Below are 56,032 nucleotides of genomic sequence, written 5' to 3' on the forward strand. Positions count from 1 at the left end.
TGTATAAGAGACAGGTTTTGGGGTGATCCGTCACAGGGGTTGGTTGCGTGGGATGGCGCGATTTCACCTGAATCGACCTCTGATCGCCGGGCACGGTGGGCGCGACTGATGACGGCGCGGGGTTTGGTGGTGGATATGGTCGCCTTCGGCGTGTCGTGACCGTTTCCCTTGGCACGACTCGATTTTCGCACCTTTGGCGGGGTGTTTCACCTGATCAAGCGACCATAAAAACAGTGCGAACACAAGTTCGGATCAGGAGAATGGAGGTATGACACCGCTACTGAATTGCCAGGATGCGACCGGGGGCCTTGATGGTCCGTGGTCGGCGGTGTCCTGCACCGACACCGAACTCGCTACCCGTATCCAAGAACTGGAGAAGGAGATGCGGGTGCTGCTGTGGGAACAGCTGCAATACATCGCCGAGGCCGACCACCGGGCAATTCACGCCGAGACCACCGCCCGGTCGCTGCACGTCTGGTTGCAGGGGCTTCTCAGCATCGATCCGCGTGACGCGAAACGCGTGTCACAGTCGCCCGCAATGTCGAGGACCGGCAAACCTTCCACGGTGAGCTCATGCCTCCTGATCTGCCCGATACGGCTCAAGCACTGGCTGAGGGTGCGATCGGGCTGGAGCACGCGCGTGTCATCGTCAACGGCATCCGGCGTTTGCCCGAGTACGCCCGCTGCCACCAGGTCGCCGAGGTCGAATCAACCCTTGCCGGGTTTGCGCGGACGATGTCGCCGAGGGAGTTGGAGAAACTCGCCGAACGTATCCGCTACCTGCTGGATCAGGACGGCGCGTTCCGCGATGAGGAAGCCCAGCACGAAGCGCGCGAGTTGCACTACGGCACCACCCGGGATGGCATGACTGTCATCAAGGCGAAGCTGGACCGGGAGACGGGTGCGAAGTTCGCCGCGCTCATGCAACCGCTGGCCGCGCCCCGGCCCGAGATCGACGGGGAGAAGGATCCCCGCACTGTGGGGCAGCGGAATGCCGATGGGTTCGCGGCGTTGCTGGATTTGGCGTTGGACCATGATGGGATGCCTCGTACCGGTGGGCAGCGGCCGCAGATGACGATTGCTATCGATTTCGGGGACCTCAAGCGGGGCTTGGAGGTCCTCGGCGAGGACGGCATGCCCGGCACGCTGAACACCGAACGCGCCATCACCGCCCAGAACGCGCGCCGCATCGCCTGTGACGCCGAAATCCTGCCGATGGTGCTTGGTGGTGACAGTCTCCCGTTGGATGTGGGCAGGGCGAAACGCACCGCGCCCATTCACATTCGCGCCGCGTTGCTTCGGCGCGATGGGGTGTGCGCGTTCCCTGGGTGCGACCATCCGCCGGGGACGCCTGAAGCGCACCACGTTCAGCATTGGGTCGACGGCGGACGAACCGACTTGGACAACATGGTCATGCTCTGCGGTCACCACCACCGCACGCTTCACAACCAGCGGTGGGGCATCGCCATGCGCGACGGGCGGCCCGAGTTCATCCCACCGCCCACAGTGGACCCCAGACGAACACCCAGACCAGGCGGCAGAGCACTGCCCTCGCAGCACCGCGAGTACCTCCGGGACCTCATCCCCACACCACGGGACCCGGCGGGCGCGGCATGATGCCCAGGTGGGTGTGGTCGTGGCGAGGACGTCGGACGTAGGATGTTCGGGCAACGTTGGTGGTGCTTGATCGGTGGAGGGTTTGATGGCGGGTGGCGGCAAGTTGCTTCAGGACAAGGTCGTCGACCTGATCCTGGAGTCCGGGCTGCCGCCGGGCGCTCCGCTGCCGAGCGAGCCGCAGCTGATGGCGCAGTTCGGCGCTAGTCGCAACTCCATCCGGGAGACGCTGCGGGCGCTGCACACCCTCGGCATCGTGGACATCCGGCACGGGTACGGGACCTTCGTCGGGGAGGCGCCGGTGACCGCGCTGCTTCCCGGGCTGCTGTTCCGCGCTCGGCAGTCCGCTCGGCAGGATGCCTCCACGCTGGCCGACTTCCTCCAGCTGCGGCGGATCCTGGAGACCGCGTTGATCTCCGAGGTGCCGCAGCGTGCCAACGACGAGCTGATCGGCGAGCTCGAGTCGTGCATCGCCGAGATGCGCAGCGGCGACGTCGTCGAGGCCGATCGGCGGTTTCACCAGGCGCTGTACCGGCCGGTTGGCAACGAGATCGCGGTGCAGCTCATCGACCTGTTCTGGACCGTCTACCACCGCGTGGAAGCCGAGATCGATCCTCCCGAGGTGGTGCGAGACGAGATCGGCGACGAGCACCAGCGCATCGTCGACGCCATTCGCGCCGGTGATTGCGACGCGGCAGCCGAGGAAATGGCCAGGCACTTCTCCGACATAGAGCGGCGTTCGCGGCGCTTCGTCGACGAGCAGCAGTAGTCCGCCGTGGAGCAGCTAGACGACCTCGATCGCCAGATCGTGGCCGCCCTGCAGGTCAACGGCCGGGCGAGTTGGACGGACATCGCGGGCGTGGTGGGCACCTCGGTGACCACGGTCGCCCGGCGCGCGCAGCAGCTGCTGGCCGACGGGATCGTGCGGATCACCACGCTGACCAGGCTGCAGCAGGGCGGCGACGGCGACTTGTTCCTGGTCCGGGTGTCCTGTGCGGCCGGTCAGCAGTTGGCGACGGCCGCTGCGCTCGCGGACCGTCAGGACGTCCGCTTCCTGGCGGTGCTGACCGGCGAACACGACCTGATCGTCGAGGTCCAGATCCCGAACGGGGCCGGTTTGCACGCACTGCTGGTGGAAGAGCTGCAGAGCATCCCGTGGGTGCGGGACAGCGTCGCCGACCTCGTGCTGCACACCTACAAGATCGGGCAGGACTGGAGCCGCCAGCTCCTCGGCAGCGCCAGCGTGCTGTCCGAACCGCGCACGCTGCACCTGTGCGAAGACTCGCACCTCGACGAGCTCGACGGCCGGATCGTCGCGCTGCTGCACGAGAACGGTCGCGCCAGTTTCCAGAGCCTTGCCAAGCAGCTCGGCGTCAACGAGAGCACCGTGCGGCGGCGCTGCGAGGCGCTCTTCCGCCAGGGCTGCGTCGAGACCGTGACGCTCGTGCCCGCCGCCGCGCTCGGGTACGAGGCCGAGGTCCTGCTGTTCGTTTCCGTCGAGCCCTCGAAGCTGGAAGCCGTCGCCGCACGGCTTTCCGAGCATCGCGGCGTTCGGTTCGTCGCCGCCCTGCTGGGCCAGTACTCGCTGGTCTGCGAGGTGATCATGCCGACCACCGCGGACCTCTACCGCTTCGTCACCGGCTCCCTCGGCCGCATCGACGGGGTCCGCAGCTGGCAGGCGAACGTGGAGGCGCTGACCGTCAAACGCGGCTTCGTCGTGGTGCCCTGGGCGCAGGCCGCGCTGGCGAAAGCCCGGAATACTGCTGCCGGCTCAACGGATTAGGCCGTCGATTCTGCCGATCAGATCCCTACTGGCGAGTAGCATCTGTCGCGATCACGACGATCGCCTGGAGGATCAATGACGATCAGCCGAATCCGCCGGTCTTCTGATCCGCCCCGCCGCCTACGGGCCGCGGACCTCCTGCCACTCGACCGCTGAACCTTCCCCCGCGGGATCGCGCACCGGCGGGGTCAGGCGGGCGATCTGCTCGTCGATCAGTTCGTCCAGCTCCGCCAGGCGGGCGCGCAGCTCCTCGGTGCGGCGGCGCGACGCGCCCGGCAGCTGCGCCGCCAAGTGCCCGTACTCCGCGAGCACGCTGGGCAGGTCGCTGCCGTCCTGCTGCCTGGGGATGTGGTCCATGCCTTGATGGTGCGGGCCGTGGCGGGATTCGTCGATTCGATCAGGCGGCGTCGAAGCGTCGCCGTCAGGGCCCGCCGAGCCCGGATATGCTCGCCTGGGGTTCACCCGGTGTGATGATTTTTGGAAGGTTGGGGTGTGGAGATGACCGACACGGCCGCGCTGGAGCGGGCCCGGGCGCTGCTCGCCGAGCACCCGGTGATCGACGGCCACAACGACCTGCCCTGGGCGCTGCGCGAGAACGTCGGCTACGACCTGGACCGCTGCGACATCTCCCAGGACCAGTCGGCGCTGCTGCACACCGACCTGGCCCGGCTGCGGGCCGGCGGCGTCGGCGGCCAGTTCTGGTCGGTGTACGTCAAGGCCGAATTCCAGGGCGACAAGGCGGTCAGCGCGACCATCGAGCAGATCGACTGCGTGCGCGCCCTCGCCGCTCGCTACCCGGAGCACCTGCAGCTGGCGAACACCGCCGACGAACTCGTCGCGGCCCGCGCCGCCGGCCGGATCGCCTCGCTGATGGGCGCCGAGGGCGGGCATTCCATCGCGTGCTCGCTGGCCACCCTGCGCGCCCTGTTCGAACTGGGCGTCCGCTACCTCACGCTCACCCACAACGACAACGTGCCGTGGGCCGACTCGGCCACCGACGAGCCTGCCGCGAACGGGCTGACGCGGTTCGGCGTCGAGGTGGTGCGCGAGATGAACCGGCTGGGCATGCTGGTCGACCTCTCGCACGTCGCCCCCGACACCATGCGAGACGCGCTGCGCGCCACCCGGGCGCCGGTGATCTTCTCGCACTCCTCGTCCCGGGCCGTCTGCGACCACCCGCGCAACATCCCCGACGACGTGCTGGCCGCGCTGCCCGCCAACGGCGGCGTTGCGATGGCGACCTTCGTGCCGAAGTTCGTGCTCCCGGCGGCGATCGAATGGAGCAAGCAGGCCGAGGCCGTCCTGGCCGAGCGGGGCTTCCACCCGCTGGACACGACACCCGAGGCGCTGGAGGCGCTGCGGGCTTACGAGGACGCCACCCCGCGGCCGGTCGCCACCGCCGCGACCGTGGCCGACCACCTCGACCACATGCGCGAAGTGGCGGGCATCGACCACATCGGCATCGGCGGCGACTACGACGGCGTCGCCTTCACCCCGCGAGGCCTGGACGACGTCGCGAGCTACCCGAACCTGATCGCGGAGCTGCTGACGCGCGGCTGGTCCGAGGCCGACCTCGCCAAGCTCACCTGGCACAACGCCGTGCGCGTGCTCCGGGACGCGGAGGCCGTCGCCCGCGACCTCCAGCGCACCGAGCGCCCGTCGATCGCGACCATCGAGCAGCTGGACGGGGTCGACGGCCCTCGTTAGACCATTGGGGCGGGACGGTGAGACATCTGTTGACCAGGTGTCTCACCGTCGTTAGCTTCGGGGCGTCGAACACCCGCCCGAGACGAGGTGCTGCGAATGAGGCGTTTCGACCGGCTGGAGCGGATCCTCCAACTCGATCCCGACCGCGACTGCGAGGAGATCTACCGGCTGCTCGCCGAGTACGAATTCCCCTGGGACATCACGAAAGCCCTGGAATTCGCGCTGTTCCGCACCTACGCGGTGCCCAGCATCGGCCGCCTGCTCGACCGCACCGGCGAGTTCACGCGTGCCGCGCAGAAGCGCTACGACGACACCGTGCTCATCCTGTTCGAGATCTTCCACTGGGGCACCGAGAGCGACCGCGGGCGGCAGGCGTTGGAGCAGCTCAACGCCATCCACGGCAGGTTCCGGATCAGCAACGAGGACTACGTCTACACCCTGTCGACGTTCGTCGTGACGCCGGTGCGCTGGATCGACCAGTTCGGCTGGCGAAAGCTGCACCCGAGCGAGGTGCGGGCGCTGACCAACACGATGCGGCGACTCGGCGAGGGCATGAAGCTCTCCGGCATTCCGGAGACCTACGCGGAGTTCGAGCGGCTCTTCGACGACTACGAGCGCGAGCACTTCGCGTTCGACGCGGGCGGCCGCCGGGTCGCCGACGCGACGCTGGAACTGTTCGGAGCCTGGTACCCGAGCCTGCTGTCGCCGGCCGTGGCGCGCGCGGCGCGCTTCCTGATGGAGCCGCACCTGCTGACCGCGTTCGGCTTCCCGCAGGTCGCGGGCGTCGGCCGCAAGGCCGCCGAGGCGGCGCTGAAGGTGCGCGCCGGGCTGGTGCGGATGGGCCCGGCCCGGCCGGATTCCCGCCCGGTGGCCCCGGACCCGCTGTCCTATCCGGACGGTTACGAGATCGCCGACCTCGGCCCGGACTCGTTCCACCGCCACCAGGCCAAACGCGGGGCGAAGCAGGCGGCCTGCCCGGTGGTCACATGACGCCCGACGCGTTGGAAGGTGCGTTGCGGCGCCCGTTCGCGGAACCGGCGAACGATCGAGTGCTGGACGCGGCGCGGGAGGCGTTCGAGGACGTCGGCATCCAGCGGACGACGATGCGCGACATCGCCCGCCGCGCCGGGCTCGGGCGCGCCACGGTGTACCGGCGCTACCCGGACCGGGACGCGGTCGTGGCGGCCGTGCTGATGCGGGAGGTCCGCGTCTTCCTCACCTGGCTGGACGAGCGGATCGACCACATCGAGGATCCCGCCGAGCAGATCGCGGAGTGCTTCGTCGCGGTCGTCACCGGGCTGCGCGGGCATTCGCTGCTGAACCGGCTGCTGACGCTCGAACCGGCGGCGGCGCTGCCGGCGCTGACGGTGGACGCCGGTGCCGTGCTGGCCGTCGCCCGCGGCTACCTCGCCGCGAAGCTGCGCGAGCACCAGCAGGCCGGTCGGCTGCGGAGCTTTGATCCCGAGCCCGCCGCGGAGGTGTTCGTGCGGCTGGCGCACTCGATGCTGCTCAGCCCGCCGGGCTGCATCCCGGCGGACGACGACGCGTGGTCCCGCGCCTTCGCCCGCACCCACCTGGTTCCCGTGGTCACCGGTTAGAGCAGCTTGATGTCGTCGATGAGCCAGCGGTCGTCGACCTGCACGAGGGTCATCTGCATGCGGTTGCGGTCGATGCGCGGCTGGGGCGTGTTGACGTTGGTGATCTGCTGGTCGACGAACAGCGCCACCACGGCGCGCTGCTGATCCGACTCGACGATGCCCGCCGACAGCACCGAGCCGTGCGAGACCGCCCGGTTCTGCTTGATCAGCTCGGTGAGGCCGGCGCTGATCTGCTTGTACTGCTCGGCGAACTGGCCGTGCGAGTTCGCGGTCACCGCGGCGAAGTTCCGGTCGAGCTCGTTGAAGTCGTAAGTGGACAGATCCGCGGCGTAGGTGCGGGCGGCCTCCAGCGCACTGGAACGGGCTTGCGCGGCCGAGCGTTCCTGGAGCAGCTGCCAGCCGAGGTAGCCGACGGCACCCAGGATCACGACCACCAGCGCGAGCACCGGTAGCGGCCTGCGGAGCGGTCGGGGCTTGACGTCGTGATCGGCTGCGGTGGCGGTGGCGGTCATCAGCGAACTCCTTGCAGCGGAATCGAATACCAGGGACCTGGGCGCGGCGCGTTGGCCGCGCCGCGCTGGCCGAAGTTCGGTTGGTCGGCGGGGCAGTGCCAGTCGAGCCCCGCTTCGCGGGGAGCCACTTCGGTGGGGGAGCGGCGTTCCTGCGGCGTGGCGCAGATCGGGCCCTGCGTGCCGACGAGGTAGAAGTCCGCGGTGTCGCCGTGCACCACGCCGCCCAGCCCGGACAGCCCGGCGGGCAGCGAGATGATCAGCTGCTCCAGCGCCGGCGCGCGGACGGCGACGATCTGGCTGGTGGTCACCAGGTTGCCCAGCAGGGCGGTGGCCGCCGGATCGCTGCGCGCGAACAGGTCCGCGAGCTGCCTGGTGGCGCCGGGCGCGGTGTCCAGGATCCGGTTGATCTCCGGTTCGCGGTCCCGGATCTGATCGCTCAGCGAGCGCAGGCCCGCCGCCAGGTCGCGGATCCGGTCGCCCTGCGCGCCGTCGGGGCCGACGAGCGTCCGAGTCCCGTCGACCACGCCTTGCAGCTGCGGTTGCCGTTCCCGCAACACCTTCAGCAGCGTCGCCGAGTCGTCCAGGATGCGGGCGAGTTCAGGGCCGGCGTCCTGCAACCCGGTGGCGAGGGCGTCGGTGACCGTCGCGACGTCGTCCGGCCGCAGTTGCTCGCTGAGTTCGGTGAAGTGCACCAGCATGGTTTCCAGCGGCATCGGCCGTTCGGTCCGGTCCCGCTCGATGACGCTTCCGTCGCGCAGGAAGGGGCCGGAGTCGTGTTCCGGTTGCAGGTCGACGGTCTGCAGCGCCAGCGGCGTGGCCATGCTGACCACCGCCCTGGTGTCGGCCGGAACCCGGGCATCGGGATTCAGCGCCAGCTGCACCGAAACCCCGCCACCGCCCGGGTCGAGCCGCACGTCGGAGACGGTCCCGATCATCACGCCCCGGTAGGTGACCTGGGAGGTCGGCGTGATCGACGCGCTGTCGGCCATCCGCATGGTGACCCGCATCGGCTCGTGCAGCGCCCGCGGGCCGGCCACGTTCGCGACCACGTAGTACGTGCAGGCGATGCTGATCACCAGGAACAGCGCGAGTTGGGCCAGGGTCAGGCGGCGGTTCATCGGGTGCCTCCTCGCAGGATCGCGCCCACGCCGCCCTGGCCGGGCGGTGGCATCGGGGCGCCGGGGGCGAGCAGCTGCACGACGGTGCCCGGCACGTCGAGCGTGCCGTTGAACATCAGGCAGTCGCCGGGCGCGGCCTGCTGGAACAACCCGTAGAACCGGCGCAGCGACTGCACCGTGGTGCCGATGCTGCCGTCCAGGGCCTGCAGATCCGCCAGCACCGGCCGGAACTGCTCGACCTGCGTGGTCAGGGACTCGTCGGTCTGGTCCAGCAGGGCGGCGGTGGCGTTGCTCAGCGACGCGGTGTCGTCCAGCAGCGCGGTGAACCGCTCGCGCTCGGCCAGCAGCGCGTCGATCGCGGGCCGGACCTGCGTCAGCGCCGCGTCCAGGACGGCCTGGTTCTCCGCCAGGTGCCGCGAGGTGGCGTGCACCGAATCGATCAGCCCGGTGAGCTCGTCGCGGTGCCGGTCCAGCGAGGTCAGGATGTGCTCCAACCGGCCCAGCAGGTCCCGCGTCTGCTGCTCGCGGCCGGCGAGCGCGGTGTTGAGCTCGGTGACGATGGTCCGCGCCTGGTCCAGCCCGGAGCCGTTGAGCAGGGTGGCGACCGCGGCGAGCGCGTTCTCGACGTCCGGGCCCCGGGAGGTCCGCTCGATCGGGATGACCGACCCGTCGCCGAGCACCTCGCCATCCGATGTGGACGGTGGTTGCAGGATGACGAACTCCTCGCCCAGCGGGGAGGCCAGCTCCAGGCGCGCGGTGGTGCCGGCGGGCAGGCGGACGTCCTGGTCGATGTCGAGCGTCACGACGGCGCGGAAGTCCGTGGTGCCGATGTCCGACACCCGGCCCACCACGGCCTGCCCGACCCGCACCGCGCCGCCCATCGGCAGCCGCCCGGCGTCGGAGAACACCGCGGTGACCTGGTACCCGGAACCGCCGTCGCCGACCGGCAGGTTCTGCAGGCTCAGCCCGCACGAGCTGGTCAGGAGCACCGCCGCGAGCATCGCGGGCGCAGACCGGTTCATCGGCCACCTCCGAGCAGTGCGCGCAGGGGTTCGACGTCCGGCGGGAACGGGACGGGGTTGGTGATGCCCGCTCCGGTGCACAGCGGCAGTGGCAGCCGGCGGCACAGCTGCGCGGTGGTGTCGAACTGGCTGAGGTTGGCGGAGATGTTCAGCCGCAGCCGGAGGCGTTCGTCCTCGGTGATCGCGCGGTCGAAGTTGTCCATCGTCAGCGGCATCGTGTCCAGCGTTTCGGCGAGTTCCTGCTGCCGGGCGGCCAGCGTGCCGGTGAGCTGGGCGAGCCTGCCGACGTCGCCGCCGAGCTGTTCGCCGTGCTGTCGCAGCAGGCCGTCGACGGCGACCAGCACGTTGGAGAGCTTGCCGATGGCGTCGCCGATCTCCTGTTGCTGCGCCTGGAAATCCGCTCCCGCTTGCGCGGTCGAGGCGGCCAGTGACTCCACGGTGCCCCGGTGCTGGACGAGGACCTGCACGAGACGGTCCAGGTTCTTCAGCAGCGCGCCGAGATCGCCGCTGCCGCCGGCCAGCACCTCGCTGGCCCGCGCGACGTTGGTGATCGCGTCGCGGATCTGCGGGCCCTGCCCGTCCAGCGCCGACGCGCTGCTGCGCAGCAACCGGTCGAGCACGCCGGGATCGCCACCCGACGGGCCGACGGCGCTCAGCAGGGCGTCCAGCGACTTCGCGAGCTGGTCGAACCGGATGGGGGAGCGGGTGCGCTCCACCGGGATCACCGCGCCGTCGGCCAGCCGGGGCCCGCCGGTGTAGGCGGGGCCGAGCTCGACGTAGCGGTCGCTGATGATCGCCGGGCTCATGATGTAGGCCTGCGCGTCGGCGGGCAGCGCGATGTCCGCGGGCATGCTCATCCGCACCCGCACCGTCGCGCCCTGCGGCTGCACCGACTCGACCCGGCCGACCTCGACGCCGAGGATCGCGACGCGGTTGCCGGGGAAGATGCCGTCCGCGAGGGCGAAATCGGCCGAGATCTCCAGATCGGCGCGGGGCGCCAGCACGCCGAACCAGCCGCCGGTGACGAGCGCGACCAGCACGACGCACGCGATCAGCGTTCTTCGGCTCATCGGCACCCCTTGAACAGCCCGGCGGCGCACAGCACGTTGTCCGGGACCGGGCCCAGCGGCGCGGTGACCTCGCCCCACGGGCCGTTGCCGGTGGCGTTGGTCAGGTAGCGGCTGGCCGGACCGAGTCGCCGCAGGCTCTCGTCGATGGCCTGGTCGTTGCGCGCCAGCGAGTCGGTCAGCGCGTGCAGGTCCGCCAGCAGCGGATCGAGGACGTCCCGGTTCTCCCGGAACAACCGGTCCAGCTGGTCGGTGATGGTGTGCACGTCGGTGATGAGCTGGCGGATCACGGCCCGGCGCTGTTGTAGCGCGTCGACGATCAGCTGTGCGTCGCCGAGCAACGCGACCAGCGTGTCCTGCTGCTCGACCAGCGTCGTGGTCAGCATTTGCGTGCCGCGCAGCAGTTCCTGCACCTGCGCGCCGCGTTCCCCGACGATCGCCGATGCGGCCGCGATGCCGCCCAGCGCGTCGCCGAGCAGCCGCGGGTCGTCCGGCGACACCTCGTCGAGGGTGTCGATCATGGCGCGCAGCTGCGGGAGGTCCAGGCCCTCGGCGGTGGACTTCGCGGCCGTCTGGATTTCGTCGAGGCTGTAGGGCACCGAGGTGTGCGACAGCGCGATGGTGTCGCCGGGCGAGAGCCGGCCGGGACCGGCGGAATCCACGCTCAGGTAACGGGTTCCGAGCACCGTGCGCAGCTTGATCGCGGCGCGGGTGTCGCGGCCCAGGGCGTGCGCGTCGTCGAGCCGGAACGACACGCGCACCCGGTCCCCGGCCAGCGCCACCTCGGTCACCCGGCCCGCGGGCACCCCGGCGACCATGACCTGCGTGCCCACCGAGAGCCCGGCGGCGTTGCCGAACTCCGCGTGGAACTCGTTGGTGCGCAACAGGAACAGCACGCGCGGTACGGCGACCGAACCGGCCAGCAGGAGCAGCACCACTACCGCGCCGATCGCGCCGTTGACCAGCACCTTCCTCATCGGCACACCTCCGTGTGCGGGCCCACGCCCAGCTCGATGGGATCACCGGCGACGTAGACGCTGAGGTTGCAGAGGTAGACGTTCGCCCATGACCCGTAGCTGGTGGTGCGGTTGAGGGTGCCGAGGAACGCGGGCATCTCCTGCACGGCGCCGTCGATCTGCTGCTGGTTGCGCACCAGCATCGCGGTGATCTCCCGCACCGAACGCACATCGCGGGACAGGCCCGGCCCGAGATCGCCGAGCAGCTCCGCCAGCGAGCGGGCCACCGCCGAACCGCTGTCGATGGCGGCCGTGATCTGCTCGCGGCTGGCGGCGGTCTCCGAGGCCAGCCGGGCCAGCCCGTCGACCAGGCCGCGCAGCTCGTCACGCCGCTGGTTCATGGTGCCCAGCACGGCGTTGAGGTTGTCGATGACCTCGCCGATGACCTCGTCGCGGCCGGCGATGGCGGCGGTCAGCGAGACGATCCGCGACAGCAGCGCGTTGACGGTGCCCCCTTCGCCCTGGAAGACCGCGACGATCTCGGCCGCCAGCTGGTTGACCTGCCCCGGCTCCAGGGCCTCGAACAGCGGCTTGAACCCGTTGAACAGCGCGGTGAGGTCCAGCGCCGGGCGGGTGCGCTCGACCGGGATCGTCGCGCCGGCCGGCAACGGCGGCCCGCCCTGACCCGGGGTGAGCGAGAGCGCCCGGGCGCCGGTGAGGTCCGCGTAGCGGACGACGGCCAGTCCCGAGGCGGGAATCCGCTGGTCGGCGGCCACGTCGAAGGACACCTGCGCGAGGCCGTCGCGGGCGGCCACCTCGGCGACCTCGCCGACCCGCACCCCGGCGACGGTCACGGCGCTGCCCGGCTGCAGCCCCGTCACGTCGGTGAAAACCGCGTGGTAGGTCACCGACGGGCCGGTCATCGGATCGGTCAGGGTGTTCACCACGACCACGCCGGAGAACACCGACGCGGTGACGAAAGCGGCAAGCCGGATCAGGGCGGACCGAGCTGTCTTCACGGCGTGACGACCTCCGATCCGCGCACCACCGGGCCCAGCAGCAGGCCCAGCACGTCGGGCGACGGCGGGGCCGCAGCGGGCGGGACGGGCAGCAGCGGCGCCAGCTGCCGCATCGCGTCGAGCTCCTGCGGGCCGCCCACCGGCCCGATCGGCCCGTGAGGCTGATCCGCACCGCAGTTCGGCCCGGCCAGCCCGGGGTAGCGGGGGCAGTCCGCGGACGAGTACGGGTACGGGCGATCCAGGGTGCCGGACATGCGGATCTTCAGGAATCCGGTGGCGAAGGCGCGATTCGCCCCGTCGAGGAACGCGTCCAGGCCGCCGACCCCGTCGCGCACCGCGTCGGGATACCGGCCGACGACCTCGGCGATCGGGTCGGTGGCGCGCACGAGGTGGATGATGCGCTGCGCGTTCTCGTCGACGAACCGCTGCGACCGGTCGGTGAACGCGAGCCCTGCGCCGAGCAGGTCGCCGATCGCCTGCTTGCGCTGCACGATCGTGCCCGACAACGCGACCGCGTTGTCCAATGCCCGCACCGCATCCGGTGTCGCGGCGGCGATGTCCGCGCCGAGAGCGGAGATCGCGTCCACGTCCTCGCCGAGGTCGTCGAAGGGCGGTCCTGAGGTCAGCTGTGCGGCGTCGTCGAGCACGCTGCCCAGCTGGGCGCCCCTGCCGCGCAGCGCTTCGGCGAGCGCAGACAACGCGACCTGCAGCCGGGCCGGTTGCAGGGAATCGACCAGCTCGTAGAGGCGGGTGTACGCGTGGTAGAGCTGCATCGTCGGGCGGGAGTCGTCCGCCGGGACCTCCGTCCCGGCAGCCAGCGCGGTGCCGCCGGGCGATTCGGGGGCGATGAGGTCCAGGTACTGGTCGCCGAAGACGGTGCGCGGCATCAGCCGCACCCGGACATCGCCCGGGATGGCGGCCAGCTCGTCGGGATCCAGCCGCAGCGTCAGCCGCGAACCGCCGGAGCCGGGCTCCACTCCGGCGAGCCGTCCGACCCGGACACCGCGGTACTGCACCGGTGTTTCCGGCCGGATCAGCCCGGCGGCAGCGGGCAGCACAGTGGTGACCTCGGGGTCGGACCGGAACGCCCCGGCGCCGCCGAGCACCGTCGCGGTCGCGGCGACGAAAAGCACGAGCAGCGCGACGAATCCGCGCACGGCCAGCACGTTGCGGCGTCGTGCTGCTGATCGTCGCGGCCCGGCCACCGCTACATCCCCAAGGCCGGCAGCGTCGGGCGCACTCCCCAGAACGCGATGCTCAGCAGCACGTCGGCGACGGTGATGGCGACGATGCTGGTGCGCAGCGCGCGCCCGGCGGCCTTCCCGACGCCCTCCGGACCGCCGGCGGCGTAGTAGCCGTACGCGCAGTGCACCAGCGTCACGACGACCGCGAACGCCACGGCCTTGAGCAGCGAGAACAGCACGTCCTCCGGTGTCAGGACGAGCCGGAAGTAGTAGTTGTAGGTGCCTTCGGAAACGCCGTTGATGGACACGACCGCGACCCCGGTGGCCAGGTAGGAGGCGAACAACCCCACCAAGTACAGCGGAATGACCGACAGGAACGCCGCCACCATCCGGGTGCTCACCAGGTAGGGCAGCGAACGCACCGACATCGCCTCCAGCGCGTCGATCTCCTCGGCGATGCGCATCGCGCCGAGCTGCGCGGTGAAGCCGGTGCCGACCTTCGCGGCGAGCGCGATGCTGGCCACCAGCGGGGCGATCTCCCGGGTGTTCACCAGCGCCGCCGCCAGCCCGGTCATGGGGGACAGGCCCAGCAGGTCCAGGCCGCGGTGCCCCTCCAGGCCCACCTGGGTGCTGGAGACGAACGACATCGCGAACACGACGCCGATGGTGCCGCCGCCGGCCAGCAGTGATGCCGAACCCAGGCTGATCTCGCCGACCAGCCGGACCACGTCGCGCCGATACCGGCGCAGCACGTGCGGAATCGCCGCGATCGCCCGGAGGTAGCAGGTGAAGTGCAGCCCCACCGCGGCGAGCACGTCCACGATGGAGCGCGACCGGGGCGCCATCAGTACTCCCCCTTGGCGGGGACGAGCACCGGGTACAGCTCGGTGATCACCGTGTTCGCGACGAAGACCAGGATGAACGAGATCACCACGGCCTCGTTGACCGCCGTGCCGACGCCGCCCGGACCGCCCTTGGCGGTCAGCCCCTTGAAGCAGGACACCAGCGCGGTGAGCACCGCGAACACGGCGGCCTTCAGCAGCGCGACGACGAAGTCCGGCACCCGGGAGAACTGGGTCAGCGTGCGCAGGAACGCGCCCGGCGCGTCGCCGAGCACCCACACCTGGAACAGGAAAGTGGTGGCGATGCCGACGAGCAGCACGATGCAGGCCAGCAGCGCGTTGACCACGGCCGCGGCCACCACGCGCGGCACCACCAGGCGCTCGATGACCGGCAGCGCCATGACCTCCAGGGCGTCGACCTCGTCGCGGATCTTGCGGGCGCCCAGGTCGGAGCACATCGCCGAACCGCCGACGCCGGAGATCATCAGGGCGCAGATCAGCGGGGCGGCCTGGCCGACGATCACGAACGCCACCACCGCGCCGCCGTAGCCCTGCGCGCCGAGCTGCCCGGCCAGCGAGCCGACGTTCAGCGCGACCACCACGCCCAGCGGGATGGTCACCAGCAGCGCTGGAAGCGTGGTGACGGCGGCCAGGAACCAGGCCTGCTGCAGGAATTCCGTCCAGCTGAACCGGGCCCGGCGCACCGACCGGAAGGCGGCCGCGGCGGTGCGCACGGCGAAGTCGAGCAGCAGCCCGGCCTGCAGGAGGGCGTCGCTGATCGGGCCTCGGACGGTGGGCAACCCCCGGTACATCCCGCGCTCCCTCCCCGTGGGGATGGTTCAGGACATTGAACGAGCGTGCGGCTTCGTCGTTACGCGTGTTGCCAGGCTGATCTCGAAGATTGCGATCAACGCTGTGGGGTTGTCGACCCGATGTCAATGCCCGCCACCCGAATGCCGGTAAGCGCCGGAACCGCCCGCGGGAGCATGATCACCGGCGTCCGCGACCCGTACTGTCCACTGTGGCCTTAGCGTGCTCCGATCGGGTTTCGGCCCGTCGATTTTGAGTCCTATGTGGATTGGCTCGGCCAGGTGTCGAACAACGTTACGAATCATGGGAAAACGGGTCGCGCGTTGCTCACCCTGCGGTGCCGCTGAGGTGCTCATACGATGCCGTTTGCGCCTCCTGCGCCGGCGGATAGGAGGAGGGGTCGATGGTCTTGTCGCTGCCTGATGGCGCGGTGACCGGCGGGGATTCCGAACACGCGGACGGGATGCCACGTTCGGGTGATTTTCCGCGCAGTGCCGCGGTGCTCGCCCGGATGCGGTCGGAGAACTTCCCGGTCGCCTCCCGGATCCTGCCGCGCGGGCTGCGGCGACACCTGCACGCGCTGTACGGCTTCTTCCGGCTGGTCGACTACGCCGGGGACGAGGCGCCGGGCAACCGCGCCGCGCTGCTGGACTTCCTGGAAGTCGATCTCAAGCGCGCCTACCACGCAACGGCCCGGATCCCGATGCTGCAGGCGCTGACGCCCACGGTTGCCGAGTGTGCCATCCCGTACGACGTGCTGGTCAAGTTGATCGACGCCAACCGGCAGGACCAGCGGGTGCGGCGCTACCGCACCTTCACCGAGCTGCTCGACTACTGCGCGCTGTCGGCGAACCCGGTGGGCGAAGCGGTGCTGCACGTCTTCGGGCGCGCCGAACCCACGCTGATCACGCTGTCGGACCGGGTGTGCAGCGCGTTGCAGGTCCTGGAGCACTGCCAGGACATCGCCGAGGACTACCAGCAGGACCGGGTGTACCTGCCGACCGAGGACATGCGCCGCTTCGGCTGCCAGGAGCAGGACCTGCTCGCCAACCGCGCCTCGACGCGGCTGTGCGGGCTGATCAGGTACGAGGTGGACCGCGCGCGCCGGATGCTCGAAGCAGGTGCGCCGCTGGTCGGCGAGCTGTCCGGGATGGCCCGGGTGGCGGTCGCCGGCTACGTCGCGGGCGGCCGCGCCACCGCGGCCGCGTTCTCCGCGGCGAAGCACGACCCGCTGCGCGTGGACGTGCGGCCGGGGCGGTGGCGCACGTTCGCCGAATGGGGGCGGTTGTACGTGTTGGGGGGAACCTGGTGACCGATTGGGCCCGGATTCGGGACGCCTACCTGGAGTGCGAGCGGATCACCCGGGAACAGGCGCGGAACTTCTCCTACGGGATCCGCCTGCTGCCCGTGCCGAAGCGGCGGGCGCTGTCGGCCGTCTACGCCTTCGCCCGCCGCGTCGACGACATCGGCGACGGCGATCTGCCGAGAGACGAGAAGCTGCGGCGGCTCAAGGACGCCCGCCGGGCCGTCCACGCGGCTAGCACCGACGCCGCCGACCCGGTGCTGGTGGCGCTTGCGGACTCCGCCGCGCGCCTGCCGGTGCCGCTGGCGGCTTTCGACGAGCTCATCGACGGCTGCGAGGCCGACGTCCGCGGCGTGCGGTACGGCACCTTCGAGGAGCTGCTGCACTACTGCCGGTGCGTGGCGGGCTCGATCGGGCGGCTGTCGTTGGGCGTGTTCGGCACCATCGATCCCGCCATCGCAGAGGCGCGCGCTGACGCGCTCGGCGTCGCCCTTCAGCTGACCAACATCCTGCGCGACGTCCGCGAGGACCAGCTGTCCGGCCGGGTCTACCTGCCCGCCGACGACCTGGCGCGGTTCGGCGTCCGGCTGGAGCCGGGCAACGGCGCGGTCGAGGACCCGCAGCGGTGGGACGGGCTGATCCGCTTCCAGGCCGCCCGCGCCGAGCAGTGGTACGCCGAGGGGCTCCGCCTGCTGCCCATGCTCGACCGGCGCAGCCGGGCGTGCTGCGCGTCGATGGCCGGCATCTACCACGAGTTGCTGGCACGCATCGCCGCCGACCCGCGCGCCGCGCTGGAGCAGCGGACCTCACTGTCCGGCTGGCGGAAGGCGGGCGTCGCGGCGCGGTCGCTGGCGGGGATGGCGCCGTGAACCGGGGGAGGGTGGTGGTGGTCGGCGGCGGACTGGCCGGCGTGACGGCGGCGCTGCGCTGCGCCGAACTGGGCTTCGAGGTCCGGCTGTTGGAGGCACGGCCGCGGCTGGGCGGCGCGACCTACTCCTTCGTGCGCGGCGAGCTCGTGGTGGACACCGGGCAGCACGTGTTCCTGCGCTGCTACACGGCCTACCGCGGCCTGCTGCGGCGGCTCGGCGTGGCCGACTCGATCAGCATGCAACCCCGGTTCCACGTCCCGGTCCTGAGCCCCGTCGGCCGGCCTTCGGTGCTGCGCCGCTGGAACCTCCCGGCCCCGGCGCACCTGGCCCCGTCGCTGCTGGACTACCGGATGCTGACGGTGGCGGAACGCGCGCGCGTGGCGCGCACCGCGCTGGCGCTGCGACGGCTCGACCCGGACGATCCTGCGCTGGACTACATCAGCCTCGGGCAGTGGCTGCGGCAGCGCGGCGAGTCACCGCGCGCCGTCGACGCGCTGTGGGGGCTGCTGGCGGTGGCGGCGCTCAACGCCGAGCCGGAGGACGCGTCGATGGCCCTGGCGACGAAGGTCTTCCGCACCGGCGTGCTGGATTCCACCGACAGCGCCGACATCGCGATTCCGCAGGTGCCGCTCGGGCAGTTGCACGGCGAGGCGGCGCATCGCGCGCTGCTGGCGGCCGGAGTCGACGTCCGGGTCCGCTGCAAGGCGCGCACGATCCACCGCTCGGGCACGGGTTTCCGGATTCCGGTGCGGGATGGGACCGGTGACTCGGTGCTGACCGCCGACTCGGTCGTCGTCGCCGTGCCGCACCGCGCGGCGGCGCCGCTCGTGGCGGACCTGCCCGTGCCGGGCGTGGCGGCGTGGGAGCGGTTGTCGGCGGCGCCGATCGTCAACGTGCACGTGCTCTACGACCGCCGGGTCACCGGGCTGGAGATGGCCGCGGTGCTGGATTCGCCGTTGCAGTGGATCTTCGACCGGACGGCCATCTCCGGCGCGACGCGCGGGCAGTACCTGGCCATCTCGCTGTCCGCCGCGCAGGAGCACATCCACGCCCGCACCGAGGACCTCCACGACCTGTTCGTCCCCGCGCTGCGGCAGGTCTTCCCGCACGCCCGCGCCGCGCGAGTCCTCGACTTCTTCGTCACCCGCGAACCCAACGCGACCTTCCGGCAGGCGCCCGGCACCGCCGCGATCCGGCCCTCGGCCTGCACTCCGGTGCCCGGTCTGGTGCTCGCCGGGGCGTGGACCGCCACCGGCTGGCCCGACACGACGGAGGGAGCGGTGCTCAGCGGCACGCACGCCGCTGAGGTAGTGGATCTCGACCAGCGATCGCAACGCGGCATGGAGGTGACCGCATGACGACCGTCCTGCCACCAGCCCTGCACACGGCCAGGGAGGCGGTGGATCCGGCGCTGCGCGCGGCGGTGGCCCGGCTCGACCCGGACACCCGCCGGGTGTGCGAGTACCACTTCGGCTGGAGCAACGCCGACGGCACGCCGGACGGCGGTGGCGGCAAGGCCCTGCGGCCGGCGATGGTGCTGCTGTCCGCGCGCAGCGTCGCCTCGGAGGATCCGGTAGCGGCGGCGGCCGCGGTCGAACTCGTGCACAACTTCTCCCTGCTGCACGACGACGTGATGGACGGCGACACCTCCCGCCGCCACCGGCCGACCGCCTGGACCGTCTTCGGGAAACCGGCCGCGCTGCTGGCCGGCGACGCGCTCCTCGCGCTGTCCACCGAGATCCTGCTAGAGGCACCGTCGCGGCAGGCGGCGGCGGCCGCCCTGTCGCTGACCACCGCGACCCGCACCCTGATCGCGGGCCAGGCCGCAGACCTGGACTTCGAGCGCCGTGCGGCGGTGGGGCTCGACGAATGCCTGCGGATGGCGCACGACAAGACGGCCGCGCTGCTCGCGTGCGCGTCCTCCATCGGCGCCCTTTTCGTCGGCGCGCCGAGGGAAACCGTGACCCGGCTGCACGCCTTCGGCACCGAGCTGGGGATGGCGTTCCAACTCGTCGACGACCTCCTCGGGCTCTGGGGAGACCCCGAGGTCACCGGCAAGCCGGTGCTCTCCGACCTGCGCACCCGCAAGAAGTCGGTGCCGGTCGTGCACGCGCTGAGCTCCGGTACCGCGGCAGGGGAGCGGCTGCTCCAGCTGTACGCGCAGGCCGAACCGCTCACCGAGGACCAGCTGCACGAAGCCGCCGAAATGGTGCAGCGCGCGGGTTCGGCGGAGTGGACCCGCCTGGAGTGCGAGCGGCGGCTGGCCGCCGCCCACGAGCGGCTGCCCGACGGGCAGCGCGCCGCGACCGAATCCCTGACCGAGCTGGCCGAATTCATCGTGCGGAGGAAGCTTTGACCGATCAGTTGCAGCAGGCCGCCCGCGCGGTCCCCGTCGCGGACGCCCGGACCGCCCTGGCCGCCGCCCGCGACCACCTGCTCTCGCTGCAGCACCCCGACGGCTGGTGGAAGGGCGAGCTGGAGACCAACGTGACGATGGACGTCGAGGACCTGCTGCTGCGGCAGTTCCTCGGCATCCGCACCGCTGGCGAGACCGAGCAGGCCGCCCGCTGGATCCGCTCGCAGCAGCGCGCCGACGGCACCTGGGCGAACTTCCACGGCGGCCCCGGCGACCTGTCCACCACGGTGGAGGCCTACACCGCCCTCAAGCTCGCCGGCGACGACGTGGCCGCCGGCCACATGGTGGCGGCGCGCAGCTGGATCCTGTCGCGGGGCGGCCTGGAGGCCACCCGGGTGTTCACCCGGATCTGGTTGGCGCTGTTCGGCGAGTGGTCCTGGGATGAACTGCCCGAGATGCCCCCGGAACTCGTGCTGCTGCCCAAGTGGTTCCCGTTGAACGTGGCCGACTGGGGCTGCTGGGCGCGGCAGACCGTGGTCCCGCTGACCGTGGTGTGCACGCTGCGGCCGCGCCGGGATCTCGGCATCACCGTCCGCGAACTGCGCACCGGCCGGCCCGCCGAACGCGTCCGTCCGCAGTGGTCGTGGAAGTACGCCTTCCACTCCCTGGACCGGATCCTGCACCGCTACCACCGGAGACCGGTCAAGGCGCTGCGCGAGCACGCGATGCGGCGCGCGGCGGAGTGGATCGTGGCCCGGCAGGAGGCCGACGGCTCCTGGGGCGGGATCCAGCCGCCGTGGGTGTACTCGCTGCTGGCGCTGCACCTGCTCGGCTACCCGCTGGACCACCCGGTGCTGCGGCACGGCCTGGCCGGGCTGGACCGCTTCCTGGTCCGCGAGCAGACCCCGGCCGGTCCGGTGCGGCGGCTGGAGGCGTGCCAGTCGCCGGTGTGGGACACCGTGCTCGGCATGCAGGCGCTGCGCGACGCGGGGGTGCCCGGCGATCACCCGTCGATGCTCCGGGCGGTGGACTTCCTGCTGGCGGAGGAGATCCAGGTCAAGGGCGACTGGTCGGTGCGCCGCCCGAACCTGCCGCCCGGCGGCGGCTGGGCGTTCGAGTTCGACAACGACGGCTATCCGGACATCGACGACACCGCCGAAGTGCTGCTCGCGCTGAACCGGGTGGACCACCCGGACCGCGCGGCGGTGCGCGGCGCGATGGAGCGCGGCGTCCGCTGGCTGCGCGGCATGCAGTCCGCCGACGGCGGCTGGGGCGCCTTCGACGCCGACAACACCCGCCAGCTGGTGCGCAAGCTCCCGTTCTGCGACTTCGGCGAGGTCATCGACCCGCCGTCGGCCGACGTGACGGCCCACGTGGTGGAGGCGCTGGCAGTGCTGGGCCACGACGACGAGGTGCTGCGGCGGGGTGTGCGGTGGCTGCTGGACAACCAGGAGGCGGACGGCTCCTGGTTCGGGCGCTGGGGCGCCAACCACGTCTACGGCACCGGCGCCGTGGTTCCGGCGCTGGTGCGGGCCGGGCTCGCCCCCGGAGACCACGCGCTGCGGCGGGCGGTGCGGTGGCTGGAGGACCACCAGAACGCCGACGGCGGCTGGGGCGAGGACCTGCGCTCCTACGACGATCCGGAGTGGATCGGCCGGGGCGATTCCACGGCGTCGCAGACCGGGTGGGCGCTGCTGGCGCTGCTGGCGGTGGGGCAGCACGACACCGAAGCGGTACGCCGAGGCGTGCAGTACCTGGCGCGCACCCAGCGAGCCGACGGCGGCTGGGACGAGCCGCAGTTCACCGGCACCGGGTTCCCCGGCGACTTCTACATCAACTACCACCTGTACCGGGTGATCTTCCCGCTCACCGCGCTCGGGCGGTACCACGCGGCCGGGGGCTAGCGATGCGATTGCTGATCTGTGCTCCGCTGGGCCTCGAAGCCCAGGCCCTGCGGGCGGCCCTGGGCCGGGATGCGGTGCGCCGCACGGGATGCGGCCCGCGCCGCAGCGCACGCGCCGCCGCCGCGCTGGCCGGGGCCGACTTCGACGTGCTGGTCGTCGCCGGGCTGGCAGGCGGCGTCGCCGCCGAGGTCCGCAGCGGCGACGTGATCGTGGCCGACGAGCTCCGCGGACGCGGAGGCACGGTGCACTGCCCGGCGGCGGCGTCGTTGGCGGCGCACCTGCGCCGCGCCGGATTCCCGGTGCACTGCGGCCCGATCGTCACCGCCGACCACCTAGTGCACGGTGCCCGGCGCGGCGAGCTTGCCCGCACCGGAGCGCTCGCCGTCGACATGGAGTCCGCGGTGCTGGCCCAAGCCGCCGGCGGGCGGCCGCTCGGCGTCGTGCGCGTCGTGGTCGACACCGCGCGGCAGCCGCTGCTCCGGCCCGGCACACCAAGCCGGGCGCTGGCCGCGCTCGCCCGGTTGCACGCCGTCGGCTCGTGCCTGCCGCGCTGGGGCCGGGCCGTCCTGCCCGAGAACCGATTCGTCGCACCCGAGGAGGTGTCCTGATGGGCATTCCGATGCGCCAGGCCATCCGCGTCGGCGCCTACCTGGTGAAGCAGAAGCTCGCGCGCCGCGAGAAGTTCGCCCTGACCCTGGAGCTGGAGCCGCTGTTCGCCTGCAACCTGGCGTGCGCGGGCTGCGGCAAGATCCAGCATCCGGCGAGCATGCTCAAGCAGCGGATGCCGGTCGCGCAGGCCATCGCGGCGGTCGAGGAGTGCGGTGCCCCGGTGGTGTCCATCGCGGGCGGCGAGCCGCTGATGCACCCCGAGATCGAGGTGATCGTCGACGAGCTGATCAAGCGCAAGAAGTTCGTCTACCTGTGCACCAACGCGCTGCTGCTGCCCCGCAAGATCGACAAGTTCCGGCCGTCGCCGTACTTCGCGTGGGCCGTGCACATCGACGGCCTGGAGGAGCGGCACGACGCTTCGGTGTGCAAGCAGGGCGTGTTCGCGCAGGCGGTGGAAAACGTCAAGGAGGTCCAGCGGCGCGGGTTCCGGGTCACGACCAACTCGACCTTCTTCACCTCCGACACCCCGCAGTCGGTGATCGAGGTGCTGGAATACCTCAACAACGACCTCCGGGTCGACCAGATGATGCTGTCGCCTGCCTACGCCTACGACAAGGCGCCCGACCAGGAGCACTTCCTCGGCGTCGCCGAGACCCGCGAGCTGTTCCGGAAGGTCTTCGCCGACGGGCGGCGCAAGAAGTGGCGGTTCAACCACTCGCCGCTGTTCCTGGACTTCCTGGAGGGCAAGGCCGACTTCCAGTGCACGGCCTGGGCCATCCCGTCCTACTCGCTGTACGGCTGGCAGCGGCCGTGCTACCTGATGAGCGACGGCTACGCGGGCAGCTACCAGGAGCTGCTGGCCGACACCGACTGGTCCGCCTACGGCCGCGGCCGCGATCCGCGTTGCGCCAACTGCATGGCGCACTGCGGCTACGAACCGACCGCCGTGCTGGCGACGATGGGCTCGCTGCGCGAGTCGATCCGCGCCGTGCGCGGCTGACTCAGCCGAAGCGCCGGGCGAGGCGGTGGAACGTGCCCGGCAGCGCACCCTGCAGCCGGGCGGGCGCGACGAGCCACCTGGGGACGAACACCTCCGCCTCGCCGCGCTCCACGCCGCGCACCAGCGCCTCGGCCACCTCCCGCGGGCCGACCATGCGCGGGAAGCGGCGGTCGTAGCGGCGGCCGGCGAAGAACGGCGTGCGGACCGCGCCGGGGAAGACCGTGGTCACGCCGATGCCGTCCTGGTGGCGCAGGCCCGCGGCGAAGGCCCGCAGGCCCGCCTTGGTCGCCGAGTAGACCTCCTCGCCGGGCACTCCCACGACCGCGATCGAGGCGACGAACACCACGTGCCCGCGCCGCCGCCGCAGCTGCGGGAGCGCCGCGCGGGTCAGCAGCATCGGCGCGGTCAGGTTCAGCGCCGCGAGCGCGGCGATCCGCTCCGCCGGCATCGAGTCAAGGTCGCCCGCCCAGCCGATGCCCGCGCTGTGCACCAGCAGATCGACCTCGCGGGCGGCCGCGGCTACCCGGTCGAGCCCGGCCGACTCGGTCAGGTCGGCGGGCAGCGGCTGGCCGCCGGTGCGCCCGGCGACCTCGGCCAACCGGCGCTCGTCGCGGCCGACCAGCACGACCCGGCACCCGCGCGAGCCCAGCTCAGCGGCGGTCGCCGCGCCGATGCCCGAGGACGCGCCCGTGACCAGCGCGGTCCGCCCGCGCACCGGCAGCCCCGCGGGCCGCGTCAGCCCCACGTCGAATCTCCCGCGTCGCGGTCGTTCTGCTCCATCGCGCGGCGCAGCTGCTCGCCTCGGCGGGTCAGCACCACGATGCCGCCGATGATCACCACGACGGCGATGATCTCGCCGGCCAGGATCGCGGGGGAGGACTCGATCCGCTCGCCCAGCCAGTTCACCCCGATCGCGGCCGCCACCAGCGGGTCGACGGTGGTGATCACGGCCAGCGCGGGCGACATCAGCCGGCCCCGCTGGAAGGTCTGCTGGCTCAGCAGGAAGCCCATCGGCCCGATCACGCACACCGCGTACAGCGTCCAGTGCTGGAACGGCTCGGCCAGACCGCCGCTGCGGAACTGCCCGGCCACCACCTTGATCAACCCGGCCGTCACCCCGTACAGCACGCCGGTGGCCACGGCCATGCCGATCACCCCGACCTCGCCGGGCAACCAGCGCGCGGCCACCAGCGACAGCACCACCAGCAGCCCGAGCGCCAGCGCCAGCGGCAGGATCGACGCGCCGGTGAACTCGGCGCCCTGCCCGGACGGGCGGCCCAGCACGAGGAAGGCGGACAGCCCGCCCACGCAGGCCAGCCCGCCCAGCGCCAGCACCAGGTCCATCTTGCGGTGCGCCAGCAGCGCCGCGAAGCCCGCGCCGAAGAGCACCGAGGTCACCAGCAACGGCTGCACCAGCACCAACGGGCCGAAGGCCAGCGCCACCACCTGCAGCGACAGCCCGACGAGCACGGTCACGATACTGAGCACCCAGATCGGCTTGCGGACGAGGTCGAACAGCATGCGAGGGCTCAGGGTGCGCACCTCGGGGACCTGCTTGGTGACGCGGTGCTGGATCGCGCTGGCCAGCCCGAAGCTGGCCGCGCCGACGACCGCCGCCGGAACGGCGATGACCAGCACCGTGCCCTGCGTGCTCACCGCCGCGCTCCCCGCAGATCGGCGAAGGCGTCGCGGAGGTGACCGGCGAGCGCGACGGCCCGCGGGGCCAGCCCGGTGTCGGTGGTGATCCCGACGCCGAACCGGTCGCCCCAGCCGATCACGCCGACCGCCACGCCCACGCCGTCGGCCAGCGACAGCACCGGCACCACACCCGCGATCCGCAGCGGGCCGATGTGCGCGGGCCGCCGCTGCCCGGGTAGCACGGAAACGACGGCGTTGAAGAAGCGACGCTGGTAGATCTGCCGCACGACCCAAGCGTGCAGGGGCGCGGGCAGGACGCCGAGAGCAGCGAGCACGGCTCCGGCCGCCGCGGTCTGGCCGGTGCGGTCCGGCTCGGCGAGCCCGGCGGCGACCTCGGCGACGCGGCGGGCCGGCGACATGGGCCCGACCGGCAGGTCGATCGACATCGACGCGGTGTGGTTGCCGGGCGCGCTCGTGCCCGCACCGCCGCGCGCGGTTCGGACGGTGCGCGGCACCATGACCCGGAACCGCTGGCCCGCAGTGGTGTCGCCGAGAGTCCGGTGCAGCGCCTCGGCCACCACGCCGAGCAGGAACGCTGTGCTGCTCACCCCGTGCGAGCGTGCGCTGGCGCGCACGTCGGCGGCCGGGAACTCGACGTCGGCGAACGACCGGTTCGGCGTGCTGCGCCCCACCAGACGGCTGGCCGGCGCGGGCCCGGCACCGGCCAAGCTCACCAGGCCGCGCAAGACCTTCGCGGCGCGGCGGTGCCACGGCCTACTCCCGGAGCTCGGTGATGTCGTCGGCTGCGGGCCGTCGGCCAGCAGCCGAAGCAGGGTGCTGGTGACCGCGACGCCATCGCCGAGCGCGTGGTGCATCTTCGCCAGCAGCAGGACGCGGCCGGTGTCGATGTCGTTGAGCAGCAGCAGTTCCCACGGCTGACGGTCGGTGCGCACCGGGGTGCTGAAGAACTCCTCGACGACCGGGTCCGCGGGCCGCCCGTCGCGCAGCTCGAGGCACCGCAGGTGGCCCCCGGCGTCCACCTCGTCATCAGGAGTCCACTGTGGCCGTCGACCGCGGCGCAGCACCAGGCGGCGGGTCAGCATCGGCAATCCCCGCGCGCGCTGGGCGATCCGGCTGCTGATCTCCTCGCAACATTCCTGTGTGGACAGTTGCGGTCCGTCCAGTTGCAGGATCGCGCCGGTCTGCTGCGAGACGGCAGGGGTCGTGGCGTACACGAAGAAGGCGTCCTGCGGGCGCAGCGGGCGGCGGCCGTGGTGGCGGGGCAGCTGTGCCAGCGCGGCCACCTGGTCTGTGAAGTCCGCGGCCTGACTGTGCTTGAGAGCTCGGTCTTCCCGCTGCGCGAGCAGGTGCGGCTCGGCGACCCAGCGGCGCAGCGTCGCGGTCAGGTCGTGTTCGCGCGGGCACAACTCGGCCAGCTCCGCATCGGCCATCAGTTCGGCGTTCGCGCGTCCGTGCCCGGCGATCGGCTCGAACATCACCACGGCCCGCCCGCAGGCGAGCGCCTCCAGAGCCGTGGCACCGCCCGCGTTGGTCACCACGACGTCCGCGGCGGCGAGCAGACCGGGCATCTCGTCCACCCAGCCCAGCGCGACGATCCGGTCGTCCGCGCGCGCGGCGAAGCGCCGCCGCAACGCCTCGTTGCGCCCGCAGATCACGACGACGCGGTCGACACCGGCCCGGAGCGCCGCGTCCGCCGCGCGCTCGACGGAGCCGAAGCCGAGGGAGCCGCACGAGATCAGCACCGTGAAACCGGTCTCCGGCAACCCGAACGACCGACGTGCCGCCGCCCGGTCCGCAGGCCGGAACGCCGACACCACCGGCGGCACGCAGACCGCGCCCACGGCGTCCGGTTCGGCGCGCCGCATCGCCCGCAGGCTCGCGTCGCTCATCACGTAGTGCAGGTCGGCCTCGGGGTAGACCCAGAACGGGTGCGGCGAGAAGTCCGAGACCACCGCGGCCACCGGCACGCCGAGCCCGCCCCGGCGGCGCAGCCGGTCGAGCCCGGCGGTGCCCAGCGGGTAGGTCGAGACGATCAGGTCCGGGTCGTGCGCGGCGATGGCGCGGCGCAGCCGCCGCCCGCTCCACGCGCCGACGAACCGGCGGGAGGCGTTGGCGAACCAGCGGTAGCGCCACAGCGAGTCGTAGAAGAAGTCGTAGAGCCACGGCGTGGACTCGACGTTGGTGACGTAGATCCAGTTGAACGTCGCGGGCACCCACCGGCCCATCGCGCGCAGGGCGTCCAGCCAGGACACCTCGCACCCCGGCCACGCCCGCCGGGCCGCCTCCTCGACGGCTCTGGCGGTCGCATTGTGCCCCTCGCCGATGGTGGCGCTGATCAGTAGCACTCGACGCGGCTGGACGGTCACCAGGCTCGATCCTTTCGCCCGACCCGTGCCTTCGCAGGCTAACGTGGGCGACCGGGATCGGCCGGTCCGATCAGTCCGCGGGCAGCAGCGGGCCGTGGCTGCCGACGAGCCGCACGGTGCCGTCGGCGAGCCGGTAGGAGAGTCCGGCTACCGCGCAGCGCCCGGCGGCGACCTCGTTGGCCAGCAGCGCGGAGCGCTCCAGCATCAGGTCGCCGGTGCGCTGGATGTGCACGTCCACGATGTCGTCGACCTCGGTGGCACCGCCGGCGCGGGCGGCCAGGACGCTCGGCGTCACGCGCTCCACGACGTCGCGGATGTAGCCCTGCGGCGCGGTGCCCTCGATGCACGCCTCCCGCGCGGCCGTGACGGCGCCGCAGGAGTCGTGGCCGAGCACCACCACCAGGGACGCGCCGAGCACGCCGACGCCGTACTCGATGCTGCCGAGCACCTCGGCGCCGATGACGTGACCGGCCGTGCGGACCACGAACAGGTCGCCGAGGCCCTGGTCGAAGATGATCTCCGCGGCCAGCCGGGAGTCGGAGCACCCGAAGAGGACGGCGAAGGGGCGCTGACCCGGCGCGAGGGAGGCGCGGTAGTCGGCGTCCTGGTTGGGGTGCAGGAACTCGTTCTCGACGAATCGCCGGTTGCCTTCCAGCATCACTTCGTAGGCGTGGGCGGGCGAAGACGGCTGATTCGGCATGCCGAAACGCTAACGCACGTGGGTTCGAAAAGACCCGGCCCGCGTGCCCCGTATGGGCGACATCACGTCGTGTAACACCTGATACATTTTGTTCCGTGACAGATGAACACCCGACGCGCTGGCTGGTCCTCGTGGTGCGGCTGCCCGCGCAACCGTCGCGGCACCGCGTGGCGGTGTGGCGGGAGCTGCGCCGGGTCGGTGCGCTCTCGCTGGGGCAGGGCACCTGGACGCTGCCGGACGTGCCTGGCGTCGCGGGCGGGGTGGCGCGAGCGATCGAGCTCGCCGAACGCGGCTCCGGCGAGGTCGTCGTGCTGGCCGCCACCGGGCGCGAGGAACCCGATTCGGCGCGGCTGGCGGAGATGTTCACGGCCGAGCGGCAGGAGGAGTGGTCGGAATTCCTGGCCGACTGCGGCAAGTTCGACGCCGAGATCGACAAGGAACTGCGCAACGGCAAGCTCACCATGGCCGAGCTCGAAGAGGAGGAGCAGAGCCTGGAGCGGCTGCGCCGCTGGCACCGCGACCTCAAGGCGCGCGACGTCTTCGGCGCCCCGGCGGCCGCCGAGGCCCAGAAGCAGTTGCAGCACTGCGCCGACCGGCTGGCCGACTACACCGAGCAGGTTTTCCAAGCCCTGCACCAGATGTGACCGGATGCGCCAGCGCGGGCGACGAGGAGGCGGTCGGATGTCCGGCACCGAGCCGGTGACCCGACACGGGGTCGGGCAGGTCCTCCCGCTGTACGCGGCCGGATTCGTCACGGCCTTCGGCGCGCACAGCATCGCCGCCGGACTCGGCGCCTACACGGGCTTCGCCTCGCTGCTCGCGCTCGGCCTGCTGCTGGCCATCTACGACGGGGCCGAGGTGATCCTCAAGCCGGTCTTCGGCGCGGTCACCGACCGGATCGGCCCGCGCCCGGTGCTGATCGGCGGCCTGCTCGCGTTCGCGGCGGCCTCGGCGGCGTTCGTCCTCGCCGGTGACCCGGCTGCGGTCGGCCTCGCCCGCTTCGGCCAGGGCGCGGCTGCCGCCGCGTTCTCCCCGGCCGCCGGGACGCTGGTCGCCCGGCTGGCGCCGGACTCCCAGCACGGGCGCGCCTTCGGCGGCTACGGCGCCTGGAAGGGCCTCGGCTACGCCCTCGGCCCGGTGCTCGGCGGCGTCCTGATCACCTTGGGCGGGTTCGACCTGCTCTTCGGCGCGCTGGCGGCGCTCGGGCTCGCGGTGCTCGCCTGGGCGGTGCTGATCGTGCCGAAGGTGCCGCCGCTGCCGCGGACCCGGCAGACCCTGCTCGACCTGGGCCGCCGCTTGACCGCGCCCGGATTCCTGCGGCCGACGGCGGCCCTGGCCGGTGCGACGGCCGCGTTGGCGGTGGGCGTCGGGTTCCTGCCGGTGGTGGGCGCGGGCGATGGGCTGGGCCCGCTGGCCACCGGCGCGGCGGTGTCGGTGCTCGCGACGACCGCCGCGCTGGTGCAGCCGTGGGTGGGCCGGGCGCGCGATGCGGGACGGTTGCCCGAGGTGCCCGGCATGACCGGGGGACTGGCGGTGGCGGCGGTCGGGTTGCTCGCGGCGACGGTGGTTCCCGGCCTGCCGGGGCTGCTCGTGGCCTCGGCCGCCATCGGCGTCGGCACCGGCGTCGTCACTCCGCTGGGCTTCGCGCACCTGGCGGCGTCGACGCCGCGCGAGCGGCTCGGCCAGACGATGGGCTCGGCGGAGGTCGGGCGCGAGCTGGGCGACGCGGGCGGCCCGCTGCTGGTCGGCGCGATCGCCGCCGCGGCCTCGCTCGGGCTGGGCCTGGCCGTTCTGGCCGCGGTGCTGCTGGTGCTGGTTGCGGCGTTGTGGGTGGGCACCCGGGCGCGTCGCTGAGGCCGGTTTTTGACCTCGCAACCAACGTCGTCGCGGCGTATCGTGGGCGAGCGGTGATTCGCTCCGGACCACAGCCGTCGCATGGTGTTGGGGCTGTTGAGCGGTTGCCGTTGATCGAGGATGGATGCTCGCTTGGTGTCCGGAGTCCGGGCGGACGTGCCCCACGCGAACATCCGACAACCGGGGCGGGGTCGGCGTAGGTGGCCCCACCGGCTGGCGGTTTGTTCACTGGGGGTAGCCACCAGTCGAGCCGGTCGGTGGTGAGACGGGCGAGGGGGCCGCCTCACCACCGGCTTTCCCGCTCTTCGCTCAGTTGACGCACGGGACGCCGTCGGCGGTGATCGGCTCCGCGCCGGTCCCGGTGGCCTGCTGCCGGTGCGGGCCGTCGAGCCGGACGGCGCCGGGCGGCGCGAAACCCGGCGCGGCGGGCCCGTGGTAATCGCTGCCGATGATCACCTGGACCCGGCCGCGGGGCAGCGACCCGTCGGCCTCGACCGGCAGGCCGCCGAGCAGCGACGCGATCCGCTCGGCGGACTCGCCGCCGTCCTGGCCGTGGCGCACGACCGATTCCGCTCCGGACGGCGCGTTGCCGACCTGGCTCACGGGCACGCCCCGGTTGGCGAGTTCGGTGCGCACCCGCTGGGCCAGCCCCGACGTTTTCGTCGCGTTGAGCACGTCAACCGCCGAATCGGCTTCGGCGCCGGCCGTTGCGGGGTCGATCGTGCTGCTGATCGCGGCCTTCACCTTGCGGGGATCGACCAGGATGGCGTCGCCGTCCTCCGGCGTCTCGTAGTCGGCGTCCTCGATGGGGATCGTGGTGAACCGGACCGCGCCGCCGGCCAGCCCGCGCAGCCGGTCGGCGAACGCCAGCACGTCCCAGTCCCGGTCGAGCACCACGGATTCCTGCAGCGACCTGATCAGGTCGCGCAGCCGGGCCGGGTTGGCCAGCACGCCGCCGGAGAGCACCGATTGCGTGAGCCCGGCGAGGAAGGCCTGCTGGCGCACCACGCGGTCCAGGTCGCCGCGCGGCAGGCCGTGCCGCTGGCGGACGAACGCGAGCGCGTCCGTGCCGGCGATCGTCTGCGGCCCGGCCGGGAAGTTCGCGCCGGAGTAGGTGTCCCGCGCGGGCGCCAGCAGGCACACCGGGACGCCGCCGACCGCCTCCGTGATCCGCGCGAAGCCGAGAAGGTTGACCTCGGCGTAGTGGTCGATCGACACGCCGGTCAGCTGCTCGACGGTGCGCACCAGCAGCTTGCGCCCCGCGTCGCCGCCCAGCCGCGCCAGCTCCGCGGGATCGGTGGTGCCGCGCTTGTTCTGCGCCGCGATAGCGGCCTCCTTGCCCCGGCCGTACGCGGAATTGATCTTGTGCCGGCCGAACCCGGGGATCTGCACGAACGCGTCGCGCGGGAAGGAGAAGCCGACCGCGCTGGAACCGTCGTTGGGGATGTGCAGCAGGATGATCGTGTCGGTCAGCGCCGCGTCGTTGGCGCCCGCGCGCAACTCCCGGAGGACCGCCTCAGGAAGCGGGTTGCCGTGCGCGTCGGTCCGGCTGTCCATGCCGACCAGCAGGACGTCGGTCGCCCCGTCGGCGCCGGCCCCGTCGATGACGTCGCTGGTCGCGAGGCCGTCGAGCAGGTGCCGGTAGTTGGACCACGCGTATCCCGTCACCACCAGGATCAGCACCGACAGCATGGTCACCGCTGCGCGCGCACCCGCGCGGGCGCGCGCAGCGGAGCGCCGGGCCTGCGGCGCGGGGCGGCGCGCGACGGGTCGGCGGGCGGCCGCGCGGGCGTTGCGGTGCGGTGGCACGGTACCTCCGGCGGGTGCGCCCCTGGCGCTGCTCGAACTCCGGTGTCCCCTCAAGCATCGCATTCGTCCGGGCATCCAGCAGATCATCCGATAGCGGATGATCTAGCGACGCAGGGTAACTGGCGCATTCGTCCATTGCGGACGATGCGACCGGCCACAGTGGATCGCGGGGTCAGTCCTCGGTGCCTCCGGATGCGGGTTCGCCGGGCAGATCGCCCTGCCGGATGCGGTAGACCTGCAGCGCGGTGTCGTAGTACTTGGTGGTTTCGCCGACCCACTCCATGCCGATGCGTTCCGCGGTGGCGATCGCGCGGGTGTTGTCCGGCCGGGCCAGCCCGAAGATCTCGTCGATGTCGAAGGTGAACGCCCAGCGCAGCAGCGCGGAGGCGGCCTCGGTGGCGTAACCGTGCCCCCAGGTCTCGGGGCGCAGCTGCCAGGTCAGCTCCAGGTCGTGGTCGTACGGCGGCAGCATCCGCAGCACCAGGCCGCCGATCACCGCGTCGTCGGACCGGCGCTGCATCGCCCACCGGCCGGTGGGTGGCACCAGGCTGGGTTGCGACTCCGTCCAGGACTGCACCACGGCGCGCATCGCGGCGAGGTCGGCGACGTTGGCGATCACCGGGGTGAGCCACTCGGTCACCTCGGGGCGGCCGTAGAGGGCGAGCGCGGCCTGCACGTCGGCGTCGCCGGTGGTCCAGTCGCGCACGATCAGCCGCTCGGTTGTCAAGGGAGGCTGCATGGCGGCCCTCGCCTTCGCCGAAGCAGAGGAGAACCTCCCGATTCTAGTTCGAGGGGCCCACCGGAGTGCATAGCGTTGATTACACCTATTGCTTCAGTGTCAATCGAAATCAATTTCCTGACCACCTGCCGGGGCGGCTGGGTCCGCAGGTCGCGGCGGTGGGTACGCCGGGTTCCGGTTCGAGTGACCGGGTCAGTGGTCCGCCGGTAGGGGTGGCAGGGTGCCCGTGGCGTCGAAGTCCCAGTCGTGGGGTTCGCCGAGGGCGACCATGTCCGGGTGGTCGGCGACCTCCTGGGCGTAGGCCTCCGAGACCTCGATGCGGGGCATCGACAGGGTGTTTCGGATGCGCACCACCCGCGCCGGGCGATCCTCGGTGCCGCGGGACATGTGCAGCGCCGCGATGATCGCGTCCCGGTCGTTGGCCAGCGCCATCGGGATCCGCGCGCCGTCGGGCACGCCGGAGGTCAGCGAGTTCGTGTAGAACGAGCCGAACTCGATCTGGTCCACGCAGCGCTGGGTGGTCACGTCCGCCATGCCCAGGCCGCAGGCGTTGCCGTTGGTGTGCTCGGTGAGGCCGAGGACCACGATCCGCTTGATCGGCACCGCCTTGAACTTGTCCGCGTTGACCGGGGCGCGGCCGGTGATGTTCGGGTCCATGCCGGCGCCGCTGATGTCCTTGCCGATCTCGTCGACGACCAGCACGTCGATGTCCGACACCAGCAGCTTCGGCATCAGCCGCTTGGCCTCGACCAGCAGCTCCGCCTCGCGGGCCAGCAGCTTCTCGGTCGGCACCAGCTCGATGCGCGCGACATGCTCGTAGGCGTTCTCCACCACGGCCATGCCGAACTCGATCGGCACCACGTCCAGCACCGCCTCGGCCACCGCCGGGATCAGCCGGTTGAACGCCTCGAAGCCGTGTGTGTGCAGGATCGTCGCGCCGCGGTGCTTGCCGAGTCCGATCGCGATCATCTTCGCCAGGCCGCTCTCGTGGGTGCCGCGGAAGTCGGTGTGCGGCTTGACCCGGCCGAGCACCACCACGCCGTCGGCCTGGGCGGCCTCGGCGTCGAAGTGCACCGGGGTGCCGTCGGGCAGCTCGGCGACCACGACCGTGTCCATCGACGAGACCACCGGCGCGCCCACCGTCTCCTCGGTGATCCCGTACTCGGCGAGCACCTGCCGCTGGCCTTCGGCGGTGCCGCCGCCGTGGCTGCCCATCGCGGGCACCACGAACGGCTTCGCGCCGCAGCCGGCCAGGGCGTCGACCAGGGTGGCGACGATGCGGTCGATGCGGGCCACGCCGCGGCTGCCAGCGGTGATCGCGATCCGCTTGCCGGCGACCGGGTTCGCGCGGTCGTGCTCGGAGACCTGGTCGCGGATGGCGGCCTCGAGGTCCTCGACGGCCGCCGCGGCGAACCGCTGCTCGATCGGGATCATCCTGGGGAGTTCGATGTCGGCGCCGGCCAACCGGACATTTTCGACGTTGAACATGCGGCGATCCTTCTGCGCGTTGACCGGGAGAGTGGTCTGAACAGTTGACCGCGATCTTCGCATGCGGGACAGCCCGGCGGAAGGGGCGAGCCGTAGGCTGGGCGGGTGCCAGTGAAGCGCCCGAACCCCGGCTGGTGGCTGTACTACCAGTTCGGCGGCAGGCTCCCCGAGCGGTATCGCGAGTGGGTGCTGCGCGACGCCACCTGCAAGTCGTGGGTGCTGCGGGTGCTGATCCGGGGGCTGCTCCAGATCGCGCCGCTGGGCGCGGCGCTGTTCGTCGGGTTCGGTGTGCTGGGCGGGTCGTGGCCGATCGCCGGCGGCGCGCTGCTGCTGGGCGTGCTCGTGGTGGCCCGCATCGTGCTGACCAGCGCTGTGGACAACGTCGACGCGCGCCTCGTCCGCTACGGCTACCCGCCGGGCCACGGCTCCGCCGTCCGGCGGCGGCGCGACGCCGATGCCGCCGAGCGCTACCGCGCGGTGTGGCGCCAGGCGCCGCCGGACTAGCCGGGGCTGCGGACCACCGCGACCGGGCACGGCGCGTGGTGCAGGACGCCGTTGGCGACCGAGCCGAGCAGCAGCCCGGCGAAGCCGCCGCGGCCGCGGTGACCGACCACCAGCAGCTGCGCTCGCCGGGCCGCCTCGCACAGCGTCGCGACCGGGTGCTCGTTGGCCACCTCGCGGCGCACCGTGACGTCTGGGTAGTCGGCGCACCAGCCCGAGAGTTGTTCGGAGAGGTGCAGTTCGGCCCGGTTCTGGATCTCCTGGCGGTCGGGCACGGGATATGTGCCGGCGGTGAAGTAGGCATCGGGCAGCGCCTGCACCGCGAGCAGGCCGGCGTGCCGCCGGCTCGCGGCGCCGAATGCGTAGTGCACCGCGATGCGGTTGACCGCCGAGTTGTCGACACCGACGACGACCGGGCCCGAGGCGGCCGCGTCACCGCGCACCACGACGACCGGGCAGCGGGCGTGCGCGGCGACCGAGATGCTGATCGCGCCGAGCAGCGCGTCCCGGAACATCCCGTGCCCGCGCGACCCGACGACCACCAGCTGGGCGCTGTCCGAGCGGCGGACCAGCTCCTCGGCGGGGTGCCCAGTGGCGACCTCGTCGGTGATCGCGACCTCGGGCCGCTCGCGGTGGCATCGTTCGGCGACGTCGCGGACCACCTGCTTGGCGAATCCTTCCCGGGCGGGATCGTCGTTGACCACTACCAGGTGCACCGGAACGCCCAGCCGCACCGCCTCGGCCGCAGCCCACAGCGCGGCCTGCGCGGACGATTGCGAGCCGTCGACGCCCACCACCACCGACTGCTTCGCCCTGGTCATCGCCCATCGCCTCCTCCGCACCACTGTGCGCATCCGCCGGTGGCGGCGAGTAGGGCCGATGTGCCCCGGGCCGCCCCGCCCGGGTCCTGGCCGACCAGCGCACTTAGTATCGGTTGGTGTCCGATGAGCTGAGTCCCGCAGCGATCTTCCGCGCCGGAACCCGCCTGCGGCAGGTGGTCCGCCGCACGCCGCTGGAAACGAGCAGCCGCCTGACCGGCGAACTTGGCGTCCCGGTGCGGCTCAAGCGGGAGGACCTGCAGGTCTGCCGCTCCTACAAGGTGCGCGGTGCGTACAACCTGATCTCCTCGCTGAGCCCGGCCGAGCGCGAGCGCGGCGTCGTGTGCGCCAGCGCGGGCAACCACGCGCAGGGCGTGGCCTTCGCCTGCCGTGAGCTGAAGATCAAGGGCCGGGTGTACCTGCCGGCGAACACGCCCCGGCAGAAGCGGCGCCGGATCGCCGCGCTCGGCGGCGAGTGGGTCGAGCCGGTGATCGTGGGCAGTTCCTTCGACGAGGCGAGCGCGGCGTCCAAAGAGGACAGCCAGCGCACCGGCGCGGTCTACGTGCACCCCTTCGACGATCCGCGGACCATCGCCGGGCAGGGCACCGTCGGACTGGAGATCGCCGAGCAGCACGACGGCCCGATCGACACCGTGATCGTGCCGGTCGGCGGCGGCGGGCTGCTGGCGGGCGTGGTGCTGTGGCTCAAGGAGCACTTCCCCGAGGTCCGGGTGATCGGGGCCGAGCCGGCAGGTGCGGCGAGCATGCGCGCCGCGCTGGACCACGGCGGGCCGGTCGCGCTGCCGTCGGTGGACACCTTCGTCGACGGTGCCGCGGTCGGGCGCGTCGGCGATGCCGGGTTCCAGGTGGTGCGGGAGCTGGTCGACGAGCTGGTGGCGGTGCCCGAGGGCGCGGTGTGCACCGAGATGATCGAGCTCTACCAGACCGAGGGCGTCATCGCCGAGCCCGCCGGTGCGCTGGCCAGCGCGGCGGCCCGGCTGCCGCTGGAGCGCCCGGCCCGCGGCCCGGTGGTGTGCGTGGTCTCCGGCGGCAACAACGACCTCAGCCGCTACGGCGAGGTCGTCGAGCGCTCGCTGGTGCACGAGGGCCTGCGGCACTACTTCCTGGTCACCTTCCCGCAGGAACCGGGTGCGCTGCGGCACTTCCTCGACGACGTCCTCGACGACGGCCAGGACATCGTCGCGTTCGAGTACGTGAAGAAGAACAACAGGGAGACCGGCCCGGCGCTGGTCGGCATCGAGCTCGACCGCGCCGACGAGCTGGACGGCCTGCTGAAGCGGATGAAGGAATCCCCGCTGCAGATCGAGCAAGTCCCACCGGGCTCCCCGCTGTTCTCGTTCCTGATCTGAAGACCTGTCTCCGATCTCCATTTGCGTGAGTTCCAGGCTCGGCCTGGGTGGTGGGGGGTCAGGTCAGGGCAGGTTGAGGACGAAGTCGAACGTGGCGATCTTGCCCTCCGGGCCGTCCTGGACCGCCATCAGCAGCGCCGGGTCGAAGATCTGGTCCCAGTTGTTGCCGGGCTCGCCGGGGAAGTACAGCTGCGTGGTGAGGATCGGCTGGTTCGGGGCCTGCGCCTTGACGTGGATGTGCCTGGTGCGGCCCGGGTACAGGCCGGCCACGATGGTGTCGAGCCGAAATCGGCCCTCGGCGTCGGTGAACTGGTGGCCGCGCAGCGTGTAGCCGGTGTTGTCGTACACGCCCGCGTTGTCGGCCTGCCAGAAGTCGAGCAGCACGTTCGCCAGCGGCTTGCACGAGATGCTGTAGACGAAGCCGCTGACCACCAGCGGGGTGCCGGGCATGCCGGGTTCCCGCAGGTCCGCGCGCTCGGGTGAGTTGGGCTTGAAGTACGGGCCCTCCATCTGCTCGTGGGTCGGGCCGTCGCCGTCGTCGCACATCGGCGTCGGGGTCAGCGGCCCGGCGTCGGCGCGCGGCGCGCGCAGCACCTCGCCGGCCACCGCGGGTATCGCGGCTGCCGTCACCAGGCCCGCCTTCAAGAACGTCGCGCGGCGGATCCGTCTCTCCTCGTCGGTCATGTTCCGACCTCCGTTTTCAAATGGAACTTTATTGGTGTAAACCATTTCAGATGGTTGTTCTTCGCATTTCGACCGCGAAAAGCATGAATCGGGATCGGCAGAAAGCATTACGGTGCAAGGGAAAAGGCGGCGTTCGGGGTAAGCGCCGCTGAGGCGCCCGGCCGCGTCAGGCGCGCGCCGGGCTCCCGGGCGCCGTCGTCGGCAGGTGGATGGTGAAGGTGGTCCCGACGCCGACGGTGCTGCGGACCGCGATGCGGCCGCCGTGCACGTTCACGAGGTGGTGGGTGATGGCCAGGCCGAGGCCGCTGCCGCCGCCGTGCCGGTTGCGGGACTTCTCCGCCCGCCAGAAGCGGTCGAACACGTGCGGCAGCGCGGCCGCGTCGATGCCGACGCCGGTGTCGGCCACGTCGATGGCCACCTCGTCGCCCGCGCGTCGCGCCCACAACGTGACCCGGCCGCCGGATGGCGTGTAGCGCAACGCGTTCGACACCAGGTTGCCCAGCGCTTGCCGCAGCCGGGTCGGGTCGGCGGTGAGGTCGGGGTCGTCCTCGACGGTGACGACCAGCCCGACGCCGCCCGCATCGGCCCGGCCCCGGTGCGCCGCGGCGACCTGCTCCAGCAGCGCGCCGACGTGCACGGGCTCGGGGTACACGCGGAGCTTCCCGGCGTCGGCCAGCGCGAGGTCCTGCAGGTCGTCGATCAGGTGCTGCAGGAGCAGGGTCTCCTCCAGCAGCGAGGCCACCAGCGGTTGGTCCAGGGTGGCGACGCCGTCCTGCGAGGCCTCCAGCCAGCCGCGGACGTTCACCAGCGGCGTGCGCAGTTCGTGCGCGATGTCGCTGACCATCGTCTTGCGCTGCTGTTCGGTGCGCTCGACCTGCTCCGACATCGCGTTGAACGCGGCCGCCAGCTCGCCGATCTCGCCGCGCGCGCTCGTCCTCACCCGGGCCGACCGGTCGCCGCCGCCCATCCGCCGGGCCGCGGTGGTGATCGCGTCGATCGGACGGACCAGGCGGCTGGCGGCGAGCGCGGTCATGCCGACGGTCAGCACCAGCACCACCAGCGCGGTCCACGCGATCCGCGCGGCGCCCACAGTGGACAGATCGGTCGCGGCGTGATTCCCGCCGGGCTTGGTGATGAACAGGTGCGCGGCGGGGGAGACGTAGGAGCCGAGCTGTTCCCGGCGTCCGGATTCCACGCAGCGCTTGGAGCCCGGATCGGCGCGGAGTTCCTCCGGCGAGGTCACCGCCGCCGATTGTGCGGGCAGCGGATCGAGCCCCTGCCGGGCCAGGCATGCGTTGATCAGGGCGACCAGCTCGGAGCCGGCCTCGAGCTCGGTTTCGGTCGCCTCCAATTGCGTGGAGCAGCGCTCCTCCGGCGAAGCGGTGGGCGCGGAGGTTTGGGCCGGTTCCGGTACGGCGGGCCTCGACTTCTTGGGAGCACCGTCGTTCGGGACGAGCTGGACGACCGGGCGGCCGTTGGGGCGTTCGGTGATCACGCCGTCGTCGCCGAGCCGCCGGAAGCAGTCCAGCTGCCGCTGCGCGGCCTTGCCCAGCTCGTCGCGCTCCGCGGCGGTCAGCCGGTACGGGCCGACGGCGCGCGGATCGATGCCCGCGGCCGCCGCATCGGGCTTGAGCACCGGGTCGACCGCGAGCGGATCCACCACCGCGGAAGGGGTTTTCGGCAGCTGGGGATCCTGCGGCCCACCGGAGTCGGCGATCGGCACCCGCGACGTGGTCGTCAGCGTGATGCGCCGCCCGGTCTGCGCGGCCAGGTCCGCCACCACCTGCTGGACCCCGGACCACTGCGGATTCGCCGCCGCGTAGCCGAGCAGCGAATCGTAGATCTTGGCGTCGGTGGCCAGGGTTTCACCGAGTTCCTGGTTGATCGCCCCGCTGGTGCTCTGCGCGGCCAGCCACGCGGTGGCGCCGATGGAACAGCCGGCCACCACCACCGACATCGCCAGCAGCCGGGCGAGCAGGCTATGCCGGCGCGCCATCGGCGGAGCCGTCCTGGAGCTTGTAGCCGACGCCGTACACGGTGAGCAGGTGGATCGGCCGCCGGGGATCGGGTTCGAGCTTGCGGCGCAGGTTCATCACGTGCACGTCGATGGTGCGCTCGGTGATGAACTTGTCCATGCCGAAGGCCTGGCTGAGCAGCTGGCCGCGGGTGAAGACGCGGCCGGGCTCGGCGGCCAGCACCGCGAGCATCCGGAACTCCGCGGGAGTGCAGTCCAGCGGGGCGCCGCCGAGGGTGATCTCGTGTCGCTGCTGGTCCACCACCAGATCGCCGACGCGCAACGGCTGCTGGTCGTTGTCCTGGCTGCGGCGGACGCGGCGCAGGATCGCGCGGATGCGGGCGGCGAGCTGGCGCGGGCTGTAGGGCTTGGTCACGTAGTCGTCGGCACCGAGGTCGAGCCCGAGCAGCACGTCCTCCTCGGTGGTCCGCGCGGTGAGCAGCACGATCGGGACGTCCGACTCGGCCCGCAGGATCCGGCACACGTCCAGGCCGTCGACCTTGGGCATCATCACGTCCAGCACGATCAGGTCGGGTGCGCGTCGCCGCGCCTCGTCGATCGCCGCGCGACCGTCGTGCACGACCACCACGCGGTGGTTGTCGTGCTCCAGATATCGCCGGATCAACTCGGCCTGCTTCGGGTCGTCCTCCGCGACCAGCACCTGTGCGCTCACATCGCGCATTATCGCCTTCCGCCCGCGCGGCGGGTGATCCGCCACCGGACCTTGATCGCGGCTGAACAGGTTCTTCACATTTCGGGGCCCGCCCGGAATCGAACAGGATCTTCACATCGATCAGACGGGATCTTGAAAAGGCCGCCGCATTCTGGTCCTCGTCCGGGACCCCGGGCGAACAGTCGAATGGAAGGACGCGATCGATGAAGCTTGGTCGTACGTGCGCGGCAGCTGCGCTCCTCGGTGCGGCGGCGCTACCGCTGGCGGCGCCGGTCAGCTGGGCAGACGGACCGGGCACCGCGCCGGTGCGCGAGCAGCAGGCCCCGGATGCTCCCCGGGCCGAGCAGCCGAAGGAATCGGCCCCGGCCGTGCCGGTGCCCGAGGCGACCCAGGCAGTGCCGAAGGAGTCGACTCCGGCCGTGCCGAAGCCGGCGACCGGCGACCAGGTGCGGCAGCGGCCGGTGGGCGCGCCGGAAACCGGTGGCGGGCCGGTGGAGTCGGGCTTCGACCCGGCGGTCCTCGGCGGTGCCGCCGCGGCCGTCGCGGTGGCGGGCGGCGGTGTCGCGCTGGTGCTGCGCCGCCGGCGCGCGGGCGCGAACTGAGGCGCATCCGCATGAGCGTGCATCCCCGGGCACGGGGGAGCCAGGGCGGTCGCGGAACGGTCGCGGCCGCCCTGGTCCTCGCGGCCATGGCGCTTTCCGGTTGTTCGCCCGGCGGGCAGTCCATCGACCTCGTCACGCCCTCTTCGGCGCCGGTGCGGGAATCGCCGGCGGTACCGCGATCGGAACCGGCGTGGATCGAGATACCCCGGATCGGCGCGCGGTCATCGCTGGTCCCGCTGGGGCTCAACCCGGACCGGACGATCGAGGTCCCGTCCGTGCACCAGCCGATGCAGGCCGGTTGGTACGAGTACGGTCCCACGCCGGCCGAAACAGGACCGGCGGTGGTACTCGGGCACGTCAACGGCGACGGCCAGGACGGGATCTTCGCGCGGCTGCGCGAACTGCGGCCCGGCGACGAGATCCTCATCGGCCGCCAGGACGGGCGGGTCGCCAGGTTCGTCGTGGACCGCATGGCGCAGCCGCCGAAGACCGGGTTCCCCGCCGACGAGGTGTACGGCAACACCGCCGGCCCGGAGTTGCGGCTGATCACCTGCGGTGGCTCGTTCGACCACTCGGCCCGCAGCTACCGCGACAACATCATCGCCTTCGCCGGCCTGACCGGAATGGTCGGCTGAGGACCGTCCACTTCGGTCACGAAGGCTGGATGCCGGTGCTCAGCAGCATCGCGACGTCGAGCAGGGCGACGAGGACGACCGCGTGGAAGGCGGTGCGGGAGCCGGGGCGGCGGCCGAGCAGGAGACCGGCGCCGAGCACGGCCGCCGCCAGCGGCAGGACCACCCAGCTGGACACGCCTGCCAGCACCGCCGACGCGGTCAGCACCAGCAATGCCGCCGCCGCAGTGCTTTTCGCCGCGCCGAGGCGGTGCGGCAGGCCGCGTACGCCGGTGGCCGCGTCGTCGGCCAGATCCGGCAGCGCGTTCACGAAGTGCGCGGCCGAACCGAGCAGCGCCGCGGCGAGCATGAGCCGCGCCGGTGGGGGACCGGCGCCGCCCAACGCCACGAACGCGGGCAGCAGGCCGAACGACACGGCGTAGGGCAGCACCGAAAGCGGGCCGGCCTTCACGCCGAGGTCGTAAGCCCACGCCGACGCCAGCGCGACGAAGTGGACGGCCGTCGCGGCGGCGCCGAACGGCAGCGACAGCACCACGGCCGCGGGCGCCGACGCCAGCACGGCGATCAGCGCCGTTCGCCGCGAGACCTCCCCGGCGGCCACCGGCTTGCCCCGCCGCCGGACCCGCGCATCCCGGTTGGCATCCACCAGGTCGTTCAGCCATCCGACGGACAGCTGCCCGGCCAGCACCGCCGCGGCCGTCAGGAGCACGCCGCCCGCGTCGCGCCCGGTGGTGGCCGCGAGCCCGGCGGCGATTGCGGTGACCGCCACCGCCGGCCCCGGATGCGAGGCCCGGAGCAGCGAGGACGCCGTTGCGAAGTGCCGCACCCGGCCGAGTGTGCCAGCCTGGAGCGCATGGCACGCTCCGGCCGGACCGTGCGGCGCAACGATCCTTTGCTGTACGAGGTTTTCGCCGACCAGTGGTGGCAGCCGCGCGGCGTCTTCGCGATGTTGCACTGGCTCGCCGCCGCGCGCGGCGCACTGGTTCCCACCGCCGCGCGGACCGGCGCGGTGCTGGTGGATCTCGGCTGCGGGGCGGGCCTGCTGGCCCCGCACGTGGCGGGCAAGGGATATCGGCACATCGGCGTGGACCGGTCGCGGACCGCGTTGCGGCAGGCCGCCGAGCACGGCGTGCAGCCCGTCGTCGGCGACGTCCTCGCGGTTCCGCTGCCGGACGGGTGCGCGGACTGCGTGGTGGCCGGGGAGGTGCTGGAGCACGTGACCGATCTGCCTGCCGCGGTGGCGGAGGCCTGCCGGGTGTTGCGGGCCGGGGGCCTGCTGGTGCTGGACACCCTCGCGGCGACGGCCCTGTGCCGGGTGGTGGCGATCGGGATCGCCGAACGCTTGGTGGTGCGCGGCGTGCACGATCCGGCGCTGCTGGTCGATCGCGCCGAGCTGGTCGCCGAGGCGGCCCGGCACGGCGTCGCGCTGCGGCTGCGCGGCGTGCGGCCGTCGTGGCTGGACCTGCTGGCGTGGGCCGCCGGCGGCAGGGGAGGCGTCCGGATGCTCCCGTTCTCCTCCACTGCCGTGCTGTTCCAGGGAATCGGCCGGAAGAAGGGGTGAAAGCCGTTGTCGCTGTTCGTGGAACCGTCTTCGCCGACCGCCGCGCACGAGGCGGCGCGAGACCTGGTGCCGCGCATCGCCGCGCGCGCCGGGCACTACGACGCCGAAGGTGCCTTTCCCCGCGAGGATTTCGCCGACTTGCGCGCCCGCAGGCTGCTGGGCCTCATGGTTCCGGTGGAACTGGGCGGTTTCGGCGCGTCGTTCGCCGACTACGCCGCGGTCGCGACCGAACTGGCCGGCGGCGCCGGCTCCACGGCGCTGATCTTCAACATGCACGCCTCCGTCACCGGCGCGCTCGCGCACACACCCGAAGAACTGCTGCGGCAGCTGGGCGCGCCGGAGAGCTGCTTCGCCGCGCGGGACCGGCTGCTCGCGGCGGCCGCCGACGGCGCGCTCTACTCGGTGGCGATGAGCGAGCGCGGCACGGGCTCGCGGCTTTCGCGCACCACCACGGTGTTCCGCCGCCGTGACGGCGGGTACCGCATCACCGGCAGCAAGGCGTTCGTCTCCGGTGCCGGTCATGCCGACGCGTACCTGGTCACCGCCAAGGACGCGGACGCCGCCGAGCCGAAGGTGTCGTACTTCCTGGTTCCGGCCGGTGAGGGCATCCGGGTGGAGCCGACCTGGGATTCGCTGGGCATGCGCGCCACCGGGAGCCACGACGTGCACTTCGAGGTGTCGGTGGGCGCCGACGCGCTGCTGGGCGGGATCGAGGGGATCACGTTGCTGGTCGCGCAGGTGATGCCGCAATGGCTCGTCGCGTCGTACGCCGCCGTCTACGTCGGCGTGGCTCGGTCGGCGCTGCGCGAAGGCGGCGCGTACCTGTGCGAACGCGGGCTGCACACTCTGCCGGCCGTGCGATCCCGGATGGGCCGGGCGGATGCGGCGGTCGCCGCGGCCGACGCCGTGGTGCGGGAGGCCGCCCGGCGGGTGGCGCAGCGGCCGGGGGAGCCGGAGACGAACCGCTGGGTGTGGCGGGCGAAGCTGATCGCAGGCGACACCGCGGCCGCGGTGGCCGCGTCGGTGCTGGAAGCGGCCGGGGCGTCGGCGACGCGGCGCGGCCACCCGCTGGAGCGGATCTACCGCGACGCCCGATGCGGCGCGCTGCAACCGGCGACGTCCGACGTCTGCGCCGACTGGCTCGGCGTGGCCGCGCTCGGCGGCGACCCCGACGACGAGACCGAGTCGCCCCGTTGGTGACGCCGCTGATCGCCGGACTCGGCTCGGCGCTGCCGGACACCGCCGAGCAGCAGGCGCTGTGGGACGGCTTCTTCCAGGAGCACTTCCGCGGCAGCCGCCTCGCCCGGCGGGTGTTCGCCGGCGCCGGGGTGCGGCGCAGGCACACCGTGGCCAACCCGGTCAAGGAAGACCTCTCCGGTTGGTCCACGGCCGCCCGGATGCGCCGCTTCGACGAGGAAGCCCCGCGACTGGGGCACCAGGCCGTCACCGCCGCGCTGGAGGACGCCGGGATCGGCGCGGACGAGGTCGGCCTGCTCACCGTCGCCACCTGCACCGGTTACGGCACACCGGGCCTGGACATCAAGCTCGCCACGTCCCTCGGGTTGCGCCCCGACCTGCGGCGGCTGTTCGTCGGGCACATGGGCTGTTACGCGGCGCTGCCCGCGCTGGGCGGCGTAGCGGATTTCGTCGCGGCGCACGGCCGAGCGGCGGTGCTGCTCTGCCTGGAGCTGACCTCCCTGCACATCCAGCCGCCGACCGACGATCCGCAGCAGGTCGTCTCGCACGCGCTCTTCGGCGACGCGGCGGTGGCGGCGGTCCTGCACCCGGCGGCGGCCGGGCTCGCGGTCGTGGACATCGCCGCCTTCACCGACGACACCGCGAGCGCGCACATGACCTGGGAGATCACCGATCTCGGCTTCCGGATGGGGCTTTCGCCGCAGGTGCCGGAGGTGCTGGCCCGGCACCTCGGCCCGGTGCTCGACGACCTGCTCGGCCGCAACGGCTTGCGGCGCGCTGACATCCGGGGCTGGGCGGTGCACCCGGGCGGCCCGCGCATCCTCGACACCGTCGCGGACACCCTCGAACTGCCACCTACCGCGCTGCAGCCGTCGCGCGACGTCCTCGCCGAACACGGCAACTGCTCGTCCGCGACGCTGCTGCTGGTCCTGGAGGAACTCCTGGCAGGCGGGCTCCACGACGGGAACCACGTCGTCGCGCTGGCCTTCGGCCCCGGCCTGACGCTTTACGCCGCGCTGCTGAAAGCCATCCTGTAGCCGTGGAACCCGAACCGCTCACACCGGACGCGCCGCACCGGATGCGTTGCTCGTTCAGCAAGCAGAGCTGGAGCGACGTCGTGTTCGCGCACTGGCCTTGCCCGGAACAGGACATTGAGGCGCTGCTACCGCCGCGCACCAGGCCCGACCTGTTCGACGGCACGGCCTGGGTCGGCGTGGTCGGCCTGGGGATGTCGGTGCGCAGCCCGCTGCGGGTGCGGTTCGCCGAGCTCAACGTGCGGACCTTCGCCGTCGACGAGCGCGGCCGCCGCGGGCTGGTGTTCTTCTCCCTGGAGGCGTCGCATTCGGGTTTCGTCCGCGTGGCCAGGACCGTCGGCCGCCTGCCGTACCGGTCGGCGGTGGTCGAATGTTCGAAGACGGCGACCGAAACCGCCTACCGCGTCGACCGATCCGGCGTCGGCCTGGTGCTGCGCATCCGGCGTGGCGGCCGGGTCGCGCCGACCGGCGCGGACCGGTTCCTCACCGAGCGCTGGCGGATGTTCTCGACCTGGTACCGCCGGCCCATCGAGGTCCCGGTGGCGCACGAGCCCTGGGCCCTGGATTCCGCGGAGCTGCTGGACTTCACCGACACCGGGCTGTTAGCCGGGTTCGGGCTGGCCCCGCCGAGCCGGCCCGTCGTCCGGTTCGCGTCCAGAGTGGACGCCCGGTTCGGCCTGCCGGTGCCGTTGTGACGCGGCGGGCCCGGCTCCGAGTGGAGCGCGGGCCCGCCGGTTCAGGGGAAAAGCCGCTGGAAGAGATCACTTGCCGCCGACGTTGAGGTCGATGCAGGCGTAGAAGGCGTTCGCCGTGTCGGCGACGTTCCAGACAGCCAGCACCTTCTGCTTGCCGCTGACGCCGCCGAGGTCGACGGTGTGCGACAGCTGCGACGGCGGCTGCTGGCCGCCCTGGTCGAACACGGCGACGCGGTTGCCGCCGATGAAGTACTCCCAGGTCGACGTGCGGTGCGCGGCGGTGAGCGTCCAGTTGAAGGTGACGGAGTTGCCGACCGGCGTCGCGGTCCAGCCCTTGCCGTCGTCGTCGAGCTCCGCGAAGCCCGCGTTGCCGCCGCTGCAGCTCTGCAGGCCCTTCGGGCCCTCGACGCTCTGCGGCTCGTACTTGATGGCGCCGCACGGGACGGTGCCCTGGGCGCACTGGGCCTGCCGGCTCGGCGGCGAGTTGACGTATCCGTGCGCGCTGGCGGTGCTGGTGGGGATCGCGACGAGGGCCGGGGCGAGCGCCGCGCCGACGATGGCTGCGGCGAGTTTCGGCTTCTTGTTCATCTCAGCTCCTTCGGAGGAAACCGCCTGGTCAGGGGGGTGGTGCCGGACCGGCGGTGCTGGGTGGAACTTGGCCGAGGAAGGGAGAGGGGACTCCGACGACCACCGGCCCCGGCGGGTCGGACCCCGCGTTGAGCCGATGGTCTGGACCATAAGTTTCTGGTGTCATGGCGGTCAAGATTTGCCCGGTCTGCGTTTTTCCCAGCGCGTTTGCCAGTTTTCACCTGACGTTCATGCGGCGGACCCCGTGCCGACCATGTCCACTATGGACTCGAGGTTGTGCTGTGCAGCGCTTTCGGGGGCCGGTCCGCGTAGTGGGACGATCGGGGTGTTCGTTGACACCGGCGCCGGGTCGCCCGACGATTGCCCGGTGCTGATCACGTTCACCCGCCGCCGGCACGTCGACCTCCGTCGCGTGGCGAGCCAGGCGTGTCGCCGATGATGTCGCGCAGCGCGGCACATCGAGCTTTCCAGTCCGAAGAGGACATTCCAATTCCGGATCGTTTCCCGGGTCGCCGCCGGTGGCCCCATCTGGAGGTGCGTGGACGTGCAGTTGGGCATCCTGAGTCTGGGCAGCACGCAGCCGGACCCGCTGACCGGTGAAACCCGTTCGGCCACCGAGCACTTCGACGACGTCGTGCGGCTGGCCGAGTTCGCCGAGCAGCTGGGCCTGGACTACTTCGGCTTCGGCGAACACCACGCCGGCCGGACGGTGGCTACGGCGCCGCCCGTGGTGCTCGCCGCGATCGCGGCCCGCACCAGCCGGATCCGGCTGATCACCACGGTCACGCTGCTGAGCACCCTCGACCCGCTGCGGGTGGCGGAGGACTACGCCACCCTCGACCACCTGTCGCACGGCCGACTCGAACTGATCGTGGGCAAGGGAAATTCCGCCGACCCCTACACGATGTTCGGCTACGACCGCAAGCACCAGTGGGAGCTGCAGGCCGAGCACTACGAGCTGCTGCACCGGCTTTGGCGCGAGGAGGACGTCACGTTCAGCGGGAAGTTCCGCGGCCGGCTGGAGGGAGTCACCAGCCTGCCGCGGCCGCTGCAGACCCCGCCGCCGGTCTGGCACGGCGTCGCCACCAGCCAGGCCTCGCCGGACCTCGCCGCCCGCTTCGGCGACCCGATCTTCGTCGCCAACGCGATCCAGCCGATGGAGAACTACGGCAAGCTCGTCGACCACTACCGGGAGCGCTGGGCCGCCTACGGCCACGACCCGGCGCGGGCCGGGGTGGGCTCCGGCGGATTGTTGTTCGTCGGCAAGACCTCCCAGCAGGCGAGGGACGACTTGCGCCCGTACTACGAGGCCCAGTGGGCCGACCGGGACCCCACGCGGGACCGCGGCGGGGTTGGCGACGAGCCGGCCGGGCAGACCCTGGAGAGCAACATCGCCGCCGGCGGGCTGTTCGCGGGCAGCCCGCAGGAGATCGTGGACAAGGTCGGCACCTACCGGGAGCGGTTCGGGCACGACCTGATGATCTTCGGCCCGCAGATCGGCGGCATGCCCTACGGGCTCGTCGCCGACTCCCTCGACCTGTTCGCCACGGAGGTGGCGCCGCACCTGCGATCGCTCTGACCCGCGGCCCGGGCAAAACGGACGCATTCGGGCCGACTGCTCGACTCCGCACCCGTGCTGTGATCGACTGCCGGGAGATCTCGTGCGGCGAAGGGCGGTTTGGTGAACGCGCGCGTCGCCCTCTACATCGGCGGATTGCTCGGGCCGTTCGGCGGCGGCGTCGTCTCCGCCATGCTGCCGGAGCTCAGCAGCGGATTCGGCGTGTCACAAGGCATCGCGGCCACGTCGCTGACGGTGTACCTGCTGCCGTTCGCGATCGTCATGCTGGTCTCCGGCAGCCTCGGCGAGCGGTGGGGCATGAGCCGCAGCATCCGCGTCGCCTACGCCGGGTACGCGGTCGTGGCGTTGCTGGCCGCCCTCGCCCCGTGGTTCTGGCTCTTCCAGACCAGCCGCGCCTTGCAGGGCATCGCGAACGCGTTCACCACGCCGCTGCTGCTGGCCAAGCTCGCCGCCGTCACGCCGAAGGAGCGCCTCGGCCGGGCGCTGGGCACCTACGGCGCGATGCAGGCGATCGGGCAGACGTCCGCGCCGCTGGTCGGCGGGCTCGCGGCGGAAGGCGCCTGGCAGTGGGCCTTCGTCGGCCTCGCCGCGGTCGCCGCGGCCTTGGCGATCAGTCCGCTGCCGCCGGATTCGCGCGACGGCGCGGCGCAGCGGCCCGCCGCGTTGCGGGATGCCTGGCGGAAATCCGTGCTGCTGACCGGCGGCGTCGCCTTCGTCGCCTGGGCCTGCTTGGCGGGTCTGCCGTTCCTGGTCTCGTTCCGGCTGGACGACGCCTTCGCGCTGAGCCCGGGCGCGCGCGGCCTGGTGCTCACCGCTTACGGCGTGGCGGGCGCGGTCGGCGCCCGGTTGACCGGCGGGGCGGTGGACCGGTTCGGCCAGCGCGCCATCGTGTGCGTCGGGTTGCTGTTCGGCGCCCTGGCGGTCGGGGCCGTCGGCCTGGTCTCCTGGCTGCCCGCGGTCGCGATCGCCTGGGCGGTCGGCGGCGTTTGCGGGCAGCTGATCCTGGTCGGCATCCACGCCACGGTGCTCACCGGCGGGGAGAGCGGGCGCGGCGGGATCATTTCCGTGGTGACCGCGCTGCGGTTCCTCGGGATGTCGGCCTCCCCGGCGGCGTTCACCGGCCTCTACCGGCACGACGCGGCGCTGGGCTTCCTGCTCCCGGCCGCGCTGCTGGCACTGACAATTCCCGTTGTTGCCGTTTGGTGGCCGCGCAAAGCGCCCGGTTGATCGATACCGGCGTCGGCATTTTCCCAGTTTGCGCCGGATCCGCGCAGATCCGGACACCGTGCGTTACTGAATCCGATCACCGTCCGACACCGGACCGCGCCAATTGGTTCACCCAATGGTGATCGTTCGTGTGGCAGGCTTCGTCCTGCTTGAACGACAGTCCTGCCGGTCGGGCACGGGCGCGGATGTTGTGCGGCGCGGCCGGCGAAGAGGCGAGAGGACACGCCCGTGAAGATCGCCCGTTGGAAACCGCTGACCCTGTTATTCAGCGCCGCGTTGGTGGTCGTGCCCACGACCGCCACGCTGGCGGCCCCCGATGCGACGGCGGATTCCGTCGTCGAGGACTACTACCAGGACGCGATCGGCAAGACCGGTCCCGAGCTCAAGACCGCCCTGCACGGGATCATCAGCAACGGCACCACGACCCTGAGCTACGACGAGGTCTGGGACGCGCTGAAGGTCACCGACGAGGACCCGAACAACAACGCCAACGTGATCCTGCTCTACACCGGCCGGTCGCAGGGCAAGGACACCAACGGCGGCGACGCCGACGACTGGAACCGGGAGCACGTCTGGGCGAAGTCCCACGGCGACTTCGGCACCTCGCCCGGTCCCGGCACCGACGTGCACCACCTGCGCCCGACCGACGTCACCGTGAACTCGGATCGCGGCAACAAGGACTTCGACATGGGCGGCACCGAGTCCGAGGAAGCGCCCGGCAACTTCACCGACGGCGACTCCTGGGAGCCGCGCGACGAGGTGAAGGGCGACGTCGCCCGGATGATCTTCTACATGTCGGTGCGCTACGACGGCGGCGACGGCTTCGCCGACCTCGAGGTCAACGACAACGTCGACAACGGCAGCAACCCGTTCATGGGCCGCGTTTCGGTGCTGAAGCAGTGGAACGAGCAGGACCCGCCGGACGCCGGGGAGCAGCGCCGCAACCAGGTGATCTTCGACCAGTTCCAGCACAACCGGAACCCGTTCATCGACCACCCGGAGTGGGTCGCCGAGATCTGGTGACAGGGCCCGAAGAACCGGTGAGTCCGCTGGGCGGCCGTGGCCGCCCAGCGGAAACTCACTTGCGTTCCCCCCGGGAAGAGCTCTCCTTGCGCAGGACCGAGCACCACGCCGCGAGGACTCCGGCCGACAGCACGACGATCCCGCCTGCGATGCCCGCTCGCGGGCCGGCGCCCGAAACCGCGACCGCCCCGGCCAGCGCCGCGCCCGCCGGCATTCCAACGCCCCACGACAGCATTCGGCACGTCGTGTTGACCCGGCCCTGCAAGTCGTCGGGGCTGACCTGCTGCCGGTAGGTGATCGCGTTGATGACCACAGTGGAATGCGCCGCGCCCCAAGCCGTGACGGCGATCGCGGCGGCCGCCCAATGTGCGCTCAGCAACACCGCGCAGCCGCACGCCAACGACACCGGCAGCGCGCCGAGCGCGAGGCGTGCGCCGCCGTAACGACTGGTCAGACGCGGCACGATCCGCGACGCGACGAGACCGCCGACGCCCCAGCCGCTGAACAGCACGGCGATGCGCCAGTCGCCGGTGGGTCGCACCCCGAGCACCTGATCCGCCCACGGCACGAGCATGGCGGCATAGGCGCCGCCGGCGACCGAGTGGGTGGTGCCCACCAACGTCAGCACGCGAACGACGCGGTTCCCGGCCAGGAACGCCAGCCCGGCCCGGATGTCGGTGAGGAGCGACTTCGCGGTCCGGCGGGCGCCGGGAACCTGAGGTGTCGATAGTGGACGGACGATCGAGCGCACCAGCAGGCCCGATGCGAGCGCCGTGAGGGCGTTGATCGCGATCAGCGGTGCGGGAGCGGCGATCGCGACGAGCAGCCCGGCCAGCGGCGGGACCACGAGTTCGGCGAGGGTGGTCGTGCCGTAGACCTTGGCGTATGCGCCGGTGAGGTGCCGCTTGCCGACGAGCGCCGGCAGCGCGCCGAAGTTGGCGGCGTCGAACAGGACGAACAGGCTCTGCACGCCGAAGCCGACCGCGAGAACGTGCGGCGCGGTCAAGATCCCGAGGAACCAGGCGAGCGGGACGGTCGCGAGGAGCACGGCGCCGCCGAAATCCGCGACCAGCATGAGCGCGCGGCGGTCGGCGCGGTCGGCGATCGCCCCGGCGAACAGGCCGAACAGCAGGTAGGGCAGTGCTTCGGCGGCGGCCACGGCCGAGGTCCAGGCCGCCGAGGCGGTGAGCTGGTAGACCACGATCGGCAGCGCGACGGTGGAAACGAGACTGCCGGTCACGGATGCCGTCCGGGCCGCCAGGTAGCGCCGGAAATCCCGGCCGGTCTCGTCGGCCGTCGTGTCGATCATCGAATCCTCCACACCCTTGATCACCCGAATGGTGGACAAGGATAAATGAAAATGGTTACCATCACCAGGAATGGCCGGATGTGGAGTTGGACCCAGGAGGACGCCAGTGCGCGCCGTGCGCAGGACCGGCGGAATGCTTTCCGCCGCAGTACTTTCCATTGCCGTCGCGCTCACGGCGTGCTCCGCGCCTCCAGCCGGGCAGGAGCCCGCGCCGGCCGTGCCCGCGCCGGCGATCGACCGCGCCGCGCAACCGTTGGCGGCGTCGCTGAGCATCACCGACCCGCACGGGCAGCAGGTCGCGCTGCCGAAGCGACCGGAGCGGATCGTGTGCCTGAGCGGGTTGTGCGACGACGTGCTGCTGGAACTCGGCATGGTCCCGGCCGGCACGAGTAATCCGGTCCTGCTGGCGCACCCCGCGCTGCTGGGCGAGCGCGCGGCCACCGTTCCCGTGGTGCGGGGCAGTTTCGGCGCCGAAGACGTCGAGAGCATCGCGGCGCTCCAACCCGACCTCGTGATCGGGCTGGCCGGCGTGCACGACTCGCTGCGCCCGGCCGTCGAGGGCTTCGCGCCGCTGTGGTTGACCGAGCCGGCGAACTGGCAGGAATCGTTGGCATACCTGCGGAATCTGGGGTCGCTGACGGGCCGCGCGGAACAGGCCGTGGCGGCGGAGGCCCGGTTCCGCAACAAGCTCGCCGATGCGGTGGCGGCCACCCGCGCCAGCGGGCAGGCGGGACGTCGGGTCGTGCTGATGTACGGCAGCGCCGAGTCGATCGGGGTGGACACCAGCGACTCGCTCAAGGGCGACCTGCTCGCCCAGCTGTTCAGCTACCCGTTCCCGGCCAAGGGGTCGGACGCCGAGACCGCGAGCAACTACAGCGTCGAGGAGCTGCTGGCCCGGCAGCCCGACGTGGCGCTGGTCTACTCGCTGCTGTTCTCGTCCGAGGACCGCGCGCTGAGCGACCAGCTCGCCGCGAACCCGGTGTGGCAGCAGGTTCCGGCGGTGCAGAACCGGCAGGTGCACGAGGTGCACGCCAAGCTGTTCGGCTCGGGCCGCGGCACCCGGAGCCTGGCCGCGGTCATCGACGAGGCCATGCGACTGGTCCCGGCCTCCTGATGGGGCTCGCAGCCGTTTCCCGGCGCCGTGCTGCCGCGCCGTTCGCGGTGGCTGTGGGCGCGCTGGTGCTGTTCGTCGCCTCGTTGATGCTCGGCGAACCGTTCGTGGGCATCAACCGCCTGCCCCACGCGTTCACCTCGGAAGGCGAGGTCGAGCACGCGGTGGTGGCGTTGCTGCGCGCGCCACGCGCGGTGCTCGCCGTGGTCGCAGGCGCTCTGCTGGGGGTCGTCGGGCTGATGTTGCGGGAATCCTTGCGGAACCCGTTGGCAGTACCGGAAATGCTCGGCGTGTCCAGCGGCGCGTCGGCGGCCGTCGCGGCGTGCGTTGCCTGGGGCGTCCAGGTCCCGGGAGCACCGTTGGTGCCGGCGTTGCTCGGCGCCGCGGTCGGCGGTGCGCTGACGATGTTCGCGATCCGCGGCGCGAGCAGTTCGGCGGCGGTGCTGCTGGTAGGCGCGGCCGTGAGTGCGGCACTGCACGCCCTGATGCTGACGGCGCTTTCGCTCTCGGACTCCCGCGAGCAGGGCGTTCTCGTGCGCTACCTGCTGGGCTCGCTGGCCGGGGCGACTTGGGAAACGGTCGCGGTGATGGCACCGGGGCTGGTGGTCGGCATCCCGCTCGTCGTGCTCACGATTCCCGCGCTGGGACTGCTCCGGCTCGGCGACGACACCGCGGCGACGCTCGGTGGCGCTCCGGCCAGGGCTCGCGCCGTGATCCTGGCGGTGGCGTGCGCGCTGACCGCGGTGGTGGTCGGGCCGTGCGGGCCGGTGGCGTGGACCGGATTCCTCGCCCCGGAGCTCGCGCGCCGCATATGTCCACAGGGGACGCAACGCGCCTGGCTGGGCTGGTCGGCGGCGCTCGGTGCATTGCTGGTGGTCACCGCGGACCTGTTGGCGCGGACGCTGCTGCACCCGGTTGAGCTGCCCGTGGGCGGGCTGACCGCGGTGGTCGCGATCTGCGTCGGGGCACTGCTCCTGGTGCGCCGATGAGCGCCCGGTGGGCTCGACCGCTGTTGCTGATCGCACTGGTCGCAGGCTTGCTCGCGGCAGTCGCGGCGCAACTCGCGACGGGTTCGGCGGTCTCGGCGACGAGCACCTGGTCGGCGGTGTTCGGCGAGGCCGATCCGCTGACCACGCAGATCGTGCACGACCTGCGGATGCCGCGCGTGCTCGTCGGCGCGGGTGCGGGTGCGTGCCTCGGGATCGCGGGCATCGCGCTCCAGGTGGTGCTGCGCAACCCGCTGGCGTCGCCCGACGTCACCGGTGTCGGTTCGGGCGCGGTGCTGGGCGCGGTGGTCACGACGTCGGTCGGCGGCGATTTCGCCTCGCCGACGGCGATGGTCCTGGTGGCGATCGTGGGCGGGACGCTGGGCGGTGGAGCGCTGTGGCTGGTCTCGTTGCGCGCCGGCAGCGATCCGGTTCGGCTGGCGGTGATCGGGGTGGTCCTGTCGGCTGCGCTGGGCGGCGTCACCCTCGTGCTGCTCACCGCCCGGCCGCAGCTGACCGGCTCGATGACCCGGTGGCTGATCGGCTCGCTGAACGGCCGGACCTGGTCGCACTGGTCGGCGCTGTGGCCGTGGCTGGTCGTGGCCGCGGTGTCGGGGCTGCTCGTGTCGGCGGTCCTGCAGGTGCTCGCGATCGACGACGACCACGGCCGGGGCATCGGCCTCGCGGTCGCGCCGTGGCGCAGCGCGGTGCTGCTCGTCGCGGTGCTGGCGACGGCGGTCGCCATCGCTTCGGTCGGCGCGATGGCTTTCGTGGGTTTGCTCGCTCCGCACGCCGCTCGCGCCATGTTCGGCGCCGATCACCGGTTCGCGCTGCCCGCCTCGGCATTGCTCGGCGCGGCAACGGTGTGCGGTGCCGACTCGGTCGCTCAGGAGATCACGGCACGGGTCCCGGGCACCGCGCTCGCGGGCATGCCGACCGGTGCGGTGACCGCGTTGATCGGAGCTGCCGTGCTCGTTCGAGTCGCCAGGAGAACCACCGTCATCGGAGGCCGTTGATGAGTTCCTTGCAGGCCAACGGCATCACCGTCCGGTTCGGGCATCGGACGGTGCTCGCCGGCGTGGACCTGACCGTCGCCGATGGGCAGTGGCTGGCGCTCGTCGGCCGCAACGGCTGCGGGAAGACGACGCTGCTGCGCGTCCTCGGCGGGCTGCATGTCCCGACCAGCGGTGAGGTGTTGGTGCGGGGCCGGACGCTGCGATCGATGTCGCGGCGCCGAGCGGCGCGCGAGATCGCGGTGCTGGCGCAGTCGATGCCGGCGGTGCCGGGCCTCACGGTCCGGCAGCTGGTGCGCCAGGGCCGGTACGCGGTGCGCGGCCCGTTGGGGATGCTGGCCGGCGGAGACGACGAGCAGGTCCGCGATGCGATGTCGGCGACCGGGGTGGATGGTTGCGCCGATGCGGCCGTCGATCGGCTCTCCGGCGGCGAACGCCAACGCGTGCGCCTCGCTCTCGCGCTGGCGCAGGACACCTCGATCCTGCTGCTCGACGAGCCGACCACCTATCTCGACATCCGCCACCAGCTCGAAGTCCTGGAGCTGGTGCGCCGCCTGCAGCAGGAACGCGGCCTGACGGTGGTCACCGTGCTGCACGACCTCGAACAGGCGGCCCGCTACGCCGATCGCGTGGTGGCGCTGCGGGACGGCGCTGTCCATGCCGACGGCCCGACGTCGGAGGTCGTCGATGAGCGCCTGCTGGAGTCGGTGTTCGGCGTCTCGGGCAGGGTGTGGCGGGACGAGCGGACCGGCCGTCCACTGTGCACCTACGACTCGGTGCACCCCGGCTCCTGACTTCAGGAGCGTTCAGGGGTGCGCGCTGTCGAGGAAGCCGGTGAGGATTTCGTTCAGGCGGGCGGCATTCCCGGTCGGCAGCGCGTGGTGGCCGACGCCGGGCAGCATCGCCGTGCGGACGCCGGGCACCACGCGTTCGGCCTGCGCGAGCAGGCGGCGCGGGTCGTGGGCCTTGCTGTTCTCCGCCGCCAGCACGAGGGTCGGCACCGTCAGGCCCGCCGGGTCGGGATTGGGGCTGGTGACCGGCTTCGCGGCCCGGAACTCCGCGCCGCGGGCCTGCAGTTCGAGGCAGGCCGGGTCGATGCCGGCGCCGCCGGTCTCCCAGCGCAGGAAGTCGCGCGTTCGCTGTGGCGCGGGCCGCAGCAGCATCGGCAGGGCGCGCAGCAGGTAGCGCGGATTCCAGCGGGTGAAGCACGCCGTGGGATCCAGCAGCGCGAGGCTGCGCACCCGGGGCGAGTGGAGGGCGTAGTGCAGGGCGATCCACGCTCCGTAGGAATGCCCGCACAGGTCCGCCGCCTCGACGCCGAGGTGGTCGAGCACCTCGTCCAGCCAAGCCATCTGGTCGCCGACGCCGGAGACCGCTTTGCCGTCGGCGACGCTGCGCCCGGCCTCACCGATGAGATCGATGGCGTAGATCCGGTGCCGCTCGCCGAGTTCGCGGACGTTGGCGAACCACACCGTCGAGGTGGCTCCGCCGCCGGGCAGGAGCACCAACGGCGGGCCGTCCGGCGCG

General features: G+C 72.1%; 56 protein-coding genes (1 of these 56 cut by a window edge). 31 read left to right on the forward strand and 25 right to left on the reverse strand.

The genetic code is table 11. The features are described 5' to 3' along the window. Positions 1–573 precede the first annotated feature (573 nt). The 3 genes from E1288_RS30595 (at position 574) to E1288_RS30605 (ending at position 3,397) form a co-directional block, all read left to right on the forward strand. Entirely contained in the window at positions 574–1,617 is a 1,044-nt protein-coding gene (locus E1288_RS30595) for an HNH endonuclease signature motif containing protein (protein WP_132491304.1), read from the forward strand. Positions 1,618–1,702: 85 nt separating this feature from the next. Further along, positions 1,703–2,383, forward strand: coding sequence for a FadR/GntR family transcriptional regulator (locus E1288_RS30600; protein ID WP_132491306.1), 681 nt, complete (start codon positions 1,703–1,705; stop codon positions 2,381–2,383). Positions 2,384–2,389: 6 nt separating this feature from the next. After that, positions 2,390–3,397 (forward strand): Lrp/AsnC family transcriptional regulator, encoded by a 1,008-nt coding sequence (locus E1288_RS30605; protein ID WP_132491309.1) that lies wholly within the window; start codon positions 2,390–2,392, stop codon positions 3,395–3,397. Positions 3,398–3,517: 120 nt separating this feature from the next. Here E1288_RS30605 and E1288_RS30610 read toward each other — a convergent pair whose 3' ends face one another. Next, positions 3,518–3,754 (reverse strand): hypothetical protein, encoded by a 237-nt coding sequence (locus E1288_RS30610; protein WP_132491312.1) that lies wholly within the window; start codon positions 3,752–3,754, stop codon positions 3,518–3,520. 141 nt (positions 3,755–3,895) lie between these two features. On the opposite strand from E1288_RS30610, the gene E1288_RS30615 reads away from it, so the two are divergent. The 3 genes from E1288_RS30615 (at position 3,896) to E1288_RS30625 (ending at position 6,702) form a co-directional block, all read left to right on the forward strand. Then, entirely contained in the window at positions 3,896–5,104 is a 1,209-nt protein-coding gene (locus E1288_RS30615; RefSeq protein WP_132491315.1) for a dipeptidase, read from the forward strand. A gap of 96 nt (positions 5,105–5,200) precedes the next feature. After that, entirely contained in the window at positions 5,201–6,094 is an 894-nt protein-coding gene (locus E1288_RS30620; RefSeq protein ID WP_132491318.1) for an oxygenase MpaB family protein, read from the forward strand. Beyond that, positions 6,091–6,702: a TetR/AcrR family transcriptional regulator gene (locus E1288_RS30625; RefSeq protein ID WP_132491321.1), complete on the forward strand. Its 612-nt coding sequence runs from the start codon at positions 6,091–6,093 to the stop codon at positions 6,700–6,702. The genes E1288_RS30620 and E1288_RS30625 overlap by 4 nt, the downstream gene beginning before the upstream one ends. Here the strand turns inward: E1288_RS30625 and E1288_RS30630 are convergent. The 9 genes from E1288_RS30630 to E1288_RS30670 are packed head-to-tail and all read right to left on the reverse strand — an operon-like array spanning position 6,699 to position 15,234. After that, a complete protein-coding gene (locus E1288_RS30630; protein ID WP_132491324.1) occupies positions 6,699–7,214 on the reverse strand; it encodes a hypothetical protein in 516 nt (171 codons plus the stop codon). The genes E1288_RS30625 and E1288_RS30630 overlap by 4 nt on opposite strands. After that, positions 7,214–8,332, reverse strand: a complete 1,119-nt coding sequence (locus tag E1288_RS30635; RefSeq protein WP_132491327.1) for an MlaD family protein — start codon at positions 8,330–8,332, stop codon at positions 7,214–7,216. Before E1288_RS30635 ends, E1288_RS30630 begins: the two co-directional genes overlap by 1 nt. Beyond that, positions 8,329–9,354, reverse strand: a complete 1,026-nt coding sequence (locus E1288_RS30640; protein ID WP_132491330.1) for an MCE family protein — start codon at positions 9,352–9,354, stop codon at positions 8,329–8,331. Before E1288_RS30640 ends, E1288_RS30635 begins: the two co-directional genes overlap by 4 nt. Continuing rightward, positions 9,351–10,424 carry an MCE family protein gene (locus E1288_RS30645; protein WP_132491333.1) on the reverse strand — a complete coding sequence of 358 codons (1,074 nt, stop codon included), beginning with the start codon at positions 10,422–10,424 and terminating at the stop codon, positions 9,351–9,353. The genes E1288_RS30640 and E1288_RS30645 overlap by 4 nt, the downstream gene beginning before the upstream one ends. Further along, positions 10,421–11,398 (reverse strand): MCE family protein, encoded by a 978-nt coding sequence (locus tag E1288_RS30650; protein WP_235883910.1) that lies wholly within the window; start codon positions 11,396–11,398, stop codon positions 10,421–10,423. Before E1288_RS30650 ends, E1288_RS30645 begins: the two co-directional genes overlap by 4 nt. Beyond that, a complete protein-coding gene (locus E1288_RS30655; protein WP_132491336.1) occupies positions 11,395–12,396 on the reverse strand; it encodes an MCE family protein in 1,002 nt (333 codons plus the stop codon). Before E1288_RS30655 ends, E1288_RS30650 begins: the two co-directional genes overlap by 4 nt. Continuing rightward, entirely contained in the window at positions 12,393–13,601 is a 1,209-nt protein-coding gene (locus E1288_RS30660; protein WP_235883911.1) for an MCE family protein, read from the reverse strand. The genes E1288_RS30655 and E1288_RS30660 overlap by 4 nt, the downstream gene beginning before the upstream one ends. A 2-nt stretch (positions 13,602–13,603) precedes the next feature. After that, complete coding sequence (locus E1288_RS30665; protein ID WP_132491339.1) at positions 13,604–14,425, reverse strand: MlaE family ABC transporter permease; 822 nt, start codon at positions 14,423–14,425, stop codon at positions 13,604–13,606. Then, entirely contained in the window at positions 14,425–15,234 is an 810-nt protein-coding gene (locus E1288_RS30670; RefSeq protein ID WP_132491342.1) for an MlaE family ABC transporter permease, read from the reverse strand. Before E1288_RS30670 ends, E1288_RS30665 begins: the two co-directional genes overlap by 1 nt. A 401-nt stretch (positions 15,235–15,635) precedes the next feature. Here E1288_RS30670 and hpnC point away from each other — a divergent pair, with 401 nt between their 5' ends. The 7 genes from hpnC to hpnH are packed head-to-tail and all read left to right on the forward strand — an operon-like array spanning position 15,636 to position 23,273. Continuing rightward, the gene (hpnC, locus tag E1288_RS30675) at positions 15,636–16,544 is read left to right on the forward strand and encodes a squalene synthase HpnC (RefSeq protein WP_132491346.1); all 909 of its coding nucleotides are present in this window, start codon (positions 15,636–15,638) and stop codon (positions 16,542–16,544) included. Further along, entirely contained in the window at positions 16,541–17,404 is an 864-nt protein-coding gene (gene hpnD / locus E1288_RS30680) for a presqualene diphosphate synthase HpnD (RefSeq protein ID WP_235883912.1), read from the forward strand. The genes hpnC and hpnD overlap by 4 nt, the downstream gene beginning before the upstream one ends. After that, on the forward strand, positions 17,401–18,762 hold the full coding sequence (hpnE, locus tag E1288_RS30685; protein WP_235883913.1) for a hydroxysqualene dehydroxylase HpnE: 1,362 nt from the start codon (positions 17,401–17,403) through the stop codon (positions 18,760–18,762). The genes hpnD and hpnE overlap by 4 nt, the downstream gene beginning before the upstream one ends. Beyond that, complete coding sequence (locus E1288_RS30690) at positions 18,759–19,760, forward strand: polyprenyl synthetase family protein (RefSeq protein WP_132491352.1); 1,002 nt, start codon at positions 18,759–18,761, stop codon at positions 19,758–19,760. Before hpnE ends, E1288_RS30690 begins: the two co-directional genes overlap by 4 nt. Beyond that, positions 19,757–21,664 (forward strand): squalene--hopene cyclase, encoded by a 1,908-nt coding sequence (gene shc / locus E1288_RS30695; RefSeq protein WP_268951902.1) that lies wholly within the window; start codon positions 19,757–19,759, stop codon positions 21,662–21,664. The genes E1288_RS30690 and shc overlap by 4 nt, the downstream gene beginning before the upstream one ends. Positions 21,665–21,666: 2 nt before the next feature. Beyond that, positions 21,667–22,272, forward strand: coding sequence for a phosphorylase family protein (locus E1288_RS30700; protein ID WP_132491355.1), 606 nt, complete (start codon positions 21,667–21,669; stop codon positions 22,270–22,272). Further along, entirely contained in the window at positions 22,272–23,273 is a 1,002-nt protein-coding gene (gene hpnH / locus E1288_RS30705; protein ID WP_132491358.1) for an adenosyl-hopene transferase HpnH, read from the forward strand. The genes E1288_RS30700 and hpnH overlap by 1 nt, the downstream gene beginning before the upstream one ends. 1 nt (position 23,274) lies before the next feature. Here hpnH and E1288_RS30710 read toward each other — a convergent pair whose 3' ends face one another. From E1288_RS30710 to E1288_RS30725, 4 genes are all read right to left on the reverse strand, one after another. Beyond that, positions 23,275–24,018, reverse strand: coding sequence for an SDR family NAD(P)-dependent oxidoreductase (locus tag E1288_RS30710; protein WP_235883914.1), 744 nt, complete (start codon positions 24,016–24,018; stop codon positions 23,275–23,277). Next, positions 24,009–24,929 (reverse strand): DMT family transporter, encoded by a 921-nt coding sequence (locus E1288_RS30715; RefSeq protein ID WP_132491361.1) that lies wholly within the window; start codon positions 24,927–24,929, stop codon positions 24,009–24,011. Before E1288_RS30715 ends, E1288_RS30710 begins: the two co-directional genes overlap by 10 nt. Continuing rightward, positions 24,926–27,298, reverse strand: coding sequence for a wax ester/triacylglycerol synthase domain-containing protein (locus tag E1288_RS30720; RefSeq protein ID WP_132491364.1), 2,373 nt, complete (start codon positions 27,296–27,298; stop codon positions 24,926–24,928). Before E1288_RS30720 ends, E1288_RS30715 begins: the two co-directional genes overlap by 4 nt. A gap of 70 nt (positions 27,299–27,368) precedes the next feature. Then, positions 27,369–27,998 carry a carbonic anhydrase gene (locus E1288_RS30725; protein WP_132491367.1) on the reverse strand — a complete coding sequence of 210 codons (630 nt, stop codon included), beginning with the start codon at positions 27,996–27,998 and terminating at the stop codon, positions 27,369–27,371. Between the two features lie 95 nt (positions 27,999–28,093). On the opposite strand from E1288_RS30725, the gene E1288_RS30730 reads away from it, so the two are divergent. Together E1288_RS30730 and E1288_RS30735 are read left to right on the forward strand one after the other, a co-directional pair. Further along, complete coding sequence (locus tag E1288_RS30730) at positions 28,094–28,642, forward strand: Chromate resistance protein ChrB (RefSeq protein WP_132491370.1); 549 nt, start codon at positions 28,094–28,096, stop codon at positions 28,640–28,642. 37 nt (positions 28,643–28,679) lie between these two features. Further along, positions 28,680–29,852 (forward strand): MFS transporter, encoded by a 1,173-nt coding sequence (locus E1288_RS30735; RefSeq protein WP_132491373.1) that lies wholly within the window; start codon positions 28,680–28,682, stop codon positions 29,850–29,852. A 309-nt stretch (positions 29,853–30,161) separates the two neighbouring features. Here E1288_RS30735 and E1288_RS30740 read toward each other — a convergent pair whose 3' ends face one another. The 3 genes from E1288_RS30740 to E1288_RS30750 all read right to left on the reverse strand — a co-directional run bounded on the left by E1288_RS30740 (position 30,162) and on the right by E1288_RS30750 (position 33,888). Continuing rightward, complete coding sequence (locus tag E1288_RS30740) at positions 30,162–31,661, reverse strand: LCP family protein (protein ID WP_132491376.1); 1,500 nt, start codon at positions 31,659–31,661, stop codon at positions 30,162–30,164. Positions 31,662–31,833: 172 nt separating this feature from the next. After that, on the reverse strand, positions 31,834–32,400 hold the full coding sequence (locus tag E1288_RS30745) for a GNAT family N-acetyltransferase (RefSeq protein ID WP_132491378.1): 567 nt from the start codon (positions 32,398–32,400) through the stop codon (positions 31,834–31,836). A gap of 192 nt (positions 32,401–32,592) precedes the next feature. Beyond that, positions 32,593–33,888 (reverse strand): nickel pincer cofactor-dependent isomerase, group 22, encoded by a 1,296-nt coding sequence (locus E1288_RS30750; protein WP_165968334.1) that lies wholly within the window; start codon positions 33,886–33,888, stop codon positions 32,593–32,595. Positions 33,889–33,993: 105 nt separating this feature from the next. On the opposite strand from E1288_RS30750, the gene E1288_RS30755 reads away from it, so the two are divergent. After that, the gene (locus tag E1288_RS30755; RefSeq protein WP_132491383.1) at positions 33,994–34,392 is read left to right on the forward strand and encodes a DUF5313 family protein; all 399 of its coding nucleotides are present in this window, start codon (positions 33,994–33,996) and stop codon (positions 34,390–34,392) included. Here the strand turns inward: E1288_RS30755 and E1288_RS30760 are convergent. After that, positions 34,389–35,210 carry a universal stress protein gene (locus tag E1288_RS30760; protein ID WP_132491386.1) on the reverse strand — a complete coding sequence of 274 codons (822 nt, stop codon included), beginning with the start codon at positions 35,208–35,210 and terminating at the stop codon, positions 34,389–34,391. The two genes, E1288_RS30755 and E1288_RS30760, sit on opposite strands and share 4 nt — an antisense overlap. 113 nt (positions 35,211–35,323) lie before the next feature. Here E1288_RS30760 and ilvA point away from each other — a divergent pair, with 113 nt between their 5' ends. Then, the gene (ilvA, locus tag E1288_RS30765; RefSeq protein ID WP_132491388.1) at positions 35,324–36,577 is read left to right on the forward strand and encodes a threonine ammonia-lyase IlvA; all 1,254 of its coding nucleotides are present in this window, start codon (positions 35,324–35,326) and stop codon (positions 36,575–36,577) included. A gap of 63 nt (positions 36,578–36,640) precedes the next feature. On the opposite strand, the gene E1288_RS30770 is transcribed toward ilvA, so the two are convergent. The 3 genes from E1288_RS30770 to E1288_RS30780 all read right to left on the reverse strand — a co-directional run bounded on the left by E1288_RS30770 (position 36,641) and on the right by E1288_RS30780 (position 39,948). Then, positions 36,641–37,261 carry a dioxygenase family protein gene (locus E1288_RS30770; RefSeq protein WP_132491391.1) on the reverse strand — a complete coding sequence of 207 codons (621 nt, stop codon included), beginning with the start codon at positions 37,259–37,261 and terminating at the stop codon, positions 36,641–36,643. Positions 37,262–37,427: 166 nt separating this feature from the next. Continuing rightward, positions 37,428–39,257, reverse strand: a complete 1,830-nt coding sequence (locus E1288_RS30775) for a sensor histidine kinase (RefSeq protein WP_207954649.1) — start codon at positions 39,255–39,257, stop codon at positions 37,428–37,430. Next, entirely contained in the window at positions 39,241–39,948 is a 708-nt protein-coding gene (locus E1288_RS30780) for a response regulator transcription factor (protein WP_207954650.1), read from the reverse strand. The genes E1288_RS30775 and E1288_RS30780 overlap by 17 nt, the downstream gene beginning before the upstream one ends. Before the next feature lie 203 nt (positions 39,949–40,151). Between E1288_RS30780 and E1288_RS30785 the strand changes: the two genes are divergently transcribed. Both E1288_RS30785 and E1288_RS30790 read left to right on the forward strand, forming a co-directional pair. Continuing rightward, positions 40,152–40,550, forward strand: a complete 399-nt coding sequence (locus E1288_RS30785; RefSeq protein WP_132491397.1) for a hypothetical protein — start codon at positions 40,152–40,154, stop codon at positions 40,548–40,550. A gap of 11 nt (positions 40,551–40,561) precedes the next feature. Next, complete coding sequence (locus E1288_RS30790; RefSeq protein ID WP_132491400.1) at positions 40,562–41,185, forward strand: class F sortase; 624 nt, start codon at positions 40,562–40,564, stop codon at positions 41,183–41,185. Between the two features lie 16 nt (positions 41,186–41,201). Here E1288_RS30790 and E1288_RS30795 read toward each other — a convergent pair whose 3' ends face one another. Further along, the gene (locus tag E1288_RS30795) at positions 41,202–42,008 is read right to left on the reverse strand and encodes a UbiA family prenyltransferase (protein ID WP_132491403.1); all 807 of its coding nucleotides are present in this window, start codon (positions 42,006–42,008) and stop codon (positions 41,202–41,204) included. A 27-nt stretch (positions 42,009–42,035) separates the two neighbouring features. On the opposite strand from E1288_RS30795, the gene E1288_RS30800 reads away from it, so the two are divergent. Genes E1288_RS30800 through E1288_RS30815 form a run of 4 tightly spaced genes read left to right on the forward strand, consistent with a single transcriptional unit; the run spans position 42,036 to position 45,669 of the window. Continuing rightward, the gene (locus tag E1288_RS30800; protein ID WP_132491406.1) at positions 42,036–42,743 is read left to right on the forward strand and encodes a class I SAM-dependent methyltransferase; all 708 of its coding nucleotides are present in this window, start codon (positions 42,036–42,038) and stop codon (positions 42,741–42,743) included. A 6-nt stretch (positions 42,744–42,749) separates the two neighbouring features. Next, positions 42,750–43,943, forward strand: coding sequence for an acyl-CoA dehydrogenase family protein (locus tag E1288_RS30805; RefSeq protein ID WP_207954651.1), 1,194 nt, complete (start codon positions 42,750–42,752; stop codon positions 43,941–43,943). Beyond that, a complete protein-coding gene (locus E1288_RS30810) occupies positions 43,940–44,977 on the forward strand; it encodes a type III polyketide synthase (protein WP_132491485.1) in 1,038 nt (345 codons plus the stop codon). Before E1288_RS30805 ends, E1288_RS30810 begins: the two co-directional genes overlap by 4 nt. A 2-nt stretch (positions 44,978–44,979) precedes the next feature. Further along, the gene (locus tag E1288_RS30815) at positions 44,980–45,669 is read left to right on the forward strand and encodes a YqjF family protein (protein WP_132491409.1); all 690 of its coding nucleotides are present in this window, start codon (positions 44,980–44,982) and stop codon (positions 45,667–45,669) included. Positions 45,670–45,735: 66 nt separating this feature from the next. Here the strand turns inward: E1288_RS30815 and E1288_RS30820 are convergent, their stop codons facing one another. Then, the gene (locus E1288_RS30820) at positions 45,736–46,257 is read right to left on the reverse strand and encodes a lytic polysaccharide monooxygenase auxiliary activity family 9 protein (RefSeq protein WP_132491412.1); all 522 of its coding nucleotides are present in this window, start codon (positions 46,255–46,257) and stop codon (positions 45,736–45,738) included. A gap of 262 nt (positions 46,258–46,519) precedes the next feature. Between E1288_RS30820 and E1288_RS50495 the strand changes: the two genes are divergently transcribed. The 4 genes from E1288_RS50495 (at position 46,520) to E1288_RS30835 (ending at position 50,086) form a co-directional block, all read left to right on the forward strand. Then, entirely contained in the window at positions 46,520–46,696 is a 177-nt protein-coding gene (locus E1288_RS50495) for a putative leader peptide (protein WP_408014109.1), read from the forward strand. Positions 46,697–46,801: 105 nt separating this feature from the next. Then, the gene (locus E1288_RS30825; protein WP_235883915.1) at positions 46,802–47,836 is read left to right on the forward strand and encodes an LLM class flavin-dependent oxidoreductase; all 1,035 of its coding nucleotides are present in this window, start codon (positions 46,802–46,804) and stop codon (positions 47,834–47,836) included. 102 nt (positions 47,837–47,938) lie between these two features. Then, positions 47,939–49,063: an MFS transporter gene (locus E1288_RS30830; RefSeq protein ID WP_132491418.1), complete on the forward strand. Its 1,125-nt coding sequence runs from the start codon at positions 47,939–47,941 to the stop codon at positions 49,061–49,063. Between the two features lie 228 nt (positions 49,064–49,291). Beyond that, entirely contained in the window at positions 49,292–50,086 is a 795-nt protein-coding gene (locus tag E1288_RS30835) for an endonuclease I family protein (RefSeq protein WP_132491421.1), read from the forward strand. 55 nt (positions 50,087–50,141) lie between these two features. Here E1288_RS30835 and E1288_RS30840 read toward each other — a convergent pair whose 3' ends face one another. Then, complete coding sequence (locus E1288_RS30840) at positions 50,142–51,395, reverse strand: MFS transporter (protein ID WP_132491423.1); 1,254 nt, start codon at positions 51,393–51,395, stop codon at positions 50,142–50,144. 106 nt (positions 51,396–51,501) lie between these two features. Here E1288_RS30840 and E1288_RS30845 point away from each other — a divergent pair, with 106 nt between their 5' ends. The 4 genes from E1288_RS30845 to E1288_RS30860 are packed head-to-tail and all read left to right on the forward strand — an operon-like array spanning position 51,502 to position 55,299. Next, positions 51,502–52,509 (forward strand): ABC transporter substrate-binding protein, encoded by a 1,008-nt coding sequence (locus E1288_RS30845; RefSeq protein WP_132491426.1) that lies wholly within the window; start codon positions 51,502–51,504, stop codon positions 52,507–52,509. Next, positions 52,509–53,495, forward strand: a complete 987-nt coding sequence (locus E1288_RS30850) for a FecCD family ABC transporter permease (RefSeq protein ID WP_165968337.1) — start codon at positions 52,509–52,511, stop codon at positions 53,493–53,495. Before E1288_RS30845 ends, E1288_RS30850 begins: the two co-directional genes overlap by 1 nt. Beyond that, positions 53,492–54,508: a FecCD family ABC transporter permease gene (locus E1288_RS30855; RefSeq protein WP_132491429.1), complete on the forward strand. Its 1,017-nt coding sequence runs from the start codon at positions 53,492–53,494 to the stop codon at positions 54,506–54,508. Before E1288_RS30850 ends, E1288_RS30855 begins: the two co-directional genes overlap by 4 nt. Then, positions 54,508–55,299 (forward strand): ABC transporter ATP-binding protein, encoded by a 792-nt coding sequence (locus tag E1288_RS30860; protein WP_132491432.1) that lies wholly within the window; start codon positions 54,508–54,510, stop codon positions 55,297–55,299. Before E1288_RS30855 ends, E1288_RS30860 begins: the two co-directional genes overlap by 1 nt. Positions 55,300–55,311: 12 nt before the next feature. On the opposite strand, the gene E1288_RS30865 is transcribed toward E1288_RS30860, so the two are convergent. Continuing rightward, positions 55,312–56,032, reverse strand: the 3' portion of a protein-coding gene (locus E1288_RS30865) for an alpha/beta fold hydrolase (protein WP_132491435.1). It continues 134 nt past the right edge of the window; 721 of the gene's 855 nt are visible here — the last part of the coding sequence; its start codon lies off the right edge, out of view; its stop codon occupies positions 55,312–55,314.

Origin of the sequence: Saccharopolyspora elongata (genome assembly GCF_004348985.1) — a bacterium.
In the GTDB taxonomy this organism is placed as follows: Bacteria; Actinomycetota; Actinomycetes; order Mycobacteriales; family Pseudonocardiaceae; genus Saccharopolyspora; species Saccharopolyspora elongata.

Excerpts from the sequence above, each read along its gene's own strand:
- E1288_RS50495 (WP_408014109.1), top strand. The coding sequence starts at position 46,520 with ATGGACTCGAGGTTGTGCTGTGCAGCGCTTTCGGGGGCCGGTCCGCGT.
- E1288_RS30860 (WP_132491432.1), top strand. The coding sequence starts at position 54,508 with ATGAGTTCCTTGCAGGCCAACGGCATCACCGTCCGGTTCGGGCATCGG.
- E1288_RS30635 (WP_132491327.1), bottom strand. The coding sequence starts at position 8,332 with ATGAACCGCCGCCTGACCCTGGCCCAACTCGCGCTGTTCCTGGTGATC.
- E1288_RS30725 (WP_132491367.1), bottom strand. The coding sequence starts at position 27,998 with ATGCCGAATCAGCCGTCTTCGCCCGCCCACGCCTACGAAGTGATGCTG.
- E1288_RS30760 (WP_132491386.1), bottom strand. The coding sequence starts at position 35,210 with ATGACCAGGGCGAAGCAGTCGGTGGTGGTGGGCGTCGACGGCTCGCAA.
- E1288_RS30735 (WP_132491373.1), top strand. The coding sequence starts at position 28,680 with ATGTCCGGCACCGAGCCGGTGACCCGACACGGGGTCGGGCAGGTCCTC.
- E1288_RS30640 (WP_132491330.1), bottom strand. The coding sequence starts at position 9,354 with ATGAACCGGTCTGCGCCCGCGATGCTCGCGGCGGTGCTCCTGACCAGC.
- E1288_RS30800 (WP_132491406.1), top strand. The coding sequence starts at position 42,036 with ATGGCACGCTCCGGCCGGACCGTGCGGCGCAACGATCCTTTGCTGTAC.
- E1288_RS30630 (WP_132491324.1), bottom strand. The coding sequence starts at position 7,214 with ATGACCGCCACCGCCACCGCAGCCGATCACGACGTCAAGCCCCGACCG.
- E1288_RS30610 (WP_132491312.1), bottom strand. The coding sequence starts at position 3,754 with ATGGACCACATCCCCAGGCAGCAGGACGGCAGCGACCTGCCCAGCGTG.
- E1288_RS30625 (WP_132491321.1), top strand. The coding sequence starts at position 6,091 with ATGACGCCCGACGCGTTGGAAGGTGCGTTGCGGCGCCCGTTCGCGGAA.
- E1288_RS30745 (WP_132491378.1), bottom strand. The coding sequence starts at position 32,400 with ATGCAGCCTCCCTTGACAACCGAGCGGCTGATCGTGCGCGACTGGACC.
- E1288_RS30620 (WP_132491318.1), top strand. The coding sequence starts at position 5,201 with ATGAGGCGTTTCGACCGGCTGGAGCGGATCCTCCAACTCGATCCCGAC.
- E1288_RS30750 (WP_165968334.1), bottom strand. The coding sequence starts at position 33,888 with ATGTTCAACGTCGAAAATGTCCGGTTGGCCGGCGCCGACATCGAACTC.
- E1288_RS30770 (WP_132491391.1), bottom strand. The coding sequence starts at position 37,261 with ATGACCGACGAGGAGAGACGGATCCGCCGCGCGACGTTCTTGAAGGCG.
- E1288_RS30615 (WP_132491315.1), top strand. The coding sequence starts at position 3,896 with ATGACCGACACGGCCGCGCTGGAGCGGGCCCGGGCGCTGCTCGCCGAG.
- E1288_RS30700 (WP_132491355.1), top strand. The coding sequence starts at position 21,667 with ATGCGATTGCTGATCTGTGCTCCGCTGGGCCTCGAAGCCCAGGCCCTG.
- E1288_RS30820 (WP_132491412.1), bottom strand. The coding sequence starts at position 46,257 with ATGAACAAGAAGCCGAAACTCGCCGCAGCCATCGTCGGCGCGGCGCTC.
- E1288_RS30690 (WP_132491352.1), top strand. The coding sequence starts at position 18,759 with ATGACGACCGTCCTGCCACCAGCCCTGCACACGGCCAGGGAGGCGGTG.
- E1288_RS30840 (WP_132491423.1), bottom strand. The coding sequence starts at position 51,395 with ATGATCGACACGACGGCCGACGAGACCGGCCGGGATTTCCGGCGCTAC.
- E1288_RS30645 (WP_132491333.1), bottom strand. The coding sequence starts at position 10,424 with ATGAGCCGAAGAACGCTGATCGCGTGCGTCGTGCTGGTCGCGCTCGTC.
- E1288_RS30670 (WP_132491342.1), bottom strand. The coding sequence starts at position 15,234 with ATGTACCGGGGGTTGCCCACCGTCCGAGGCCCGATCAGCGACGCCCTC.
- hpnC (WP_132491346.1), top strand. The coding sequence starts at position 15,636 with ATGGTCTTGTCGCTGCCTGATGGCGCGGTGACCGGCGGGGATTCCGAA.
- E1288_RS30600 (WP_132491306.1), top strand. The coding sequence starts at position 1,703 with ATGGCGGGTGGCGGCAAGTTGCTTCAGGACAAGGTCGTCGACCTGATC.
- E1288_RS30850 (WP_165968337.1), top strand. The coding sequence starts at position 52,509 with ATGGGGCTCGCAGCCGTTTCCCGGCGCCGTGCTGCCGCGCCGTTCGCG.
- E1288_RS30775 (WP_207954649.1), bottom strand. The coding sequence starts at position 39,257 with ATGGCGCGCCGGCATAGCCTGCTCGCCCGGCTGCTGGCGATGTCGGTG.
- E1288_RS30665 (WP_132491339.1), bottom strand. The coding sequence starts at position 14,425 with ATGGCGCCCCGGTCGCGCTCCATCGTGGACGTGCTCGCCGCGGTGGGG.
- E1288_RS30855 (WP_132491429.1), top strand. The coding sequence starts at position 53,492 with ATGAGCGCCCGGTGGGCTCGACCGCTGTTGCTGATCGCACTGGTCGCA.
- E1288_RS30790 (WP_132491400.1), top strand. The coding sequence starts at position 40,562 with ATGAGCGTGCATCCCCGGGCACGGGGGAGCCAGGGCGGTCGCGGAACG.
- E1288_RS30785 (WP_132491397.1), top strand. The coding sequence starts at position 40,152 with ATGAAGCTTGGTCGTACGTGCGCGGCAGCTGCGCTCCTCGGTGCGGCG.
- E1288_RS30595 (WP_132491304.1), top strand. The coding sequence starts at position 574 with ATGCCTCCTGATCTGCCCGATACGGCTCAAGCACTGGCTGAGGGTGCG.
- E1288_RS30650 (WP_235883910.1), bottom strand. The coding sequence starts at position 11,398 with ATGAGGAAGGTGCTGGTCAACGGCGCGATCGGCGCGGTAGTGGTGCTG.
- hpnH (WP_132491358.1), top strand. The coding sequence starts at position 22,272 with ATGGGCATTCCGATGCGCCAGGCCATCCGCGTCGGCGCCTACCTGGTG.